The sequence below is a fragment of the Roseivirga sp. 4D4 genome (genome assembly GCF_001747095.1).
Lineage (GTDB): Bacteria > Bacteroidota > Bacteroidia > Cytophagales > Cyclobacteriaceae > Roseivirga.
This window is the reverse complement of record NZ_MDGP01000001.1, coordinates 1,602,133-1,659,803: the sequence shown is the minus strand read 5'-3', so window position 1 is coordinate 1,659,803 and position 57,671 is coordinate 1,602,133. Positions and strand designations below refer to the sequence as shown.

Below are 57,671 nucleotides of genomic sequence, written 5' to 3'. Positions count from 1 at the left end.
AACGCGCTTTAAATGTAGTCCAAAACAGGACGACAGATCGAGTTATTGCGCCCTCAAACAAAATCTCGGATTTCTATGCCGATGATGTTTTTAATATGGACAAGATGCGCTCTGCGCTTGCTCCAGATACTTTTAAGAAAGTACAATCTGCAATAGATAAGGGAAAGAAGATTGACGTGGATACAGCTAATGAGATAGCTTCTGCTGTCAAAACATGGGCTTTATCTAAAGGTGTTACGCATTACACACACTGGTTTCAACCACTGACTGGTTCTACAGCAGAAAAACACGATTCATTTTTCGATGCACACAAAGGAGTGGAGGTGTTAAAAGGTTCGGCTTTGATTCAGCAAGAGCCAGATGCATCTTCTTTTCCAAATGGAGGTATCCGTTCTACATTCGAAGCGAGAGGTTATACCGCATGGGATCCAAGTTCTCCAATCTTCATTTGGGGTCGTACACTCTGTATCCCAACGATTTTTGTATCCTATACTGGTGAGGCTTTAGATTATAAAGCACCATTATTGAAGGCTGTGGAAGCAGTAGATAAGGCTGCGACAAAGGTTTGTCAACTGTTTGATAGAAATGTTAATAGAGTAAGTGCTTCATTAGGTTGTGAGCAAGAATACTTTGTGGTTGATAGAGCGCTATATAACGCCAGACCTGACTTGGTTATGGCTGGCAGAACTGTCTTCGGGCATCACCCAGCAAGAGGCCAGCAGTTGGATGATCACTACTTTGGGTCGATTCCAAGTAGGGTTTATAATTACATGAAAGACTTTGAAATCGAATGTCTCAAGTTGGGTATTCCGGTTTCTACACGTCATAATGAAGTGGCACCTTCTCAATTTGAAGTAGCTCCTATTTTTGAGGATATTAATGTGGCTACTGATCACAATTCCCTTATGATGGATGTTATGGATCGCGTAGCAGAAAGACATTCATTGAAAGTACTCTTCCACGAAAAGCCTTTTGCAGGCTTAAATGGTAGTGGAAAGCACAATAACTGGTCCTTGATCACTTCAACAGGTGTGAACGTATTCCAGCCTAGTTCAAGTGCCAGAGAGAATCTTCAGTTTTTGACATTCTTAGTGAATACCGTAAAGGCCATTCATGATAATGCCGGCCTTTTGAGAGCAAGTATTGCCTCTGCTGGTAATGATCATAGATTGGGAGCTAACGAAGCACCTCCGGCAATCATGTCCGTTTTCTTAGGGTCTGAATTGACAGCAGTCTTGGATGGACTTGAAAGCAACGGTGACCTAAAAGTGGATAAAGGAGATAACATGTATATGAAGTTGGGAATTGACAAAATTCCTGAAATCATACTTGACAATACAGATCGTAACAGAACTTCTCCATTTGCATTTACTGGAAATAAATTTGAGTTCAGAGCCGTTGGTTCGGATCAAAACGTAGCAGAGCCAATGACGGTACTAAACCTAATCATGGCCAAGCAGCTAAAAGAATTCCATGCAGCGGTTGGTGCTTTGGTAGATAAAGGAGAGGACAAGAAAATTGCCATAGTTAATGTCTTGAGAGAGTACATTAAGGCATCGAAGGCTGTGAGGTTTGAGGGTGACGGTTACTCTGAAGAGTGGGCTAATGAAGCTGAAAAGAGAGGGTTACCTAACGTAAAAGACTCGGTGCGTGCATTGGACGAGTATGTGACTGACGCTTCAAAAGCGACTTTTGAAGAGTTCAATGTAATGACCGGAGTTGAGCTGGATGCTCGTCATGAGATTCAAATTGAGAACTACATCATGAAGATTCAGATTGAGGCAAGATTGATCAGTGAGTTAGGAATGACGCAAGTAGTTCCAGCCGCACTCAAGTATCAGAATAAGTTGATGGAAAATGCCAAAGGGCTGGCCCAGTTTGGTCTTGATGATACACACGTAAAGTCAGTACTTGAAAAAGTAAATACGCATGTCGCTGTAATTCAATCTCAAATTTTGGCAATGAACGCTGAAAGGGGAGATGTCAACTTGATCGAGGATACCAATGAAAGAGCTAAGGCTTATTGTGATCGTATCAAGGCCAAATACTTTGATGTTATCAGAAAGTCAGTAGATAAACTGGAGGTTATCCTTGATGACGAGGATTGGCCATTATTGAAGTATAGAGAAATGTTGTTCTTGAGATAATTTTCAAGAAAACACTAGAATTGAAACCACCCCGATAGATCGGGGTGGTTTTTTTGTTTAGTTTCGACAAAACCTTGAATCCATGGGTAAATGGCGTAAACGAATTCGAATTGGATGCTTGTCCACCTTTGTGCTTTTTATAGTGCTTACTCAGGTTGTAAGTGGCTGTGTAAGTTTTACTATGTCTGACAAAAAGGTAGCCAAGTACTTTGAAGAAGAAACTTACAAACCAGTGAGTAAATTCTATGAAGTCGATGGCTATACCATGCACTATATGTATCAGGATATGGGGAAGGAAGCCAGTTTAGTTTTTATGCATGGAACTCCTGGCTCCTGGGATGCTTTTATTTCTTATTTCAAGTCAGATACGCTATTCCAAAGAGCCAATATCGCTTCACCTGATAGGCCTGGTTTCGGCAAATCCAGTTATGGTATGCCGATCAAGTCTTTGGAGGAACAATCCCGACTGCTGAAACCCATGCTAGAGGCCATTCCTGCACCAAGAATATTGATCGGACATTCTTTGGGCGGTCCTATTGTAGCCAGAATGGCAATGGATTATCCAGATCTTGTGGATGGTATCGTCATGTTGGCGCCTGCTTTGGACCCATCTCTCGAGCCTAATGAAGACTGGTTTAGAATTCCCATGCGATGGCCAGTGATTGGAGCTATTGCTCCCAAAATATTCAGGATTTCTAATGAAGAGCTGGTTTTCTTAGACGAGGAACTGGAACTAATGCTTCCATTGTGGAAGGACATCACCATACCAAGTGTTGTTGTTCAAGGAGGAAAAGACATGCTCGTAGACCCAGGCAATGCAGCTTTTGCCGACAGTATGTTGGTGAATGCACCTAAGGATATTGTTTATCTCGAAGAGAGCAATCACTTCTTGCCTTGGAATAAAAGCGCTCTTATTAGAGCAAAAATTGTTGAGTTGTTGGAGCAGTTGAAAACAGACTCCCTAAGGTAGTTTTTCTATTTGTTGCAATAGTGCATCGGCCTCGGCAGTCTTAAGATCACTTGCCTTTCTATCTGTGTGAGAGAGTTTGTAGGCCTCACTAATAAGCTTCTGGTACTTTTCTTGCAGTTTTTCCTTCTCTGACTTCTTGCTAAACCATCCCATGTTTTCAATTTGAGGCTTTAACTTCATGCAAAGCGAAAATGTTTACCTTCTTTCTTCAATAAGCTCACCATTTTGGTACAGTTCTGTTTTGATCAGCCGACCAGTGCTGGAAAACACTTTCCACTCTCCATTGCGAACACCTTCGATAAGCTCTCCCTCGGTTAATTTTTTACCTCTTTCGTCATAGAAAACCCATTTCCCATTAGCATATCCATTGCTGTATCTCCCTTGGGAAAAGATAATGCCATTGGCATAATAGTTCGTGACCGATCCGTTCCCACCTGTCAAATCACCACTGTCCAACACTTTACCTCTCGAAGAGGTGAAGTCTGATATTTCAAGCAGTTTTCCTTTTTTCCAAGTCTCTTCCTTCATGGGTTTGCCAGACTGGTGAAAATAACCCCATAAACCATCTTTTTCTCCCGCTAAGTAGGCTCCAATCGACTCCAGTTTTCCGTTACCGTAATAAACGAACCACTGTCCAATTTCAAGCCCAAGTCGATAGCTCCCCTCGCTGATCAGCTTGCCACTCTCATTAAAGAATTTCCAATTTCCAACCCTTTTGTCGATGTCGAACGATCCAAACTGCGCGATCATTCCATTGCCATGGTAAAACTTCCAGGGGCCAGTCTTTAGACCGACTTTGTACTCACCCTCCATCATCTTAGCACCATTTTCATAGTACTGTGTGAATGTGCTGTCCATTAGTCCAAGCTTATAGAAAGACCTGGATTCAATTTGCCTATTGGCATACCAACTGGTACCCTGACCCACGGGCTTGTCATCCATATAATTGATCTCCGAAGCAACCCTGCCATTGTAATGATAAGTGGTCCACTTTCCGGTTTTATTGCCGTTCTCATAGTATTCAATGGCTGACTTTCTTCTGGGTTCAAAGAAGTATTCCCATTTACCATTTCTAAGTCCATTTACAAAAGCGCCTCTTTCAATGATCAAACCATCGTAATCGTATTTTTTCCAATCTCCATTGAGTAGGCCATTGGTATAGGTTGCATCAATAGTCTTGGTCCCGTATTCATCAAATACAGCATAAGGCCCTTCGAGCTTTCCGGATTTATACTCCGAGACAATTTCCATATCTCCACTTTCGAAGTATGAAACCCATTTCCCTGTTTTTTGACCTTTCTCGAAGACGCCTTTATCCAGAAGGGTTTTGTCAGGTCGGTACGATTTCCATTCTCCATCAAGGTGATTTTTCTCGAAATTTGCTCTGACCGCCATTGATCCATTATCATGAAAGAGGATATAAGGACCCTGGACGGTATCGGATTTGAAGCTAATACGTGCTCTTTCTAACTTATCGATATAGATTAACCAAACTCCATCCTTTTTACCCTTTGAATAGGGGCCAGTCTGAAAATAGCTGCTGTCCTCGTTGTAGGCAAACCATGTTCCTGACCTAAGACCACTCTCAAATTCACCTTTGACTTTGAGTGATTGATCATCAACGGGGAAGACTAATTCAAAGCTGCCTAGTTGTGCCCATGAGGTGTTAAAGGCAAACAAGCCAAGCAATATGCAGAGCTGCAATCTGATTTTATTCATATCCAATTTGGTGTCTGGTTGAGACATGGGCAAAATATCAAATATTAAGCCAACTAATCCTTACCAAAGAATTCTTTGAAACTTTCAACACCTAAACGCTCAAAGTCATCAATTTGATTCAAATTATATGCTATGAATATTTTTACAGATTCATTAGAGTGATAAATACTAGAAACCTGATCCAGTGTTTCTGATGCTATCTTAAGCGATTGGCCAACGTTTATCTCCGTTTCCCAGATATCATCATTCCAACTCAATGTATAACCCTTATCAACTAGATGATCTAAACGATCTTCATAATTAAGTTTGGGTTCTCCTTTGAGCAATAAGTTGAAAGAGAAGAAATTGGCATACCAAATAACGGATCTAAAACTATAGACATTTGTTTGCCCAAGTGAGGAAGGGTAATCGATCACCTGAAATGGGAAACCTTTATGGTTGTTTCCTTTACTTACTTTGAAAGGCGTCTTCCCGATTTTAGACGGTAGTTGATACTGATTTGTCTCTAACAAGGAAGCCAATGCTGCCTGAAATGAATAGAGTAGACGATTAATCTCGGTGTCAACCTCACCCTTGAGTATAAAGTTCTGTTTTTCGGTAATAAAGGCCTTTTGCTCATCTGTCAGCATGTGCTACCAACGGATGAGTGAAGATGCCCATGTAAAGCCACTACCGAATGCTGCCAGGCAAAGTAAATCTCCATCCTTGATTTTACCCTTTCCCCATGCCTCACTCATAGCAATAGGAATAGAGGCAGCGGTGGTGTTGCCATAGTGCATGATGTTGTTGAAGACTTTGTCATCTGGCAGTTTGAACTGCTTCTGCACAAAATTGCTAATCCTTAAATTCGCTTGATGGGGAATAAGGAGGTCAATGTCCTCAGTAACATGGCCATTTTCTTGCAGCGCTTCATTGATAACTTCTGAGAATCTAACTACGGCATGCTTGAAGACTGCATTCCCGTTCATTGTTAGATTGAAGGTTTTACCATCGAGCATGTCTTTTGAGAGCCTTGTTTTACGACTAGACCCGGGATCATGTACATAAAGCTCCTCGGCATAGTCACCATCAGCATGAAGGTGAGTCGAAAGCACACCACGATCTTCATCCGTGGCCTGTAGAATAGCAGCTCCAGCGCCATCTGCGAAGATTACTGAGCTTGATCTACCTTCGGTTGATTTGTCTAAAGCGGAGGATTGGATTTCGGCACCTACCACCAAGACTGTTTTGTACATTCCCGTTTTTATAAATTGATCGGCCACGGAGAGTGCATATATAAAGCCAGAACAGGCATTTCTTATGTCTAACGCCCCAATGCCTTGAAGACCGAGTTCTCTCTGTAATAAGACACCAGAACCAGGGAAGAAGTAGTCGGGAGTTATGGTGGCGAAGACGATGAATTCAATATCTTTAATCTCAATACCAGCACGTTCGGCCGCCATTTTTGTGGCCCTGGTAGCCATATTGGAGACAGTGTCCTTGTCCGGGTTAAACCACCTGCGCTGTTCAATACCAGTACGTTCGACAATCCAATCATTGGTGGTGTCCATTACCTTTTCTAAATCGGCATTGGTCACTACATTTTCCGGGACATAATGTCCCACACCAGTTATTCTTGATTTCTTCACTCCTTAGGATTTATAGTTCTCTTTACCAGCTTATCACATTTCCATAGGCCAGCTGGTGAAAGTGCTCATGGGGTTGAAGTTAAAGAATTCTCGTGAATTCAGTCCTTGTATTTTTATAAGTGATTCGGTGAATTGATGAATTGGAAAAATCTATGTAACCTGTTTCCTAACTCTGCGTAACAGTGTGGATAGGGTTTTTTCAACGAATGAAAAATTATAGTCTGTACTGCCTGATTTTTGTTGGGCTGGTGTGTTTGGAGAGTTGTGGAGATGATAAGCAGAAATTAACTGCCGATCAGATCATCCAGAAGGCGGTAGAACGCCACGGAGGAGAAAAGTACAATAATATGGAAGTCGAATTCGACTTCAGAAAGCGACATTTCAGAGCTAAGATCAGCAATGGGGAATACGTTTATGAACGTAGTTTCCGTAGTAAAGAAGGTTGGGTCACAGATGTTTGGTCCAATGACAAGTTCAAGCGAATGATTGATGAAAAAGAAATTAAGCTTGATCAGGAAAACCTTAGAACCTACCGCACCGCTACCAATTCCGTCATCTACTTTGCCTTATTACCTTTCAACCTAGATGATCCTGTTGTTAATCGACAGTTGATGAGATCAGTGGATATCAATGATAAGGCTTATTATAAAGTAGAGGTGACATATGGCCAAAATGGTGGAGGAGAAGATTTTGAAAACGTCTATGTCTATTGGATCGATAAAGAAGACTTTACCATAGACTTTCTGGCTTATGGTTATAATATTAATGGCGGAGGAGTCCGCTTCAGAGAAGCTTATAACCAAAGGGAAGTTAACGGTGTCAGATTTCAGGATTATCGTAACTATACGATTGACAAAGATTTCCCTGCGCAAGAGCTGGATTACGCTTTTCAAACTGATCAGCTTAGATTGCTATCAATTATCGAGCTAGAGAATGTGAAGGTAAGCCTAGTTGAATAAGGTTAGGTTGCCAAACTGATTAGCAGGAGGCACCTTTTCCCACAATGCTTTATCGTTAAAATTTGGATCCGCTAGTTTCGGGTTGATCGTATGTTGGAAAATATGCTCCTCGTCATATGGCTTAATGAAATCATGAATACTTTCCGAAGTGTTTGACTCATTCAGCCATTCCAATAATAGGTCATCATTTAAAATAGCAGGCATTCTTTCGCTTACTTTCTTTACTTCGCGTGATGCTGGAGTGGTGATCATCATGAAGGTGTGAACAGTATCTCCAGCCTCTGTTTCAAAAGAGTCCCAAAGACCAGCTATGGCAAACAAAGCGTTATTCTCGAGGTGGAAACGATACGGTACTCTTTCCTTTTTGGCTATTTCCTTCCAGTTGTAAAAACTATCCGCAACAACAACACAACGTTGCATTTGCAACGATTTCTTCAAGCTAGGCTTGGTCAAAATATTCTCAACAGGGGCATAAAGCAGTTTATCACTTACCCCACGACTTTTAGAAAAGGATGGGTTTATTCCCCAATAAAAGTGAGACAAATGCTCAGGATTCTCACTGGTGATAACAGGTAAAATATCGCTAGGTTGAGCATTAAAAGTAGGGATGTAGTCATCTGCTACTTCGGTCTGAAAGTGCTCGGAGATTGCTGATCCTTGAGATGCAATGGAGTAGTTGATTTGCATGAACTAGTTTTGAGAAAGTTACTCCAAGTTCGCTAAAAAAGCTAATCTGAGATGTCATGATCTTGAGGACAGGGTGGAGGGCAATCGTTTGCAGAAATGTTGGAAAAAGAGCACTATAGAATAGCGTATCTTTAATTTGAATATAGAGCTATTTAAAACTATTTTTGGTGCTCAAATTTTAGAGAGATTTATGGCTGAAATTGTAAGAATGCCGAAAATGAGCGATACCATGGAAGAAGGGGTAATCGCGGTTTGGCATAAAAAGGTAGGAGATAAGGTAGATTCAGGTGAGTTGATGGCCGAGATAGAGACTGATAAGGCTACAATGGATTATGAATCTTACAATGAGGGAACAGTGCTTTATCTAGGTGCTGCTGAAGGAGATGCTGTTGCGGTCGATGGGGTTTTAGCCATTGTCGGAGAAGCTGGAGAAGATTATCAAGCCTTGTTGAACGGTAGTGCTGGACCTGCCAGTGCACCTAAAGAAGAAGAAACTTCGGTTGCCGCACCAAGTGCTGCGCCAAGCGAAAAAATAGACACTAGCGCTATCAATGCTGAAATCGTAAGAATGCCAAAAATGAGTGATACCATGGAAGAAGGTACTATCTCAGCTTGGCACAAGAAAGTAGGAGACACGGTAGAATCTGGTGAGTTGATGGCTGAAGTTGATACGGATAAAGCCACAATGGAGTACGAGTCTTACAATGACGGTACGGTGTTGTACTTAGGTGCTGCCGAAGGAGAGGCAGTAAAAGTTGATGGCATTTTGGCCATTGTTGGAGAGCCGGGAGCTGACTATGAAACTTTGATTAAAGCTGAGGCTCAGAGCGGTGCGGAAGAAGCGCCAGCTCCAGCCCCTGAAGCACCGGCACCAGCTCCGGCAGCTACTCCCTCGACAAGCGCGGCTCCTGCGCCTAGTATGCCAAGTGCTGCGCCTGTAGTTGCTACCGCCAATGGGAGGGTGAAAGCTTCTCCATTAGCGAAACGATTGGCTTCAGAAAAAGGAATTGATATTAGCCAAGTGCCTGGAAGTGGCGAAGGCGGAAGGATCATCAAGAGAGATGTTGAAGGGTTCGTTCCGGTAGCAGCTCCTTCAGCTCAACCGGCTGTGGCAGCGGATGCTCCTGCGCCAGTTCAATTACCAACTATTGTTGGTGAAGAAAGCTTTGAAGAAGTGAAGTTAAGTCAAATGCGAAAAGTGATCGCACGAAGACTTGGCGAAAGCAAGTTTGCTGCACCGCACTTCTACCTTACCATGGAAATTAACATGGACAAGGCGATTGAAGCTAGAAAAAGCATGAATGAAGTGTCACCGGTTAAGATATCATTTAACGACATGGTGATTAAGGCAGCCGCGGTTGCATTAAGAAAACACCCTGGAGTGAATTCATCATGGCTTGAAGATAGAATCAGAACGAATCATCATGTGCATATTGGCGTTGCCGTTGCTGTGGATGAAGGGCTTTTAGTGCCTGTAGTCAGGTTCGCTGATAACAAACCACTGTCTCATATTTCGGCTGAAGTGAAAGACCTCGGTGGAAAGGCCAAGAGCAAGAAATTGCAACCACAAGAGATGGAAGGCAACACATTCACCATTTCAAACTTGGGAATGTTTGGTATTGAAGAGTTTACAGCCATTATCAATCCACCTGATGCTTGTATTATGGCAGTAGGTGGAATCAAGCAGACGGCTATCGTTAAGGATGGTCAGTTAGCGATTGGTAACATCATGAAGGTGACTATGTCATGCGACCACAGAGTGGTTGATGGTGCAGTAGGTTCGGCCTTTTTGCAGACCTTCAAATCACTACTTGAAGATCCTGTAAGGATTTTGGTTTAAAACAAAGCATATCAAAGTCCCGTATCATACGGGACTTTGTTTTTTAAAGACATAATAGAATGACTAAAATAAGATCAACCACTGTATTAGCAGTGAAACATAATGGCTCGGTATCTATAGGTGCTGACGGCCAGGCAACTATGGGTAATACAGTTGCCAAAAGTAATGTGAAGAAGATAAGAAAGCTGCAGGATGGTAAAGTGGTTACAGGTTTTGCAGGTTCTACCGCGGACGCCTTTACGCTCTTAGAGCGGTTCGATGAGAAGTTGAACGCATATGGCGGAAATATGAAAAGAGCTGCTATTGAATTGGCAAAAGACTGGAGAACAGATAGGTACCTGCGTAAACTTGAGTCTATGCTGATCGCTGCCGACAAGGAAGATGTTCTGATCATTTCAGGGACAGGCGATGTAATAGAGCCAGATAATGGGATCGCAGCCATTGGTTCAGGTAGTATGTATGCGCAAGCTGCTGCTCAGGCTTTACTCAAACATGCTCCTCAATTAGACAGTCAACAAATTGTAGACGAGAGTCTCAAAATCGCTGCTGACATCTGCATATACACCAATCACAATTTGATTATCGAGAGAATTTCGTAAATTTGATATAAGAAGTAACGCATTTGTGACTTCCTGACCACAACCTTCATAAGCTAAACCACCGCGTTAGACGGAGAGTGTATGCTCTCGATTGACTTAAAAGCATGAAGAATTTCAAATTATTATCTTTTCTACTAGTTCTGGCAATGGCCTTCTCGTGTGCTGAAGCCCCGATATCTACTGAGTATCGCGAGGCTAGTGAGGGAAGACTTCTGTTGGGTGCTACTGTGCACTTGGGAAATGATGAGGTGGTGGAAAATGCTGCATTGGCAGTAAAGGATGGTTTCGTCACACTCTTGGCAGGTGATGCCATGGATAAAATTGATTTGACGAAATTTCAGGTCGACAAGCTAGGTCCTGAGTATCATATCTATCCTTTCAAAAAGGCTGAAATAGCAAACTCAGGAATTGTTTTGGCAAGAGCTAATGCCGAACCTATCAACATTGCTATTAGAGATCAGGAAGTAGAAAAGTGTATTACGATTGGCTGTGAAGCTCAACTTTTAATTTGCTACGGTAGTATTCAGGACATGACTAAGTTTCGTGTAGACTATGTGGTAATGGGCGAGGAGAAGGTCAAAATCCTGAGACAGAGCGATTACACTGGTTCAGTGATATCAAGCAAGAATTAAGTTTTAACAACTACTAACTATATACGGCATCCATTTTATGGATGCTTTTTTTATGGGCATTCGTCAATGATTCTGCGAATGACCTCACCCGCGTAGATCAGATCTTCATCCGACATACTAATTGGAGGCGCAAGCCTGAAGCTTTCAGGGCATGATAAGAACCAGAAAGTAATTACCCCTTCTTCGAGGCACTTAAATACAATTTCCTGAACTGTATCTGCCGATTCAAATTCTATGGCAAACATTAGACCTATTCGTCTAATCTCTTTAATGGATGGGTGTTGAATGGTAGCTGCTAAGAGCTCTCCCTTATGCTCAACGTCATTAAGAAGTCTCTCTTCTTGAATTACATTAAGGTTTGCTAAAGCTGCTGCACAGTTGACGGGATGACCACCAAATGTGGTGATGTGACCTAGCATAGGGTTATGGGTCAACAGGTTCATGTGCTCTCGACTACTAATAAACGCCCCGATCGGCATACCACCTCCAAAGGCCTTGGCAATGGTCAATATATCCGGAGTCACATCGAAATGCTCAAAAGCAAAAAGTTTTCCTGTCCTTCCGAAACCGGTTTGTATTTCATCAAAGATCAGTTGGGCACCAACTTCGGTACATGTTTGCCTTAGTCTCTTAAGGTAATCTCTGGTAGGAATTCTTACCCCTGCATCACCTTGGACTGGCTCAATGATAACCGCTGCGGTGCGTTCCGTGATTTGATCTAGGTGTTCTTCATTATTGAAGTCGATGAACCGTACATCTGGTAAGAGTGGTCTGAAAGCATTCTTCTTTACTTCGTTTCCCGAGACACTTAATGTACCATGTGTACTGCCGTGATATGATTTGTTGCAAGCGATAAGCTCTGTCCTTCCGGTAATGCGTTTCGCAAGCTTTAATGCCCCTTCATTGGCTTCAGCTCCACTATTGACAAAGTAGCAGGAGTTTAAATGGTCAGGAAGTAGCTCTGTTAGTTGAGTTGCCAACTCATTTTGAGGTGTTTGGATAAACTCGCCATAAGCCATCACATGCATGTACTGGTCCACTTGAGCCTTTACTGCATTAACCACCTTGGGATGGCAGTGTCCAATATTAGAAACAGCAATTCCTGAAATCAGGTCGTAGTACTTTTTGCCTGTCTTATCAAAAATGTAGGATCCCTCAGCATGGCTCACCTCAAGTTGAAGTGGATGAGGGGATGTTTGAGCCAAATGGGTTTGGAATATTTCTGAAGCCGAAAGCATGCACGAAATTAATGAAGATATGCTTATTGAAATGCCTTGATCTGTTAGTTTTGATGGATGATTAGTACAGCGCCCTTGGTTAAGTCCGAAAAACAGCTCCTGGTGGGATGTCTCGTACTGCTAATCTTCTCCTTCTTTTACCAATTGGGCATTTATCCATTGTTTTTAGAGGAGCCCAGGAGAGGGCTTATTTCTCTGGAAATGATTTTCCAGGATAACATTTGGGTGCCCACACAGACAGGTGATTTATACTTCAGAAAGCCACCCGTTTATAACTGGGTACTGATTGCCTCATATAAACTCTTTGGAGGTTATACAGAATTTGCTACTCGTTTCTTTTCGGTACTGAGTCACCTGATGCTCAGTCTGATCACCTTCTTCTTCACAAGAAAATATTTAGGCCACATCACCGCTGTGTTTGCTGCCATGAGTCTGGTATTAGCAGCGGATATACTAATGTACTTCAGTACCTTAGGAGAGATCGACTTATTCTATGCTCTGGTAACAGCCATTCCGATATTTGCCATTTATAACTATGGCGAAAAGGGGGCTTATTGGAAGTTATTTATGGTTGTTTATGTTTTTACAGCCATTGGTTTTCTAACAAAGGGGCTGACATCATTACCATTCACGGCAATCACTTTGCTCGTCTATTTTATTCATAAACGCCAGTTTAAGATGTTATTAAGAGTGCCTCATTTTGCTGGTATTGGTCTGTTTGTTTTGCTGGTTGGGGGCTACTTTTTTATGTATAGTCAATATGAGGATGTGACAGGGTGGTGGACCACACTATTTTCAGAGTCTGCGGATAAGGCCACTGGAGGAGGTTTTGTGAAATGGTTAGAACATTTGGTTACTTTCCCGGTAGATACAATCAAGAATATTCTACCTGCTGGGTTGTTCATGCCGTTGCTTTTCAGGAAAGGTGCTATCAAGCGCTTAAAGGAGAACCCATTGGTTTGGTACTGTGTATTGGTCTTTGCCTTCAATTTTGTAGTCTATTGGTTTTCTACCGAGGCCAAGTCAAGGTATGTCTATCCATTATTCCCTTTTATGGTTATTCCACTGGTATACTTGGGTTTGAATTCCATGTCTAAGACACTTGAGAGGGTTTTGAAGGTCATGGCCATTGTGTTTATCATCCTTTTTGCTCTTGTGCCCTTGGTTGGGTATTTCGCTGGAGAGCTGCAAATAGTACCGAATATAAATGTGATTTTTACGATCAATCTTTTGATGATCATTACACTTGGGTATTTCTTTTTTAAGAGAGGAGTGAGGCCTTATTTGGTCATAGCAGCGATAATGGTAATCCTTAAGTTTGGGTTCTCTTCAATCGTACCAGTTACGAGGGCCTTGGATACCGGAGCGGCTGAAGACAGGACCTTGGGCTATGAAATTGCCGAGCTGACCAAAGGCCAACCGCTATACAGGTATGGAGACCTACGCATGTCTTTGACCATAGTGTTCTATGTGGAAGCTGCCAGGGAAGAAGTACTGTATCAAAAAGCCAAATTTGAGCCAGGTTTCTACTTCTGTCATGCCGAAGATTTCCCTGATGACATGGAATTTGTACAGCATGAAGAGTTTGCCTATTGGGGTAGACCAGTCTTCTTGATAGAGATTAAAAAATAATCGTCCATAAACTATAGACTCGTCACCCTGAATATATTTCAGGGTCTTAACTCAATGAAGTTTAAGATTCTGAAACAAGCCTGCCTGACGTCAGGCAGGTTCAGAATGACGATGAATATGGTTTCTAGACGATTACGGACTAGAATGTTATTCCTATTTCCTACCAATAACTTTCTGAGCGGCCTTAATGATGTTGGCAGCATCAATGCCATACTTGGTCATTAGTTCAGCGGGCTTACCGCTTTCTCCAAAAGAATCATCAACTGCCACCATTTCTAATGGTGCTGGGTGATTTAGCGCTAATGTCTGCGCAACACTATCGCCAAGACCACCATTCATTTGGTGCTCTTCTGCAGTAACTACACAACCTGTCTTAGCCACAGAAGCTAGAATGGCTTCAGTGTCCAAAGGCTTGATAGTATGGATGTTGATTACTTCGGCACTAATGCCTTGCTCAGCTAGAGCAGCTTCCGCTTCAATCGCCTCCCAGACCAAATGGCCAGTAGCAAAGATGGTTACGTCAGCGCCTTCAATCATTTTGATGGCCTTACCAATCTCAAACTTCTGATCAGCAGGGGTGAAGATCGGCACGGCAGGTCTTCCAAATCGAAGATATACCGGACCATGATGATCCGCTATCGCAATCGTAGCGGCTTTTGTTTGGTTAAAATCGCATGGGTTAATCACTACCATGTTCGGTAGCATCTTCATCATTCCGATGTCCTCCAGAATCTGGTGTGTTGCACCATCTTCACCAAGCGTCAAACCAGCGTGTGAAGCACAAATCTTCACATTCTTCTCAGAATAAGCGATCGATTGTCTGATTTGATCATAAACACGACCTGTTGAGAAGTTGGCAAAAGTGCCTGTGAAGGGAATCTTTCCACCGATGGTCATACCCGCAGCAATACCCATCATGTTGGCTTCTGCAATACCGATTTGGAAGAACCTTTCAGGATTCTCCTTGATGAATTCCTGCATTTTGAGCGATCCAACAAGGTCAGCACAGAGTGCTACCACATCAGGATTAGTTCTACCCAGTTCGGCCAAACCAGCTCCAAAACCAGAACGCGTGTCTTTCTTTTCTGTATAAGTAAATTTCGTCATCGTTTCTAGTTTAGTAGTCTCCCAAAGTTTCTTCCAATTGACCGAGTGCATCTGCGAGTTGCTCATCGTTTGGCGCTACACCGTGCCATTTGTGTGTGCCCACCATAAAGTCAACACCGTAGCCCATTGCCGTGGTCATTAGGTTCAAGATCGGCTTGCCTTGACCTGTCAATCCTTTGGCTTCTTCCAGGCTAGCGACAATCGAAGCCATATCATTACCATTGCTTTCAATAACCGTCCAACCAAAAGCTTCGAACTTGGCTTTCAAATCTCCCAAAGACATTACTTCGTCCGTAGGCCCATCGATTTGTTGACCGTTATAATCTACAGTGGCAATAAGGTTATCTACTTTGCAGTGAGCCGCATACATAGCCGCTTCCCAAACCTGACCTTCTTCTAGTTCACCATCACCCATAAGGGCGAAGATCAAATTGTCATCACCATTTAGTTTCTTAGCCTGAGCTGCCCCGCAAGCAACTGATAGACCTTGCCCTAGCGAACCTGAAGCCACACGAATGCCTTCCAGCCCTTCTTCTGTAGCAGGGTGACCTTGAAGACGTGAATTGATCTTCCTGAACGTGGCTAGTTCCGATACTTCGAAATAACCAGCCCTGGCCAGTACACTGTACCAGACAGGGGAGATGTGTCCATTTGAAAGAAAGAAAATGTCTTCACCTTTACCATCCATATCGAAATCGTCCTTACGGTTCATAATGTGGAAATAAAGGGCTACTAAAAAGTCAGTACAGCCAAGCGATCCACCGGGGTGGCCTGAGTTGACTGCATGAACCATGCGCACTATATCACGTCTGACTTGTGAAGCGATGCGCTCAAGTTCTGCTGTTGTTGGTTTGCTCACTATTAAAAGTTAAAGGTTGGTATTTAGTCTAAAATTTGAGCGGTGTGGTCTTTCGTTTTCACTTTGGCGATTATCTCATCGATAACACCACTCTCATTTATTACAAATGTAGTTCTTGCTGTGCCCATATACGTCCTTCCGTACATAGATTTTTCTACCCATGTGCCAAATTGCTCATGGATGCTTTTGTCTTCGTCAGCAATTAGAGGGAAAGGGAGTTCGTATTTAGCGATGAAGTTCTGGTGCTTCTTAGGAGAGTCAGAACTGATGCCTACCACTGCATAACCAGCTTTCAACAAAGCATCGTAGTTATCCCTAAGGTTACAAGACTGCGCGGTACAACCCGGAGTGTTGTCTTTTGGATAGAAATAGAGTACTAATTTTTTGCCGCTGAAATCTGAAAGTTTGATAGGGTTGCTGTCCTGATCGATACCCTCAAAGGCTGGAGCCTTGTCGCCTACTTGTAAAGCCATGTGTTATTCTAATTTTAGTTTTAAGAATGATTCGTTGCCGGCATTATCTGCCACCTTCAATTCAAACTCACCAACAAGAGGTTTGTTTTTATCTAATCGTTCTGACCAGATTAAACTCCTTTTCGGTTCGTATTTCATGAGAATCCACTCACCATTCAATTTGGCTTCGAAGCTATTAATTCCCGACAGATTATCTCTAATGGTCAGGCTAATTCTTCCATTTTTCACACTGCGTTTTTTGATGGTAGGCGCTACATCATCTTTGAGCAGCGTGTATTTGCCAAAACTGGAAAAATTGAAAGAGAATTTACCCTCATCATATTTTCCTCCCACAAACCCCGGGTTTCGTGGGTTTTTGATACTATACACATGATATTTTTCAAGGTCGTCATATTGTGCCAAAGGCATAAATTCTGCGTACACTGAACCCTTTAAAGGATAGCGGTCTTGATCTACTTCGAAAACCTCCATTTGAGCGTCATCAATAAAGTGCCGTGCGCGGATATATACGGTGTCAAAAAGGGCATTCTTTGAGAAACGCAGGGAGTAGGTATCGCTCAGGTAGGAGTGAGCATTGGCGGCAGGGATTCGATCGGCAAAGTGAAGTGACTCTTGACTACCATCATTAAAGGTTACGGACTGAGGTAACAGACGCCTTAAATCAATCAGAAAGACATTGGTCCTATCATTTTGATAGGTAGGCTCGGCAATGATAGAACCTTGTTCTTTGTAGATGGTGATGTTATTGTTGGTCGAGTCCTTCGGCTGGAAAAGCATTAACGTATTGTCCTGGACATAGCTTCCTTTACTGGGCTCAATCTCGGTATTGATGGCTTTCTTCTTTTCAACACCACGGAGGGTCATGGCGACTTTGCTAGTATTTCCAAAAGCATCTTGTAGCTGCATGGAGACTTGTTTGATTTCGCCTGGAGAGGCGTTTACGAAGCCATCATTCACTTTAGCATCATAGAAGTCAAGCGTATTGCCATCGTCTACGTAAAGTTTGTTATACCTTCTTCTGGATTCCTTTTGCGCCTGATAATTGGTATGAATAAGGATGTTCTTTTGCTGTGCAAAATCAATGGTGTCAATATTCTGGCTAAAATAGAGCTGATCATCAACAAGCATATCGATTAAGGGTACTCCATTCTTATTGGCAGCCCCATTGTGCTGATCGTAGGTATAAACCTCAAGGCCAATCTTTCCGTGAACATCCACAGTATCGGTTAGCTTGTAAGTGCCATTTTCCTTTTGCAATGAAAACTCAAAACGACCAAACTGACCGTTTACACGCGAGTCAATGTCCATCGTTTTCAAGGCTACGCGCTGAACACTTGGTGCTAACTCATCCTTGATTTGATCAAAGCCAGCTATTCTCAACGGATCAAGAACTTCCTGATTCAACCCACGAATCTCGAAGTGAAGGTGGGGTCCGGTGGACGATCCGGAGTTGCCTGAAAAGCCAATGATCTCGCCTTGCTTTACTTTGAACTCATTCCGTTTGGGGAATAGATTGATGGTAAAAGACTTTCGTTTGTATTGGTTTTTAAGGACATATTCGGCAATGATAGGATTAAACCGTTGCAAATGGGCATAAACAGTAGTAGTGCCATTAGGATGCTGTATGTAAATACAATTGCCGTAACCCCCTGTGGAAACCCTTACACGACTGACATAACCTTCGGCAGCAGCGAAAACATTCAGTCCTTCTCTACCAGCAGTTTTGATGTCTAAGCCTGCATGAAAATGACTGGAGCGCAATTCGCCCATATTTCCGCTCAGAAAGTTCGTCTTATCGGGCTGAATGGGGAATTCGAAGTAGTCTTTATCGATTCCTTCATATTGGGCATAAAGTCCAACGGGTAGGATGAGTAGTAGGAAAAGTAAAAGTTTATTTAATCTCAACTTCGAGTAATAATTTATCTTCAATATACGCTTCTAAGGTATCACCAACAACAATAGGACCAACTCCTGCAGGTGTACCACTAAATATAATATCTCCCTTTTTCAACGTAAAAAACTGTGATACATATGCAATGATCTGATCAAAAGTGTAAAGCATAAGACTTGTATTGCCACTTTGCTGCGTTTCTCCATTTTTTTCGAGCGAAAAATCGAGGTTCGCTAAATCGAAATCCGACTTTGGATAGAAGTTAGAAATAGGTGCTGATCCGTTAAAGCCTTTAGCCTTTTCCCATGGAAGCCCCTTCTCTTTGCACTGTGTTTGAATATCGCGAGCAGTGAAGTCGATTCCGATCCCCACCTCATCATAGTATTTATGGGCAAACTTTTCATCAATGAACTTACCTTCGCGATTGATCTTCAATAGGATTTCCACTTCATAGTGAATGTCCTTTGAGAATTCAGGGTAGTAGAAGGGAGCATTGTTACGAAGCACAGCTGTGTCCGGCTTCATAAAAATCACCGGTTCAGATGGGCTTTCATTATTTAGTTCTGCAATGTGGGCGGCATAGTTTCTGCCGATGGCAATAATTTTCATTTACTATGGTTTAAGGCCTAGGTCAGGATGACCGTTTTTCGTTTGGACAAAATTAAAACCTTGTCTTCATTTGACAAGCTCCAAAGATTATTCAATTTTGCTCTTGTAAGCACTGAAACGCCATGAAGAAAACTTCTAAATCTCTTATCGCATCTATTCTCTTACTCGTATTGATCACCTGGGCTTGTACAAAAGTACCGATTACCGGAAGACGTCAGCTGACGGGTGTAATTGGATCTGAACAGATCATTAGTATGAGTGCCGATGCCTATAAGCAAGTGTTGGACTCCATTCCGCTTTCTGATAATCAAGAGCAGGTGGCAATGATCAAACGTGTTGGTACCAAAATTCAGAAGGCTGTTGAAAAATACTTAACGGATAATGGAAATGCGAGCTTGTTGGAAGGTTTCAATTGGGAGTTCAATCTGATTGATAATGACAGCACCGTAAATGCCTGGGCAATGCCTGGCGGCAAAGTGGCTTTCTACACTGGGATTCTCCCTATCTGTCAGGATGACCTCGGTGTAGCGGTGGTCATGGGGCATGAAGTGGCGCATGCTGTGGCTAAACACGGCCAGGAACGTATGAATCAAAACTATGCTAAGCAAATTGGTCTTTCTATCGGAGCGATCGCTTTGGGTCAAGATCCTTCTGTCAGTCAGCAAATGGTATTTAGAGCAGTAGGCATCGGTACTGATCTGGCTTTGCTGAAATATTCTAGGACACATGAGTCTGAGGCCGATGAATTAGGTCTGACCTTTATGGCCATTGCAGGTTATGACCCTAGCGAGGCCCCTAAGTTTTGGGAGCGAATGTCGGCCGGCAGCAGCGGTCAGGCACCGCCAGAGTTTCTATCGACTCACCCTTCTCATGAGACTAGAATCAATCGCTTAAATGCTGCTTTGCCTAAGGCATTGGAGTATTATGAGGCGAGTGGGAAATGATTTGAGTTATTAAGTGAGAAGGTGAGGAAGTGATGAGGTAAAGAAGTGATCGAGTGTTCTTCAGCCATCTACGAATACACCGTATGTTTATCGAACGATTTACTTTTGATTTAGGCTTTGAATCGCTTGGCGAGTGATGGGATCCAACGTCAGCGTGACCATTGGCTGATAAAGTCGATTTAGAAGTACCTCTAGCTCCAATGGTTTTGATGCCTGCCTCTGTCGACAGACAGGTTGGGCTCTTTTTCTTTTGGAGAAGCAAAGGAAAAGTAAGGTCAGCCGAAAGGGAAATTAGAATCTCTCAGGGTTAATGCATTTTCTTTTTGATAAGCCAAAAAGAAACAAAAAACCTTTCCGAAAACTCCAAATCCAAGCGCGGTCTTGGCGCATGCACACGCTGCCGGCCGACCGACTTGTATTTCACGCGGTTTTCGGTCACCCGCCCGCCACTCGTGATTAGATGGACGGTTGTACTGTATCAAATACTATTCACAAAGTCTAGAAACACCTTTTTATGAAGATCTAAGTCCATATCAGGGGAAAGCGCCACACGTGCTATATAATCTTTGTCACCTTCCTTGGTAGTTCCTTGAGTAGAGGTGGCAGGTATAGTCCAGTAACATCCCTTTAACTGTCCATAACTCACACAGTATTTACTCTCATTAGGAATCTCATTAATCATTAAGTCGATAAGCTTGAGGTTTAAGTCCCGTTTGTAAGCCTCTCGTTCTTCATCAGTATCGCCCTTGGTCGGAAGGTCTAATGAAAATACGGAGGGGGTAAAACCTTGTGCGGCCAACTCTTCTGACACGAAGTTGATTTTTGCCTTAGGCAAATGTTCCTTGATATAGCTTACAAACTCACGAGTATTCTGATAAGCATCAGCAATTCTTTGATTCATGGATGGCAGCTGCTTAGCCAATATCTCCATTTGAAGAGCAGTCGCTTCATTGTCGCAAAGCTTGAGGTGTAGGTTTATCTTTTCCATCAAATGCCCAGCGGCTTTATTCGCCACAGCATAGCCTGCGGTACATTTTCCACCGCTAGGGAACTTTGATCCACTTACATAGGCGATCGTTTGGACTTTTGCTAGCATGTCATCTTCTCCCAAGAAATGGACATTAGGGCAGAAGGTTTGATCTAAAATAAAAACAGGATTAATGGCCGTTTCACCCGTAGGAGTCTTTCGAGGCTTACTCAATGCCTCTTCCAGTTTGATCATTTCCGGCACTTCCACTCTAGGGTTAGTGGGTATCTCAGCAATGATATAGGGGATCGCATCTTCTTGCGCTATGCTATCCAGCACCTGATGCGTGCTTTGCACCATATCATTACCACCATCTACAGGCAAATCCACAACTTCCACATTCTCTATACATGCCGCAACGCGTCTGGCCTGATCGTTAGTGCCACCATAACAGTTTGGGGGTACAACAATTCTGATCGCTTTATCTGGATGCTTTTCTCTCGCTTCGTGAATCAAGCCCATTACAATGGCATACTGCATGGACAGCCCGCTAGAAGCTACTACAGCATCAATGTTAGTATTGGCGATCTGGGAAATAGAGCTCAAAACTGAAGCCTTATTGGATTTAATATCGTGGCTTTCTGAATTAGGTTCTGTACCAATAAGTTGTTGAAGCCCAATCAAGGCATTAGCGGGTGTCATGGCGATGGTCTCGCGCCTTCTTACGTGCTGGATTTCTGAGGAGTAAGCTTTATTCTCTTCGCCATTGATCAATACGATACTTCCTAATTGATCATGAAGACTGATATAAAAATCAATATTCGAATTGAGATCAAAGTTACTAACCGATAAGTCATCACCCTGCCGTGAGATGAAAACCGTACTGCCATCAAAAGCTTTAATCTCCTCTGGACTTTCAACTTGCTTCAATTCGAATTGATAACCATAAATCTGCTTAATCAAGTCAGCATCGAAATGTGCAGGTAATTCGCCACCGTGAACAATTTGGGTGTTTCTGCGAGTGAGCAAGTTCTTTCTCAGGACCGCTAAAATTGGAGTTGTCTGAGAGGAAAAACTGATCACGTTTTCTGGATCGAGTTGATTGATCTTTGCAATTGTCCATTCCAATACACAAGACAATGGATGACCAAGTCGAATGTAATCATATGCCGTGCGTAGTTCACTCAGAGCCGAGGTTTGAGCATTGTTATCATTAAACAAAGCCTCAAACTGTTCTATAAACTCCGTCTTGGCCAGTTCCTCATTGTAGATATCCAGTCGATGAGTGGTTAGGTTGAGCCAGTCGGCAGGCATATTTTCTAAAACATCTTTTAGATAGTCGAGTGTTTTGCTGTATTCCATTCTATTCACCTTGAACAGGCTTCCAATTATAGTTCAAACTGTATTTAAGACGGTTCTCCAGACCGAATGTGAGGTTTTGTAACCTGCCAATTATTTGACTTCGGAAATTGTCAAAAAACAGAGTCAATACCAACACTTCTGCCTATAGAAGAAGTTCCTTTTTTGTCAATCGAATTGAATTGGTTAGTGTGCGGAGGGGATCCAACGTCAGCATTACCATTGGTTGATACTTTTTTGTGAAAGCTCGCGGAGCAATGACCTTGACACCAACCCGTCCTTCGCGTTGTTTTCGGCTCCGAGCCCGTCTATTAGAATTGAGCTTGGTTTTCTATTCTTTGATGATAATCGTTTCGAGATGTACAGGGGTGATCACCTTTGAATCAGGAGATGCGGCTTTTACCTCTTCAATGAAAGGCTTGATTTTATCATTGATAGCCTTTTCTTGCGAGAAGCCATATGGCAATCGAAAATTGTCCCAATGCGATGGAATCACTGTTTTTGGAAAGCCAGTGAGCCGCATCAAACGTTCTGTATACTTGTAGATTTCTAACCTGGAGAAATTAACACCTGGCAATAAAATGTCTGGTCTTAGTCCATCTACTTCTCTTTCGATGTAGTTCATAGAACCCATAGTGAGTACTTTATGGTTTTTGAATCTGGCTAAAAACATCAATGAGCCTCCTTCGACAAACTCGGAGATTTTCATGGGAGCTGTTACAGAAGGAGGGATAATCCGAGAATCAAAGTAATGCTTCTTGTTTAAGGCAGAATGAATGGATTCTAAAATACGTACCGAGAAGTTTTCGAATTGATAATCTTCTCCACCTTTTACGGTATATAGCTGCTCATTAGGAACACCATAGGCTTTAAGCACATTGGTTGTAGACTCAGTTCCAATGACTTTTGCACCAGTTAATTTGGCGATATAGGGCACATCCGAAAGGTGATCGAAGTGGGAGTGATGTACTAGAATAAAGTCAGCCTTCTGAATCAGCGAATTAATCAAAACCGTATCGGATTCAAAGTAGTCAGAGCGCTTGTAGACTTTACGTGTATCCTCTTTATTGGATGAAGGACCTTCACCTAACTTCAGCCGAGAAATATAAGGATCAACCAGGACTGTAACCGTTCCATCCGTGATTTCCCAACCAGCAGTACCGAAGTACCTGAGTTTGATTTCATCTTCTTGGGCTTGAACAATTTGTCCAAGAGCAATAATGCTAAGAACAATTATAGATTTGATTGTTTTGAATTTGCCCATGGGTCTGCGTTTTATCAGTTCTGCCAAACAGAATTACTTTTAAGTTAAAGGTTATTGTCAATATGACTCTACATGAAAGATGATTTTCGTCAGTTTCTCAGCGCGATCTCTTGCGCCAAACAGGCATAGTTTTGTCTAGCTCAGTGTTATAGTTTTTGTCAATAAGTTGATAGAAATTATTAATGAAAAGTATTGAAAGGATTGTGTTAGATTTGGTCTAAACAATTTAAACCGATCAATCATAATGGAAAACAATGGACATTCGGGCATCCCTGCAGGTAAGTGCCCATTCCACGGTGGTACTATGCAAAAAAGTGCCGGTGGAGGAACCTCAAATAGAGACTGGTGGCCTAACCAGCTCAACCTAAACATTCTTAGACAACATTCTTCTTTATCCGATCCTATGGATGAAGACTTCAACTATGCTGAGGAGTTCAAGAAACTCGATTTAGAGGCAGTTAAAAAGGACCTTTATGATCTAATGACGGATTCTCAAGATTGGTGGCCTGCCGATTATGGTCACTATGGTCCGTTCTTTATCCGTATGGCATGGCACAGTGCAGGTACTTACCGTATCGCTGACGGTCGTGGTGGAGGAGGATCAGGAACTCAGCGTTTTGCTCCGCTGAATAGCTGGCCTGATAATGGTAACCTTGACAAAGCACGTCTATTGCTTTGGCCTGTAAAGCAGAAGTATGGAAGAAAACTTTCTTGGGCTGACTTGATGATCTTAGCAGGAAACTGTGCGATCGAGTCTATGGGACTTGAGACTTACGGTTTTGCTGGTGGACGTGAAGACGTTTGGCAGCCGGAAGAAGATATTTATTGGGGATCTGAAGGCGAGTGGCTTGGTAACAAGCAGCGTTATGCCGATGGTGAGCTTGAGGCGACTTTAGGTGCCGTACATATGGGATTGATCTATGTAAACCCTGAAGGACCTAACGGAAACCCTGATCCTGTGGCATCAGGTATGGATATCCGTGAGACATTCGGTCGTATGGCCATGAATGACGAAGAGACTGTAGCCCTTGTTGCTGGAGGTCATACTTTCGGAAAAGCGCACGGTGCTGCTGACCCGGATCAGTACGTTGGTAGAGAGCCAGAAGGAGCTTCTATCGAAGAACAAGGTTTAGGTTGGAAGAACACTTTCGGAACAGGTCATGGTGATCATACCATCACCAGTGGTATTGAAGGTGCCTGGACACCAAACCCAAATAAATGGGATCATGATTATTTCAGGGTACTATTGGATTACGATTGGGAGTTGACTAAGAGCCCTGCTGGAGCTCACCAATGGACACCAACAGCAGCTTCTAATGCTGATATGGCACCAGCTGCTGGCGATCCATCGAAAAAGCAAGCTTTGATGATGACAACAGCCGATATGGCTTTGAAAAACGATCCAGCTTACTTGGAGATTTCTAAACGCTTCCGCAATGATCAAGCAGCTTTTGAAGAAGCATTTGCTAAAGCATGGTTCAAATTAACGCACAGAGATATGGGACCTAAGGCTTTGTACTTAGGTGCTGAAGTGCCTGCGGAAGATTTGATCTGGCAAGACACTATTCCTGCTGCGACTTTCGATTTGATTGATGATGCTGACGTAGCTTCATTGAAAGCTTCAATCCTAGCTTCTGGTTTATCTGTATCAGAATTGGTTTCTACGGCTTGGGCTTCAGCTTCAACTTTCCGTGGATCCGACAAAAGAGGTGGTGCAAATGGTGGACGAATTCGTTTGGCTCCTCAAAAAGATTGGGAAGTGAATAATCCAACACAGCTAGCTAAGGTATTGGAGACACTGGAAGGTATTCAGTCAGAATTCAACGGTGCGCGGTCTGGAAACAAAGGTGTTTCTATGGCTGACCTTATTGTTCTAGGTGGATGTGCAGGTGTTGAGAAGGCTGCCAAAGATGCCGGTCACAATATCACTGTACCATTTACTCCTGGACGTACGGATGCTTCGCAAGAGCAGACTGATGTGGATTCTTTCCACGCACTTAAGCCTATTGCTGATGGATTTAGAAACTTCTATGCTGCGAAGCATAAGACTTCAGGTGAAGAGATGTTAGTGGATAAGTCACAGTTGTTGACTTTGACACCACCGGAAATGACGGTGCTAGTAGGAGGTATGAGAGTACTCAATACTAACTATAATGGTTCTCAGCATGGTGTTTTCACTGGTAGACCGGGAGTGTTGACCAATGATTTCTTTGTAAACCTATTGGACATGACCACTACTTGGAGCGCAGTATCTGACGCGGACGAAGTATTTGCAGGTCGTGATAGAAGAACAGGAGAGGTCAAAGGCACTGGAACACGAGTTGATTTGATCTTTGGTTCTAATTCTGAACTTAGGGCTTTAGCCGAAGTTTATGCTTGTGCTGATTCTGGTGAAAAGTTTGTAAATGACTTTGTAGCCGCTTGGGATAAAGTAATGAACCTAGATCGTTTTGATCTGGCTTAAGAATTAACTTACTATAAACAGAAAAGGTGATCCGGAAACGGATCACCTTTTTTCGTTTCAGCTTTTAGATCCCGAACATTTTTCTTCCCAATTGAAATGTCGGAAGAAAAATTCCGGAATGACGTTGGGATTGAATGGATGCTTAACTCCTCTTCCTGTCTGCTTTTTTCTTCGTCATTCCCGTGGAAACAGGGATCTCCTGATCAACATGCTTCCTTTAAGAATACCTCTGACTACTGATGAATAGAATTGAGTCGAGTGTTTAGTCAATGCTCTTGGCAAGTCTAAAACCAGGTCTTTGAAAAGTTGGTTCTACATAGGCACGACTAGCCGTCCTTGAATGCCATGGGTCTGCATCATAACTCGCCCCACGACCTACTTTGCTGTCCCCAGTAGCAGCACCTTTAGGGTTGTCCGCTTCATTTGAGCTGTATTCATAGTACCAATCATTACACCATTCCCAGATATTGCCATTGATATCATACACACCTAGGGCATTTGGTGCATAAGAACCTACTGGGGCGGTAAAGGCAAAACCATCGTTGTGGTTTTTCCAGACATTTGTTCTGCCTGTCGATTCTTTTAGTGACTCGTCTGCAAGGTTCTCGTTTTTGGGAAGTCCATCACCCCAAGGGTAAACACCGGGCTTACCACCATCTCTCATTACATATTCAAACTCAGCCTCTGTTGGTAGTCTATAAGTTTCGTTCATCGTTTTATTAAGCCATACTATATAATCACGGGCATCGTACCAGGTGGTGTTGATAATTGGGTGGTCATCGATCCAGCCCCATTCTGGTACTTTCGGCATATCTCTGCCAGTGGCATTACAGAAGGAGCGATAAGCCGCTACCGTTACCTCATATTTACCAATATAGAAATCATTCAATAGCACTTTGTGGATAGGTCTTTCATCACCTTCGCCATCTGTCTGCCCCATCATAAATGAGCCGCCTTTTACTCTGACCATTTCGGGCTTTTCAACCTGTGTGCTGATTTCCGTTTCAGCCCGCTTGAGTCCAAATGATAGTATGCTGACCAACAAGAATGTGATTAATCTAGTATTTCCGAGAGTTGTCAATTTCATGCCTTAGTTAACTTCTTTCTACCGAACGATAAATCTACCGAACTGTTTGGCACCATACTGTTCATTCTTGCGAATCAATTTTCATAGGAATATCAGCTTTTACTTCTCGTTTGCAATACTAAATAGATTGAATGTAGCAGGTTGGACTTCTGAGAAGGTTCCGGAGGTGTTTGTGAGAATGACTGTGACTATCTTAAGATGTGGTACGATCACGATTTGCGTACATGAACCTGTCTGCTCTCCACTATGACCGATAATGGCTCCCTCATTGGGCTTAGGGTTGTACAAAAACCATCCAAATCCATAGGCATTTCTTTCTTTTTCCAAACTGTGATGTTCACGCATTAAGTCCATGGTGCTTTCTTTTACGAAAACATTATTGATCACGGCATTGCCAAATTTGAGCATGTCTTCAAGAGTAGAGTAAAATCCACCACCGGGAATACGATTACTCAAATTGTTTTCTTTACCATCTCTGGATTTTCCTTTTCTGATTTGGTGATACAAGCTTGACTGATTGGGTTTCTTTTGACCGAATTTCTCCACCCCAGTGTTGGACATGCCTGCTTTATCCCAGATATTCTTCTGCATATAGTCCTCGAAAGTCATACCTGAAGCCCTCTCTACAATTACACCCAAGACAGTATAACCATAAGTGGTATAGCTGTATCTGGTACCCGGTTCGAAAAGAAGTTCTCTGTCTTTGAATATGTCCAATGCATCATAAAGAGTAGGGTACTCTATTTTGGTCTGTGCATCTTTGGCACTTGTATAGCCTTTCATACCGGAGGTATGAGATAAGAGGTGCCTTGTTGTGATTTGAGTTTTAGGTTGCCTGGGATAGTCAGGGATATAGGTCTGTATTGGAGCATCCAAATCAATGAGGTCTTGTTCAACCAACTGCATTACTGCTATAGCGGTCATAGACTTGGCTATAGATGCTAACCGAGTAACCGTAGTCGGTGTGAATTCCAATCCTGCGTCACGATCGGCATAACCAGCGCCTGATTGCCAAACGGTTTCTCCATCGATGGTGAAGCCCCCAGCTGCTCCAACGATTTTATCCTTGTTAATTAAGCTTTCTAATAAGGCCTTTGCCTTAGCAGCTTTGTCTTGCGCTTGGCTGTTGAAACCAATAAAAAGTGCAATAAGAATGATGAGTTTTTTCATTTTGTTGTCATTAATTGTTTCAACAAACATGAAGGATAAATTAGGCCAAACCTCACTTTTTACTACGTCTGGGATAAACTATCGGCTTTTAGGGGCGAATGATCAAGTGAAATTAGGTTTTGCTTATAGCTTTTTGATACTGGCAATTCCATTTCGGTGAGAAGGATGGTATTGGAGTCCTTCCATTCTTTGAAATGTTGGGGATTGATTACATGCGATCTATGGACTTTGACCAATTCAGGTTTTTGAGCATGGACATTCTTCAGGGTGGTCCGAAGCAGCTTGCGGTTGACACCTTCCTTGGTAAGGTAGGTCACTTCCACATAGTTATCGGCACTCGAAATGCAGATGAGATCGGACTGTTTGATCTGAAGTACATCTAATTTGTTTTCTCCTGAAAGGATAATCTTGTCAGACTCAGTATCGGGTGCTCTTTTGTTTAGATACCAACGAACAAATATCAAAATGGGCAAAATGATAAAGAAGATAGGGTAGTAGACTTCGAGTGTGAACTTGCTAAAAGAATACACCCCATTGATGATATCAGTCTTGTAGTAGAGATAGCTTCCGATCCATACAATGACATTAAAAGCCAATAGAAAGATGGACTCAAACAAGGTATTCCATTTACCAGCTTTTTTGAACAACCAATTCTGAGCAGGTACCAATATGCAGTATCCGACAATAGATATTAAACCATAAGGAGGGAGTATTTGAACCCTGATAGGCATAGGTAAATCTGCAGTATCAAAGGGAGCTATTAACACTAGAAACAAGACAAGCCAGACACCTATGATAATGGCGACAAGGAAGTGGTGCTTATATGAAGTGCTAAGTTTTAGCAAGGTTTTTCTATATCAAAGTGGTCTGACCTACTTAATGAACTTAAACGATTCCATCATTTTTCTAAATAAGTTGCCATATTTGACATCAAACCTGTTTTTACTAGAGTATCCGATTAAAACAAAAAGCTCCTCTTTGTGAACTGCCAGATAAGTCAAATTTTTTATCTCCAGTCCATTTTGAACAAAGCCGTATTCAATCCATTTGAATTTAACACCGTCCAGAAGCGATTGACCCTGATCAATAATTTTGAAACTTTCAAATAAATTTGGAAACGATTCAATTATATATTCTTGATAACATTCTTCAAGAGTTCTTTTACCGATGAAACTTGAGGTGATCCCCCAGTTTTCCGCCTGATAATCTCTTCGGTTCTCTTTCGGAGCAAATACTGCTATTCTTTCATTTTGATTAGAAATAGTCCAACCCTCAAAGTACCTAAAGGTGAACCCTCTATTTGATTCTGAATAAACTTCGGTCTGTGCGTAAATGACATTATTAAACAGAAAGATAGCTGCTAAAGCAAATAAGACTTTGACCATAACTCATTACCCTTTTTGAAAACCGCTGAGCTTAATTTTAGTCAGTTTGCGCTTAGTGTCTAAAGAGAAGTCTCCCTTCATCATCCAATCGTAGTAACCAGGTTCTCTTTTAAAAACTTCTGACACAGGTTTCCCTTTGTGTTTGCCAAAATTAAAGACCTCTTCATTTTTATCGTTGAGCACAATTCTGCCCGCTAGGTCTACCATTCTTGAAGCTACCAAGTTGTGGATAGCACCCATATCATTCTCGATCTTTCCAACTTCGCGACCTGAGGCATCTGTTACATCCATGCCATTATATCGCTCTATTTGTGCTTTAAACACCTCAAAGGTGGCATCGTTATCAGCTTCTGCACCGTGCGCACCTATAAGCTCTTTGCCACAATAGAATTTATAAGCTGCGGAAAGCGTACGCTGTTCCATAAGGAAGAATATCTTTTGCGCATCGATCAGCTTACGGTTGCTCACATCAAAGTCGACATCCACTCTCAAGAACTCTTCAACCAAAAGAGGAACATCAAAGCGAACAATGTTATATCCACCTAGATCGCAACCCTCCAGAAATTTTGCCAGATTCTTGGCCAACTCCTTGAAAGTCGGTTTATCTGCCACGTCCTCATCTCTAATGCCATGAATGACAGCTGATTCTTCAGGAATGGGTATAGTAGGGTTGACCAATTGTACTTTCTTTTCAGTTTCGCCATTAGGCATCACCTTCAGCATGGCCAGCTCCACAATTCTGTCTTGAGAAATGTTGATTCCTGTAGTCTCCAGGTCAAAGAATACAAGTGGGTTTTTTAGATTGAGTTGCATTGAGTGCTTAATTCAGAATTGATTTTTTGATTTTTTCCAGGTCCAAACCACCATAGTCGCCCGAGCTCATTAAAAGTAAGTTTTTGGCCGCCCATTTCTGAGATAAAAGATGATTTTCGAGTGCTGCGGCTTCCGTAAAGAGTTTTATGTCTTCTCTATCAAAAGCAGACCTGACTTCTTCCTCGCTGATCATTTCCAGTTTCTTTGCCGCTACGGTCTTAGGATTGATAAATACCAAAGCTTCGTCAGGGGTATCAAAAGTATGCGAGTACTGATCAATAAAAGCCTTGTTTAAACTGCTGAAGGTGTGGAGCTCTATACAGGCTACTAAGGTTCTGTTATCAAATTGATTCTTGACTGCAGTCGAAGTTGCTTTGAGCTTGGACGGGGCGTGGGCAAAGTCTTTGAAAATGATGGTTTGATCGTTCTCACCCATTTTCTCCATTCGCTTGGCAGCTCCGGCAAAAGTTTGAATATGATGATAGAACTCCTCATCAGTGACATCTATCTCATTTAAGATGTTCTTGGCCACTTGAAGGTTCTGCATATTATGCTGACCGAATACCTCTATGGCTGTTTTGCCAGAATCATGTAACAGAGCTGTTTGTTGATCTACTATTTCTGAAGCATGCGGCCCATAAGGAACCAAATTGTCGGGACTTCCTACACTTTCAACCAATGCACACAAGGCCTTATCCTCTAGGGCGTAAAAGACTTTTCCATGGTCTGGAGTGAGCGCGATAAACTGTCTAAACTGATCGATGTAATTATCTAAAGTGGGGTAGACGTTGTAGTGATCCCAGGCGATACCCGAGATTAATGCCAGGTCATGTTTATAGTGAAGAAATTTCGGAGTCAAATCTAGGGGGGAGGTAGTGTATTCATCGCCTTCAATAATGATGACCGGAGCATCCGATAGCTGCACCATTTGGTCAAATCCATCCAGTTGGGCGCCAACCATATAGTCGAAATCTTTACCCATCGATTTGAGCACGTGCATGATCATGGAAGTGATAGTAGTTTTACCATGACTGCCAGCTACAACTACTCGTTTTTTGTCTTTTGAAGCTTCAAAGATGAACTCAGGGAAGGAGAGGATTTTCAAACCAAGTTCTTGTGCCTTCAATAACTCGGGATTATCCGCCTTGGCGTGCATTCCTAAAATGATGAGATCAATGTTAGGGGTGATACGATTGGCATCCCAACCTTCACTTTCTGGTAGCAGTCCATGATCTCTTAAATTGGTTTTCGAAGGGTCAAAGAACATGTCATCTGACCCAGTAACCTGATTATCAAGGTTTTTGAGGCAAATAGCCAGATTGTGCATAACCGCTCCACCTATGGCGATGAAGTGAATGCGTTGGTTTGAGATCATGAATAAGTAATGAAAGTGAAATCAAAAATAAGATAAAAGAAATGGTGTCCCAACTTCGTTTTCATGATAGTAATACCCTCAAAAATGACAGAAAGGCCATTGTGTAAAACTTGGTTGATAAGTTGGGAATAATAAAAAAATATAATGGTTGTTCGGTCACAGAAATGAGTCTAAGTTTGAAGAATGGAAAAGGGAAAATCAGCAGTTCAACGTCTCGGTTATAAGTCCAAAAGTGGGCTTAGCGATGCGGCTCAACTGGGCAAGTTGCCCCCTCAGGCCGTTGACCTTGAAGAGGCCGTTTTGGGTGCGCTGATGCTGGAGAAGGATGCACTGACAAATGTCATTGATATTCTTCGTCCTGAGTCCTTTTACAAGGAAGCACATAAGGAAATATATCAAGCGATTTATGACCTTTTCCAGGCTTCCGAACCTATTGATATTCTTACCGTGACCAGTCAATTAAGAAAGACTGGTAAAATCGAAATTGTTGGCGGTCCTTATTATATCACACAGTTGACTAACCGTGTGAGTTCGGCAGCCAACATTGAGTACCATGCCAGAATCGTAGTCGAACAATCTATCAAAAGAGAGTTGATCCGAATTTCATCAGAAATTCAGAAGGATGCTTTTGAAGATACTACTGACGTTTTCCAGCTGCTCGACAAGATGGAGCAGTCACTTTTCGAAGTATCAGAAAACAATGTTCGAAAGGAGTATGATAGCATGCGTAACATCATGGCCACTGCTTTGGAGGAAATCCAGACCAGGAAAGACCATCAGGATGGTTTGACAGGTGTGCCTTCTGGTTTTACAAATCTCGATCGTGTGACCTCCGGTTGGCAACGTTCTGACTTAGTGATTATCGCGGCACGTCCTGCCATGGGTAAAACCGCCTTTGTGGTTTCGGCCCTCAGAAATGCAGCGGTAGATCATGGACAGGCCTGTGCCATATTCTCCTTGGAGATGTCTTCGGTACAGTTGGTAAATCGTCTGATTTCAGGCGAAGCAGAGTTAGAAAGTGAGAAGATCAAGAAAGGTACGCTCGCTGAGCATGAATGGGCACAACTCGTCCATAAAACAGCAAATTTGACCAAAGCCCCCATATTTATAGATGATACCCCTGCACTTTCAATCCTCGAATTGAGGGCGAAGTGTAGAAGGTTGAAACAACAGCATGACATTCAGTTAATAGTAATTGATTACTTGCAGCTGATGTCAGGCGACTCCTCAAAGAGTGGAGGTGGAGGAGGTAACCGTGAACAGGAAATCGCCTCTATCTCCCGATCTTTGAAGAACTTAGCTAAGGAGCTCAATGTGCCGGTAATTGCGCTGTCACAATTGAGTAGAGCCGTTGAGACCCGAGGCGGAGATAAGCGTCCCCAGCTTTCCGACCTCAGGGAATCCGGATCAATTGAGCAAGATGCCGATATGGTAATGTTCCTCTATCGTCCTGAATACTATGGTATTACACAGGATGAGAACGGCATGCCGACCCAAGGTGTCGGAGAAGTCATCATAGCTAAGCACAGAAATGGATCATTGGAAAATGTCCAGCTCAAGTTTATTGGTAAGTACACCAAGTTCACCGATTTAGACTCTAATTTGGGTGGAGGAACTTATGGATCAAATTTCATAGGAGATGGTACATCAAGTTTTGAGTCGGGCGGAGCAGTGACAATTCCGAGTAAGGCCAATGGTGGAGCGCCAAACCTGCCAACTAATGATGAAGAAGCTCCATTCTAACTTTTCAATATTTTGACATCTAACAAAATCCTTGAATTTATAAGTGTTAAAGATTGGAATGGGCTTAAGAGATGTATCGAAGATAATTACATAGTTGAGGAACTCTTTCGAGACCCGATTCATTATGATTTGTTTAAAGCGAACTTTATTAATGAATTAGTCAATGACGAAAAGTTGACATCTGATGAAAAGCTATTGCATTATCAGTTTTTTTTAAATACGCATAAGGCATCAAGTTACAGTTTCAAACTTACAGATAAGCAGTATGATATTTTGTTACAGCATCTTGACGGATTAACAGGTGATCCAATTTACGCTGAGTTGAGCTCAAACAATGATTTTCTAAAAATTAAATCTGAAGAAAATAAGCGTAGAGCCAAAAAAGAATTTGATTCTATAAAAAGTAATAGAGCTTTAGAAAAAAAAGAGTTTGAAAGTCAGAAAGACGAATTGGCTTGTTCGGTCTTTAATTCCCCGCAAGAAAGAGAGTTTTACGCGGCTGCGAGATGTGTTTTTCAAGAAGAAATCATAGTACCTAACATATCATTGTCTGATCTATTTAATGATTTAAACACCGAAGATTTATCGAAAGATGAAAGAAGTTTATACTACTCTTCTTCTATAGATTGTGTTATTGCTGATCATCTAACTGGAGTACCAAAACACATAATTGAATTAGACAGCGGACACCACGATTCAAAAGGTCAGGTAGCAAAAGATTTAATTAAGAACCGAATAATTGAACGTTGCGGATATAAGCTGTATCGTTTGAGAAAAAAAGATCATACTTCTAGTGAAAATCAGTTTTTAGATTTTTTAATTAGTTTAAAGAATTTATGAAAGCTCTTATCATTACTGACCAATCCGAACCGGTTGAAATAGTAGAAAAGCCAATTCCAGAACCAATTAATGGACAAGTTCGAGTTAAGTTGAAAGCAGCGGCTCTAAACCGAAGAGATCAGTGGATCAGGCAAGGCATGTATCCCAATATTCAGTTTGGAAAGGTGTTGGGTTCCGATGGTGCTGGCGTTATAGAAGCCATTGGAGAAGGTGTTTCGGAAAGTTTAGTAGGAAAAGAAGTGATCATCAACCCTAATGTGAATTGGGGAAGTGATCCAAAAGCGCAGGCTTCGGATTACTCCGTTCTCGGGATGCCTACTCATGGTACCTTTGCCGAATATATTGTAGTTGAAGTCGATCGCTTACAAGACAAACCTGAGCATCTCAACTGGTCTGAGGCGGCTGCTTTGCCTTTAGCGGGTTTGACTGCCTATAGGGCTTTGTTTCATCACGGAGCTGCTTCGGCAGGAAAAATCGTTCTTATTTCGGGTGTAGGTGGTGGAGTGGCACAGTTTGCTTTTCAATTTGCTCTAGCTGCGGGTTGCAATGTTTATGTCACTTCAGGTTCCAAAGAAAAGATGCAAAAATGTATCTCAATGGGAGCGAAGGGTGCCTACTCCTATAGGGAAGAAGCCTGGTTCAAAAAGGTACAAAAAGAAACGGATGGCTTTGACGTAGTGATTGATAGCGCTGGTGGCAATCAAATCAATGACTTTATCAAGATCATGAAGCCTGCAGGCCGTATTGTGTTCTATGGTGCTACCAATGGTACCCCTGAAAAACTTGATATGTTCCGAATGTTCTGGAATCAAATTACCCTTCAAGGTTCTACGATGGGTAATGATCAGGAGTTTGAAGCCATGGTGGCCTTTGTCAATGAACATCAAATCAAACCAGTTGTAGATTCTGAAAGACCTTTTGATCAGATCATTTCAGCTTTTGACGAAATGAAAGCAGGAAAGCAGTTTGGGAAGCTGGTTCTTGAGTTTTAACCCCACCCAAAGGCCCTCATTGCCATTCACATTTCCGATACTTTCACTTATTGTCGCTTGAGGTTTACTTACATTTAAATAGTAAACTCAAAATCATTAATCAAAACTATATGAGAATCAATCGGAACAAGTTTGGACTGGTTGCTGCATTGTTGTTCTTAACTCAGGTCATCTGGGCGCAGGACTATAACAATGCCAGTCAATTGGCCCAACGACTTCGTGGATTGGCCAGCTCCTCAAATGCCGCCACCTTGAAGTCTATCACAAAAACATTAGGAGGCAAAGATGTCTGGATGCTCACCTTGGGTACAGGCGATATGGAGAATAAGCCTGCTATGGCCGTAGTTGGTGGCGTTGAAGGCCAACACTTACTAGGGGTAGAAATGGCAGTTCGCTTTGCCGAAGATATTGTGAATAACAATATGAGCGCTTTGGAGAATACCACATACTATGTATTTCCAAATATGAGCCCTGATGCCACTGAGCAGTACTTTGCCAACCTGAAATATGGTAGAAGTGGTAACGCAAAAGATACAGATGATGATCGTGATGGTAGAATGAATGAAGACCCATTCGAAGACCTAAACGGTGATGGTATGATTACCATGATGCGTGTGGAAGATGCCACAGGAGATTGGATTACCCATCCAGCAGACGATCGTATAATGATCAAAGCCAATAAATCGAAAGGTGAAAAAGGTAAGTATCACCTGTTTACCGAAGGTGCCGATAACGATAAGGATGGTGCTTTCAACGAAGATGGAGAAGGCGGTATCTACTTCAACAAGAGTATGACTTTCGCATTCGATTACTTCACTCCAGGCGCTGGTGAACACCCAGTTTCTGAATTGGAGAACCGAGCACTATTGGATATCCTCTATACCAAATGGAATATTTATGCCATCATGACTTTCGGCCCTGGAAATAATCTTTCTAGTGCATGGAGATACAATAGAGGTGGAGCCACCAAGAGAGTAGTCACCAGTGTGCTTAAAGATGATGAGACATTGAATAAGCTAATCTCTGGAAAGTACAACAAGACTGTTGGTACCAAAGACGCGCCACCATCGGTGGAGCCAGGAGGTAGCTTTAACCAGTGGGCATATTTCCACTTTGGTAGAATAAGCTTAAGCACGCCAGGATGGTGGGCACCTATGGTAAAAGGTGATTCTACCATGAAAAAGAACAGCGATAAGAATAGAGAGGTGAATTACCTGAGGTGGGCCGAGCAAGAAGGACTATCGAACTACTTCGCAGATTGGACAGAAATGGATCATCCTGACTTCCCTGGAATGAAGGTTGAAGTAGGCGGGATTGCACCATTCAATATGCTCAATCCTCCAATCTCAATGATTGACGATTTGGCCAGCAAGCACAATGAGTTTATCATGGAAGTGGCTAAAATGCAGGCAAGTGTCGAGTTAATCAACATGAGAACAGAGTCTGTCGGTAAGGGAATGACCCGTATCACGGTCGACTTATATAATGGCGGTACGCTACCAACGCATTCTCAAATGGGTACACGATCGCGTTGGCTCAGAAGAGTAAAGGTGGAATTAAAGCTAGGTAATGGTCAGGAAATCGTTTCTGGACGCAAGATTACTTTGATTCCTTCAATTGACGGTGATGCCGCTCGATCTATGACCTGGTTAATCAAGGGTAAAGGTGCTGTGACCATCGAGGCCGGAGCACCGCACATCGGATTCACTTCATCTAATGTTAACCTCAAATAAGCCGACATGAAAAAGTATATAAACAAACTCGCTCTATCGATTTGCTTACTTGGGTTTATAACCCCAGCTTTTGCGCAAAGCGCAGATGAGATATTCAGAGCTGTAGGCTCACCGCACAACCCCAAAGTTCAAATTAGCTTTAATCGCTATTACACTGCTGAGGGGCATGCTGCATTGACCAAGAGGATTGCTGATGCTCACCCTAATCTTGTGAAAAGGGTATCTATTGGTAAATCTTATGAAGGTCGTGATATGTGGATGTTACAGATTACCAATTACGAGAAGGGAAATCCAGACCGTAAGCCTGGTTTCTATATTGATGGAAATATTCACTCGAATGAGATTCAGGGTGCTGAGATATCAATCTATACTGCCTGGTACCTGACGGAAAACTATGGTGATGTAGACTATATCACTCAGATGTTGGACGATCGTATTTTCTATATCATTCCAACCATCAATCCGGATGCACGAAATGACTATATGAAGCAGCCTAATACAGGCAGTTCTCCACGTTCAGGAATGATTCCTCTTGATGATGACCGTGACGGCCTCTTCGATGAAGATGCTCCAGATGATCTCGATGGTAATGGCTCTATCACTCAAATGAGAAGAAAGAGTGCTACAGGAAACTTCATTCTTGACCCTAAAGATCCACGTAAGATGATTGTGGTTGGAGTGGATGATAATGTTCCTGCAAATGTGCAGCGATATGAAATGCTGGGTCAAGAAGGTATCGATAATGATGGTGATGGCCTTGTAAATGAGGATCGCGTAGGTTATTACGATCCGAACAGGGACTGGGCATGGAAATGGCAGCCGGATTATATCCAGAGGGGTGCATATAAATATCCTTTCAGCGTACCTGAGAACAGAAATGTCGCGGACTTCGTGTTAGCACATCCGAATATCGCTGGTGGACAGAGTTATCATAACTCAGGAGGAATGATCCTTCGTGGACCTGGCGCTCAGGAAGATCTTTCGACTTACAACAGAGCGGATATCAGAATATATGATGCTATTGGCCGAAAAGGAGAGAAGATCATGCCGGGTTACAATTACCTAGTAGTGTACAAGGATTTGTACTCTGTATTCGGTGGTGAGCTGGATTGGATGTATGGTAGTAGAGGTATCTACACTTTCTCCAATGAGATATTCACACGTTTTGCCTACTATAAGAATAATGAAGGTGGACAAAACCTGAATTATGATATCGATACTGAGTTGTTGATGGGCGATGCTTTCGAACCATGGAAACCTTACAATCACCCGACCTATGGTGAAATTGAAATCGGTGGTTTCAAAAAGAATTTCGGTCGTGCGACCCCTGGCTTTATGCTAGAAGAAGAGTTGCATAGAAATATGGCCTTTACACTCTATCACGCTTTCCATATGCCGAACTTGAGCATCCCTGAAGTGAAAGAGAAAGACTTGGGTGGTGGATTAAGAGAAATCACAGCTTATATCCAGAATGATAGATTGATGCCTACTCACGCATCTCAAGATTTGAAATATAAGATTGAGCGTCCTGACTACATCAGCATTTCAGGTGTAGATGTGCAAGCAGGTATGATCGTGGATAATGAGGACAGAGATTTCACTAGAGAACAGAAGGCAGAGCCTGAAAAGATAAGGATCAATAATATCCCTGGTAATTCAGTTGTCAAGGTTCGCTGGATTGTTAGCGGAAGAGGCAAGTACACCATTACGGTAGACAGTGCTAAAGGTGGTGTCGTAACCAGATAATCAAGGTATTACACTAAAATAAAAAGCCACCCCGTCATGTCGGAGTGGCTTTTTTGTTACCGTCAAGAATGACTCAAGGATTTTAGTCTAGCCACTTGATGGCGGCCTTAGACATATTTCTGTAATCATGACCAACATTTTTAACCGTGTCAATTTCCCAGTTAAAAGCCCAAGTGCTTGAGCGACTCAACTGAGCATTGGCTTCATAAAAGTTCGAACCACGTTCTAGTCTATGAGCGCCTTGTTGCATTGCCATATCCGTTGTTCTGAAAGTCCCTAAGCTTGGATCATTGTCCAGTTCCCCTAAAAGTATGATCAGCTTCTTTTGATAGGCCAATTCTAAATCAGTTTCACTGACTGCATTCTCTATTCCATAAGGGTATCTGATGTCATCGTTTGGGAAAGAATAGAATCCTGCATTAGCCGCTATGGCAGTTTCAATGCGAGCATCAGGCATAAACATTGTCATTCGATGAACAAATTGTCCACCCGCAGAATGTCCGAAGATGTCATAAGTACTATTGGCTATATCATTAACCGATTTGACGTGGTCGAATATGTTTTCTATGACGGTATATGCCCATTCTTCTTTGGGGTTTTTGGTGCCAAAAAAGGTGAAGAGATTACCTTCTTGGTAATCGTTAGTCGTGTACCTAGCGAACTTGTTTTCGAATTCCGGAACCAAGATGAGTAGGTTATTCTCCTCGGCCATCGTTACCCATGCATCAAGATAATCATCTGCATTTCTTCCACCTCCATGCATCACGAAGACAATTTTATCTCCGCTTTGCCAACCCTCAGGTTTATAGGTCCAAACTCGTATGGACTTCCTTCTACTTTCCTCATAGGCATACATCACAAAGGTGTCTTTCCCATCTAAAATGAGAGTGGGACTGGTGACTTCTGGCCCTTTTGGCAATTTGTATAAATAGATATAGCCAGTAATACCCAGGAGTACAAGGAATACAAAGCTATAGACTAGGGTCTTCCGGATAATGCGCAGGAATTTGTTCATTGACTGAGCTTTTTGGTTGAGATAAAGCAATTGTGCTACCTATCTTTGCTAAGCTAAGGTCATGCCAAAGTGTAGTCTTTTTTGAGCCGAGACTAAATTGGCGAAGAAACATCCACCAAGGTACCATTGGGGTCCTTGAGGAGCATTCTTCTTTGCCCATAGAAAGTGTCGTGTGGCTCGCTTATGATTTCATAGCCCTCTGGAGAGGCTGTTTTAAAGACATCATCAACATTTTCTACAACGAAGGTTATGTAGAAGCCCTGTGGTCTTTTCTGAAATTCATCGGGAATTAACTCGCTGGATTGCAGAATGATACCGAGCTCTAGAGACTTGTCTTTAGAAATTAGGTGTATAAACCAATCGCTGTCATAGTCTATGTTGAAGTCAAAAAGGCTCACATAGAAATCTCTGCTCTTTGCTAAGTCTTCAGAGCAGATGTTGGTCATTAAACGATTAATTACTTCCATATGGTTGATCTATTTTTGTGTATTAGATTGTTATTAAGTGATTATAAAGTGCCTTGAGCAAATGATTGGGGTAGTACTGTTTTATAATATCATTGCAATTAAAGCCATTGTTTAACTCGTAATAAGCAACTTCTGATTTGTCCATTTTCCCATTTTTTCCTCAGCATCGGTATAGAGTGTCGTTTCTATTTGTGACCGTGATGTCGTAGTGATCAATGTGAACAATAAGACAAGTATTGGGCTGATTAATCTGTCGTATACAGTGTTGAGCATTGATTGTTCAGCAGTTAGTTTCTTAGATCAAGAAAGTTGTAAGAAGATAAATACACATATATGGAATTTACAGTTTTTCCAGCCTTTATAGCACCACGCCATTCACCGCTTTCCTTTACCAGTTTTGTTATATGATCTGAAATTTGTGGATGAGGAGACTTAACAATATAGGAGTCAATAATCTGTCCACTTTCAGAGATTAGATAATGAATTTCAATTTTACCAGAAAAGCCCCCTCGTGCCATTTCGCTTGGATATCTCAGAGACTTTCTCAAATAAGAATTCCATGCTGAACTACCCTGAGCGTATTCAGGTGGCAAATTAGTGAGCGCATAGAAAATGCTGTCATTCGATTCAAAATCAACTTTATTTTCAATTTCGCCTTCCTTATTATATTCAAACGAACTAATAATATTTCCTTGGAAATCCGTTTTGTACCAAGTTCCAGTTCTTTTCCCTTTTTTAAAATTACCTATCGTTTTTGCACCGTTCTTAGGATCAAATGAGACAAAGGTTCCATCACGTTTGCCTTTATACAAGAATTCATAATGGACCAGTTTGTCTTCTAACGTGTAAAGTGTCGACTTGCCAATAAAGCTGTTTCGAGTACCTTGTCCCTCTCTTATCTCATAAAAAGAAGCCTTCTTTTTACTTCGGACAGTTTTCAGTTCGCTGTCCAGATAGTATTTCTTTGAATCTTGCGCGAAGGTTAGAGCGGTAATTAAAAGTATAGAAAGTGAGAGGGTGATTTTCATGTCCTGAATTAAAGCATAATGAGTCTTTAAAAAAATAGATTACTGGATTTCAAAAGACTGATACCTTTTTGGTAAGAAATTAAAAAGCCACCCCGGTGTATCGGGATGGCTTATGTGTGAAAAAGGGCTACTCCGTATGAGCAGCCGGAAAGGTTTGCTTACTCACCTTAGGTCTTTTTTATCACCTTCCGAACACCTTTTATAATACCCGCTTTGTCTTGAACCCTTATTAAAATGATACCATTAGGGAGTTCGGAAATGTCAAGGGTTAAGTCACCATCTTTTTGAACCTTCCTATCCTGTATCAACTTGAGTCCGTTTACATTCATCAAGGAGATTTTATCACCTGTAGATAAACCAGTGATTATCAATTCTCCCTGGGTAGGGTTAGGGTAGGTTTTGACACTGACCGAGTGTCCTGTTTTATCGAAAGAGGTTACTATCAGCGTTTGGGAAATGCTAGCCATACACTGATTTGCATCGCGAACTGTCACATTGTAATTGCCATTGGTCAGTCCGCTGAAAGTGCCGCTTCCTTGAAAGTTGGTGCCATCTATAGAATACTCATATGGGCCTGTACCTCCTGTAGCTGTAGCTGAGATGGTATTGTCATCCACTATAACTGCGCTAACCATTAAAACATCAGGTTCTGTAATGGTCAGATTACTGGCCAAAGTACAGTCACTGTCATCTTTGACCACTAAGGTGTAGTTACCTGCAGCTAATCCACTGAAACTAGTTTCCGATTGGAAGTTTGTCCCATCAATAGAGTAGGTCAGTGCACCTGTTCCACCAGAGGCAGTCAGGTCAACAGCACCAGTATTGTCACCATTGCAGGTGAGGTTAGTCACTGTAGTACTCACCTGAATCGCTGCCGGTTGAGTGATGTCAGTGTTCACAATAAATTCACAGCCATTTTCATCCTTAATGGTAACCGTATAATTGCCTGCGGACAGTCCAGTAAAGTTACTTGATGGCTGGAAAGTACTACCATTTAAACTGTATGACAGGTCTCCAGTTCCTCCTGTAGCTGTTACCGTAATTGAACCATCACTATCTCCGTTACAAACCAGCTGGGTTGAAGTAACTGTAGCAGTTAAAGGAGGACGTTGCAGTATTGTGAAGCTGGCATTGGCTTCGCAATTATTAGCATCTCTAACTACTACTGCATATCCTCCTGGTGATAGGTTGTTCAAGTCAATAGAAGAACTAAAGCTTCCACCATTAACACTGTAGGTAAATGGGGCTGTACCTCCAGTTACATCGATTTGAGCAGAACCATCATTTGCACCATTACAAGAAATGTGACTTATGTTGTTGAAACCGGCTCCTAGGACAGAAGGCTCTGTAATTGTGATGCTGGTAGTCACCGTACAACTGTTCACATCTCTTACAACAACAGTGTAAGTTCCTGCTTGAAGGCCACTGAAAGTTTCTGTATTTTGAAAAATGGTGCCATCAATACTGTACTCATATGCACCAGTACCACCTGTTGCTGTAATATCAATTTCACCAGAACCATTTCCATTACAGGTTAGGTCAGTAACACTTGCATTTACTTGTATAGGTGTTGGCTCAGCAACATTAGCTGAGAGAGTCGAAATACAGGAATTGTCATCCTTAATACTGACGGTATAATTACCAGAGCTCAATCCGCTAAAGATATTAGAGGGCTGAAAATCTGTTCCATTGATGCTATAGATCAAAGTGCCAGTGCCCCCTGAGGCGGTAACGGTTATCGTGCCATCACTGCCACCATTACATAAAACAGCAGTTGTCATTGCTGTTCCTGATATGGCGGTTGGTTCAGTAATAGTGAAGTTTGCTATGGTTTCGCAGTCATTGGCATCTTTGATGATTATTGAATAGTTCGCAGGTGACAACCCAGTCAGGTCTACACTAGTATTGAAAGCTCCACTATTAATGCTATAGCTATACGGAGTTGATCCACCAGTTACAGAAATACCTGCTGAACCATTGTCGGCACCATTGCAGGTTGCATCTACGATATTCGTAATGCTCGCCATCAAGATATCAGGTTCAGTGATGGTGACTGTCTGGGTGGTTGTACAATTATTGGCATCAATAACTGTAAGCGTATAGTTGCCCGGTGCTAAATCTGCAAAGGGTCCTGCTTGGAAATTCGTGCCATCTAATGAATATTGATATGGCGCTGTTCCTCCTGAAGTAAATCCTGCGATTTGCCCATCAGCTTCACCATTGCATGTGACATCCACTGCTTCGAAATTGAGCATGATTGCTGTCGGCTCTGCCACAGTGGCGCTGATCGTAGTTGTACAACCCAAAGCGTCTTGCACAGAGATAGTATAACTGCCTGCAGCCAGATTGCTAAAGTTGTCACTACTATTGAAGGTAGTACCATCTATGCTATATGTAAGGCCTCCTGTACCCCCAGAGGCTGATACGTCAATTATACCGTCACTTCCGCCAAAACAGGTTACATTATTGACGGTCGTTTGGACAGAAATGGCCAGAGGTTCTGTGAGCTGGATCGTTGTGCTCTGCTCGCAGTTGTTTCCATCCCTAACCGTTATCGTGTAGCTGTCTGCAGATAGATTGTCAAAAGTAGAGCCGTTCTGATAGTTCATCCCATCAATGCTAAAAGTATATGGTCCCGTTCCTCCGGAAGCGGTAGCAGAGACTTCTCCATTGGTATCACCATTACAAGCAAGTGATTTGGTGATACTTGCACTTAAGACAATTTGGGTAGGTTCTCCAACGGTCGTTTGAACTGATGTTGTACATCCGTTCACATCCGTTACCATAAATATGTAATTACCAGCGCTTAACTCTGTGAATATATTGTTTGTAGTTACAGCCTGTCCGATAATTTCATATTGGTAAACGCCTGTTCCTCCACCGGCTGTTAGCGTGACAACACCATTATCTCCACCGTTGCATATTACGTCAGAAGTTACTGTAGCTACTAGCGTAAGTGGGCTAGGTTCAATGAGTGTATTCGTGATAGAGAAAGTACAATTGGTCGCGTCTTTCACAGTAATAATATAAGTGCCTCCCGAAAGTCCATTAAAAGTGCTACCTGTTTGAAAGGTGCCTCCATTAATCGAATATTCATAAGGGGCAACGCCACCACCTACAGTTGCTACGGTGATGCTGCCGTCTGCACTACCATTACAGAGTGGATCAATAAACGTAGTAGTAGCAGTAATCGCAGAAGGTTCTGTGATTGTAGTCTGAACATCATTGGTACAGCCATTATTGTCCTTGATGGTAATCGTATAAATTCCTGCGGACAGTCCACTAAATAGGGTAGTAGCCTGAAAAGTTGTACCACCATCTATGCTGAACTCATAAGGCGCTTGACCATTAACCGGAGAGGAGATGGTAATTGTACCGTCTACAACCCCACAGCTTGTCGTTGCCGTGGTAGTTATTGTTGCATCCAATGGTAATGCATCAGGTATGGTCACTGTCTCACTAATCTCACAACCATTCGCATCTTGTACATAGATTATTTGATCCCCTGAGCTTAATACACCACTGAAAGTGTCGTTGGGTTGATAAGTAACACCATCGAGACTATATGAATACGGTGCAGTACCGCCCTGTACAGAAATGACTATGCTACCATCATTACCATTTGTACAAGTTGGAGCTGAAATGGTAGCAGGATTAAAGCTTAGAGCAGATGGTTCTTGTATAGTAACTGGAGCTGTGTTTGTTATACATCCATTAGCATCTCGAATGATGAGAGGCTGGTTATTGATTGGGGGGACGTTAGTCAACAAGTTGTTGTCGGGGAACGGGAAAAACTGAACACCATCTCCACTTACTTCATATGGGGCAATACCCCCTGTTATATTCAATGTAATAGTTCCATCTGATGCACCATTACAGGTAATGTCTGTAAAGGATGTAATCACAGGAGTCACGGGACTGGATGGAAAAAATAGGCTGGTAACGACCAGACTATCGCATCCGTTTTGATCTTCGAGTACATCAAGATAAGTACCCTCTTGTGTATATGCGTTATTGCCAATAGTATAAGAATCACCAAAACATACAGCTGGTGTGTTACTGGTGATACTTCCAGTACAACTTGACATTTTAGCTATATACATCCCGCTTTGTCCTGGCGTGTTAACACCAGACCCTGAATTAACATCATTGTTATTACCCGTACTGCCCACATACATTATGTCTCCATTACTGCCAATGACAGCTGCTCTGTTATAACTACCTGGAATTCTATCAAAACCAATTACATCAAAGTTTCTATCCATAGTCATTAAAACGGAGAAGTTCTTATTAATGAGAAAAGTAGGTTTATCTCTAGGGCTTAGGTCCACTTGGTTGGGTCCACTTGCATTGTATTCAGCGACATTTAGATAGATTTTGTCATTTTTTACATCTAATTCTCTAAAGAAGACAGGCATATCTTCTTTACCGCCTAGGACTGTTCCACCACCAAAAACAAGATCCTTTGAATATTTTCCGATGAAAACGCCACGGTTTTGAGCAGTAACGGCATCAAATGTCCCACTTGAATTATCCAGATCAAGTCTATCTCTGGTATTGTCCATTATACCTTCCCAAGCCGTGTTGCTGGCAAAATAGATGCTATCATGTTCGTCAATCGTTACAAACCTGCTGGCAGATACATTGCCTTCGCCAAAGTCGATATGAGCTTGGTAATCGAGGTTGGCATCATATTTCGCTAAGAAGTTTCTGTTTCTATTGGCATTGGTAAGAGATATTTGACCTGCAGCAGGGTCAATATCAATGGTGGCGTTGTTAGCAACATAACCTACAACCACCACATCATTGGTTGAAGTAACATCAATTGCGTTTAAAACACCTTGCCCTCCAAATGTAAAACCCTTGTCATAGCTAAGGTCAGCATTGTATAACCCAACAAATGTTTCAATACTACCATTTGTACCGAATACACCGGTATTATTACCGAATGACATATCAATTTGATCGGTGAGATTTCCGGTTACGGCAATCTGTCCATTTGGTAGCACCTTTATATTTTGACCTTCAACTATTTGAGTAGAACTGGCATAGGCACTGTGCATATGGTTTATTAAGGCACCTGTCTGACCGCTATATCGTGCGATGAAAAAACCTGCTTTGCCTGACTCATCTATGGTTCTTGTTGTGGGATTAGATTGATCAAGGAGTGCCTGATCTTTAAAGGCTGAAAAAATATAGATGTCTCCATTATCAGCCACATCCATTTTAATTCTGTCGCTTCCAGCTTCAACATCTATTATGAATCCCCTATAGTAGGAGCCGTCATCATTATAAATACCAATGGCATAGAAGACAGAACCAGGGTAGTTGGTAGGCCTGCTTGTTCTCAGAAAGCCGTTCTTTGGGTCAAGAGTAACTGATCCAGACGGTTGTAGGAGTACATATGTTCTATTTTGAGGTCCGTCAATAAGGATAGGCGTATTACCTCCTTGTTCAAATGAGTAAACAAAGTCAAAGTTATGCTGCGCATTTAATGTAGATAGACAGCAGCACATGATTAGAAAAATCAATAATCGTTTCATTGCTTAATTGGTTTTAGTAAGGTTAAAAGTGAAAGAGCCGGTAATGCCCGAGGTGCCAGAACGCACACTCCGCACATTGCTCATCTGAAAGGAGAGGGAAAGGGCTGTTGCCGTGATTTCAACAATGGAGACTTCTACATTATCATCTCTTATGAAAGTGTCCAGGTCATCTGGGTTCAGGTCAAAAGTTCCTGATGCAGGCCATGGGTTACCACCATTGACAGTAGCGTAGGTCTTGTCACCTGACACGGTTAAACTAAAACCCGTAAACTGATCGCTTACATTGGTGCCATCATTGATAACACTAGATACATTCCAGGTAGCGGTCAGGTCTATCAACCGTTGCTCACTGGGTGATGGGTCATCGTCTTTGCAACCTAAAACCAAGCAAAAAAGCGCTATTGAGGCATAAAGGATTCTTTTTTTTGAGTAGAGTTGTTTCATATACATTCATTTACCAATGAATGTATTTGACTAGACTAGGAGTTGATTTGACGTATTGAAGAGAGTAGCTTGTGAATCAATGAACGTTCTCTCTGACTTGATGAGTGTTTTACTAAGCTTGAAGGGAATTTAACATTTCTGCCAGCCTTTCTTTTTTTCTGACAGAAATCGGAAGTGCTACTTCATTTTCAAGGTATACCACTCCGCCATCAGCTCTATCAAAGCGTGTTATTTTACTGACATTGACCAAATGAGATCTGTGAGCCCTGAAAAACCCGTTGGGGCTCAGATATTCCTCAAATTCCTTCAGATGTTTCGATACCATAATCTTGCGGTCGTCTGTCAAGTAGAAAACGGTATAACTACCATCAGCCTGGCACCATAGAATATCATCGAGTTTAACGATATGTAAGTTTTCAGATTCTCGAAGTATAATTTTCTTCTTGCCTCTGGAAATCTCATTGATGTTTTCCATTAAGACCGAAAACTGAAAGTTCAGTTTCTCTTTATCAATACTCTTCTGCGCTCGGTCAAGTGCTTTTTTAAGTTCGCTTGAGATTAATGGTTTGAGTAAATAGTCCATCGCGCTAAACTTGAATGCATCAATTGCAAACTGATCGTGAGCGGTTATGAAAATTACATGGAAATCTTGCCGATCGAGTTTTTTCAATAGGTCAAACCCAGTGCCATCGCTCATTTGAATATCGAGAAAAACTAGTTCTGGCTCTAATTCTTCAATGAGTTGGATGCCTGAATCCACACCTCTTGCTTCCCCCAATACTTCTATACCTCCATGATGCTCTAACATGGCCCTTAGGGCATTGATAAAAGGTTTTTCATCGTCAATAATTACGCATTCCATGGCCTATTCTTTTATCAAAGGTAAATTTACAGATACTCTCGTGCCAAGGGCCTGGTTTTGAGAATCGAAAAGATCAGTAATTAAGAAATCGGTTTTCCGCCTGAGCTTTCTCTGAATCAGTTTTAGTCGATCAATGGTGATTTGAGTAGCCATTGATTGGTGTTTAGTCTTTTTATTTAAAAGAGCTGCTTGCTTTCTACCCACTCCATCGTCCTCCACGGTAATCATTACTTGATCGTTTTTCTCATTTATAGTGAGTGTAATATGTCCTTTTGTATCCTTATGTAGAAAACCATGTTCAATGGCGTTTTCTATAAAGGGTTGTGTGAGCATTGGTGGAATGAGTAGCTCATCAGGGTCAATCGTACTATCAGTTTCTACCTTGAAATCAAAAGGGACTTCAAATCTGATCTGCTGTAATTGAATGTAATGGTCTAGAAATTCAAGCTCTTCTTTAAGTGTAATGAGTTCTTCCTTGCTATAATTAAGGATCATACGAGTAAGCCTAGAGAATTTGCCCAAGTAGTCCGAGATTATGGTCGGATCTTCTTTATTATAGATGTATTGCTGTATGGCGCCCATGGCGTTAAAGAGGAAATGTGGATTTAACTGTGTGCGTAACAACCGATTTTCCAATTCCATTACCTGTTTGTTCGATCTGGCCTTCAACGATCTGAGCAGCAGATAAGTAATAATTAGCACTAGTACCGTAATAATGACAGCGATAAAAACCATAATATTTCTTTGTTCAATCTTTAACTCATTTATATCTGCCTCATTTTTCAACCTCAAGATTTCTCGATTTTTTAGCTCGGAATTAAATTCAATCTCTTTCTCGGCAATGATGTCTTTATTTCTTTTGTCTGCGATCTGTTCGAAGGTGGTGTGATACTTTTTGTATGTCGTCAACGCTTCTTCCTTTTGCCCGAGGTTTTCATAAGATTGGGATTGCAATTGATACACGTTTTTCGCAAGCGTATTACCTCCAGGCAGGGTCAAGACCTCATCAGTCAGTTCAATTGCCTTTCTGTGCTCATTCTTGGCAAACAGAATTTGTGCGTATTGCCATTTAACTGCCATGAGGTCTCTTTGCATTTGCGTTTCAAAAAAGATTTGAATGCTTTCTAATATTTCTTTTTCCGCTTGGTCCAAGTTCTGCTGAGCCAAGTGTATCGAGGCCAAAACACTTGCACTTTTTCCAACACCAAAAGGGATGTTGGAGCGCCTAGAAATTGAATTTACCTGGTTGGCATATATGAGTGCAGAGTCATAAACTTCTTCTTTTAAAAAGAGTGCTGATATGTTAAGGAGAGTAGGGAGTTTGTCCATAGGGTTTGGACTGTCCTTAGTGATGACCAGTGCTTTTTGATAGTAAGAGAGTGCCTGATCGCTTAAGTCGGAGGCTGTGAGCACCATACCTAGATTGCTATAGGCTTTTGCCAAAGCTGTTTTGTCAGTGTAACTGTATAGAAGGTCTGCCGACTTTTGATAATAGACTAGAGCTGAATCGAATAGATTTTGAAAATAATAGGAGGTACCAAGCCCTTTATAAGCATCAGCCAAGCTGACTGAGTCCTTTGACCTTACAAAATGAGTAGCCGACTTTTGATAGAGGTAGATCGCTGAGTCAAATTGACTGGCCATTTCGAATGCACTTGCTCTTATCCTGAATGCCGTACCAAGTTGATTGTCATTATTTAATTTATGAGCAATACTGACCAAGCTATTTGTCAATATTCGAATACTATCTGCTCTGCGTCCATTCTTTTCAATACGAGTTACTAGTTTTTTGAATTCAGCATCAAGATCTTCTTGCCCTATGGTTTCTGGCTTCACCTCATCTTTCTGACAAGAAAAAAGAGTGATCGTCAGTAAAATGAAGATTGAACTTAACCGATTAAACATCTAGCAATTAAGTAAAAACTGTTAAGATATATAAGCCTAGATAATCTATATAGGGCTTGGTCGGATTAGCGTTGCTCGGTAGTTGATAAGCGTTTGTTTTTTAGCAATAAGTGTGGGGTTTCGATTCTGTTGATAAAGAAAAACCACCCCGATATATCGAGGTGGCCTATGTGTGAAAAAGGGCTACTCCGTATGAGTAGCCTAAATATGTGTGTCCTCAACCATTGGACTAGTTCATTTTAATGACTCTTCTTTTGGCAATAGTTTTACCAACTTGATTTTTGATTACTACCAAGAACACACCCTGTCTGACATTCGAAATGTCATACTTCAGGTCCTTTTGACTCTTCTCAACCAATACCTGATCCATCAGGTGTCCATTTAAGTTTATGAGACTAATTTGGTCTCCTCTATTTACTTCCGAAATAATGAAGTAATTCTGTGCAGGGTTTGGATAGGTAGATATTGATTTACCTGCAAAAGGATCATCTATTGATGTTATAATCAGTGCTTGACTTATACTGGCGGTACATCCATTGTCATCGATAACCGTGATCGTGTAAGTACCATTGGTCAGCCCTTCAAATGTAGGAGATGATTGGAAGTTGTTACCATCAATTGAATAACGGTAGGGGGCGGTTCCTCCAGTGGCACTAGCCGAGATTGTATTGTCATCCACTAGTGATGCGGAAACGCTTAAGGCACTAGGTTCGGCAATATTGGCTGAAACACTGGTCGTACATCCATTGGCGTCACGTATGGTCACCGTGTACGCATCTGCCGATAGGCCTGTGAATGTTGAACTGCTTTGGAAAGTACTTCCATCAAGGCTGTATTCTAACGTTCCTGTTCCTCCTGAAGCATTGATCGTGATTTCCCCGGTCATGGCTCCATTACAAGTCACATCGACTCTCGATGAGGTCGCTGCAAGTGCTACGGGTTCTGATATACTTATAGATAACATTGCGGAGCAGCTATTATCGTCCTCGACCGTGATGGAATAGCTACCAGCAGCTAAACCTGAAAATGTGGAGCTAGATTGGAATGTGGTACCATCAATACTGTAAGAAAAGTTTCCAGTACCTCCAGTAGCAGCGATTGTCACAGAACCATCAGTACCACCGTTGCAAGAAACGTTTGTAATGGTTTCTGTTAAGCTTATAACAGCTGGTTCATTTACTGCAGCTGTAACAGTTCCGGTACACATGTTATTATCTCTAATAGTAATAGTGTAACTGCCTGCGGCTAGCTGATCAAAACTAGATACGGAGCTGAAGTTAGTACCATCAATAGAGTATTGATATGGACCTGTTCCACCCGTTGCGACAACAGAGATTTCGCCATCACTTTCACCGTTGCAGGAGATATGACTAATTGTTTCACTTCCTGAAATTACATCCGGTTGATTCACGGATACCGATACTACTTGAGTACAAAGGTTACTATCCCTTATGGTGACAAGGTATGTGCCTGCTACCAACTGGTCAAAAGTGGAGGTTGTACTAAAAGTCATGCCATCAGCAGAGTATTCGTAAGGGCCAGTTCCTCCAGAACCTACAAGAGAAAACGATCCATCTGATAGTCCGTTGCAACTGACATCTGTTACAGTACTTGTAGCTGATAGTTCAGCTGGTGAAGTGATTTGTACCATAATAGATTCAGTACATTGGTTTGCATCCCTCACTGTTAAAGTGTGGTTACCAGCTGATAATTGATCGAAGGTGTTACTGCTAACGAAATTAGTACCATCGATACTGTATTCTAGAGGTGCGGTGCCACCGGATCCGGTGACAGTCACACTTCCATTGGTATCTCCGAAACAAGTCAGGTCAGTTTGACTGCTGATGGAAATGCCTAAGGCATCAGGTTCAGTAATATCGAAGTTCTGAACGACTTCACAAGCATTGGCATCTCTAATCACCACTGTATAAGAGTCTGCAGCTAAGTTGGTTAAATCGATGGATGTGTTGAAATTCTGTCCATCAAGGCTAAAAGTATATGGAGTAGAACCACCAGATACAGTTAGTGCTGCGCTACCATCACCTGATCCATTACAAGAGACGTTGGTCACTGTTATAGCACTGGTCAGCACTGCTGGCTCGATAATATCGACTGATGCCGTGGTCGTGCAGTTGTTCGCATCTAATACGGTCAAAGTATAGTTTCCAGATGATAATCCACTGAACGCAGTCGATTGAAAGGTGTTTCCATCTAGACTGTATTGGTAAGGGCCGGTGCCTCCACTCGCTATTCCCGCAATTTGTCCATCATTCGCTCCATTGCAAGTAATATCTACAGCTTCAAAATTTAGACTTAAAGCATCAGGTTCGGTGATTTCCACCTGTGCTGAGCCAGTGCAGTTGTTACCATCTTGTACGGTGATGGTATAACTTCCCGGACTCAGGTTTGAGAATGCATTGGCGCTGCTGAAGTTCACACCATCAATTGAGTACATATAGTTCCCAGAACCGCCACTCGCCATGGCAGTAATAGAGCCATCATCGCTACCATTACAGCTTATGTCGCTCGTTGTTAATGTGGGCACGATGGCTGTAGGCTCAGTAATGCTGAAGTTCGCCATGACATCACATGCATTTGCATCCCTGACGTGAACGGCATATGAACCAGCGGCCAAATTGGTGAGATCGGGTAGGTTACTTGAGAAATTTTGCCCATCAAGACTGTATGTATAGGGGGCAGTTCCTCCAGTGGTAGATAATACAGCCAGACCATCCGATGCTCCATTGCATGAGGCATTATTGGTTACACTTACTGACGCTATCAATGCATTGGGTCCTGTTATCGTGATGATTTTGCTGTCGGTACAGTTATTCGCGTCTTGAACCATCACAGTATAACTTCCAGCTGAGAGGCCTGTGAAAGGCGTTGTTTGAAAGGTAGTTCCCCCATCAATTGAATAAGCGTAAGGTGCTGTTCCACCCATTGCACCACCAACTATTTGACCATCCGTAGCTCCGTTGCAACTGATACTAATCTCTGTAGGGAATACCTCTAGAATATCTGGTTCTGATACAGTTGCATTGAATGTATAAACACAATTAGCTCCCGATTCCCTAATGGATACGGTATAGTTGCCCGAAGCCAATTGGCTAAAAGAATTATTAGCACTGAAATTGGTACCATCCAAACTATACTCAAAAGACGTACTTGTCGTAGAAGTAGGGGTGACGGTAATTGTACCATCTGTGTCTCCGTTACAAGAAACACCTGTTGACACGAGATCAGCTGTTATAGGGGCTGGATCGGTAATGGTAAAGCCATTGATGGACAAAGTGCAGCCATTTGCATCTCTAATTCTAATAGTCGGCACAGTCAAAGCCCCAAGGTTCTCGAACATATTGTTTGGAGGTAAAGGGAAAAACTGTGTGCCATCATTGCTCAACTCATAAGGTGCTGTACCACCGCTAATGCTGAAAAGCACACTGCCATCATTTGCACCAGCACATGTAGGGTTTGTAACAGTTACTATGGCACCGCTGAGTGGAGCTGGTTCTGTGATAGTCACCTGACTAGTAACTGTACAGTTATTGTCGTCTTTTACAGTGATTGTATAGGTATTTGGTCCTAAGCCAGCGAAAGTATTGCCAGAAGTAAAAGTAGTTCCATCTATAGAGTACTCCAGATTTCCAGTGCCACCACTAGCATTCACCGTAATGGCCCCGTCTGTATTGCCGTTACAAGTTATCTGTTGATCAATGTTGGCCATCACAGTAATTGCAGGAGCCTCTTGAACGGTAGTGTTGATCACTGTGGTACAATTCGATGCGTCTCTAATGGTTACATTATATGCGCCACCCGAAAGGGATGTGAAGCTGGTATTGGTTGTAAAGTTTACCCCATCAATTGAATATTGATATGGAGCCACTCCACCGGTAACATTTGTGACATCTATTGATCCATTACTATCTCCGTTACATAAGATATCAGTAGTGCTAAGTGTGCCTGTAATACTTGAAGGTTCTGTTATCGTGACGCTAACAGTTCCTTGGCAATTACCAGTATTGATGTGTGCTGGCGTAATGTCTCTTATATCTACAGTATAAACACCAGCTGCTAAACCAGTAAAACTTGGGCTAGTCTGATAATTTACACCATCGATACTGTATTCAACAAAAGTAATGTTCACGCCACCCTTTCGAGGGTTCGAAAGTGTGAATGCACCATCCGAGTTTCCACAACCAGAGGCATTAGAATCAACGGTTACATCAGCACTAAGTGGAGCTGATTCCGGAACGGTAACAGTATTGGTGACGATGCATCCATTTCCGTCTACGGCCTCTACCTCATAAGCTCCGGGAGCCAGGTTTTCAATACGGAAATCTGGTGTGGTTGTTCCCCGCAGTCGGATTCTTATAGGTCCTGTACCACCACTTGCAAGGTTGATTTGAATTTGCCCGTCTGAATTTCCAATACATGATGGAGGGAGCGCCTGAAATGTGATGTTGATTGGTGATGGTTCTACAATGGTAATGGAACTAGTGGTGCTACAGCTATTTGCATCCAAAACGGTCACTGTATAGGTGCCAGCTGATAACTGATTGAAAGTATCAGAGGAGCCAAAATTAACGCCATCTATGGAATAGGTGTAAGGAGCTGTTCCCCCTGCAGGTAGGATGCTAAGGGACCCATCGCTTAAACCATTACAGCTAATATCGGTCACTGTTGCAGTAACTGATAATGCTGTCGGAGCGGCCAATGTAATATTTGTAGAGAACACACAACCATTGGCATCTCTAACATCTATGGTGTTGCTTCCATCAATAAGACCTGTTAGGGTGGAATTTGATGAATATGTATTGTCAGTAGATAGCTTATACTCATATGGTCCTACGCCACCCGAGGCCGTGACGGTCACTATGCCATCCGCACTATTATTACATAAAGGTTCTTGATCTATGGCAACAGTTGTCGCAATTGGTGTTGGATCAGTCAAGGTAATATTGAATGATGTTGTACAGCCGCCTGCATCAAGAACATCTATCTGATAATTGCCTGCAGTTAGTCCAGTGTAAGGGATACTAGTCAAATTACCCTGATTGTTACCGTTAATAGTGACCGTAGGAATTGAGGATGAATTGGTTGGGATAAAGCCTGTGAATTGAAATGATCCATCGCTAGCCCCAGCACATGTGGGATCTGTAGTCTCAATGGTGCCACTACCGGTCGGTTCATTGATAGTTTCTGATAGTGTGATGGAACACCCATTACCATCTTCTATGATTATGTCATAGTTTCCAGTAGCTAATCCGGTGAAAGTACCACTGGTTTGAAAAGAGTTACCACCGTCAATACTAAATTGATAATTACCGTCACCTCCAGAAATATTAGCAACACTAATTACTCCGTCTGTTGCACCATTACAATTAGAGACATCTGAATCTACGCTAGTGGTACCCGTAATCGCGGCAGGTTCTGTGATAGTGACGGTTTTGGTTTCAAGACAGCCTGGAAAGCCAGTTGGAAGTGTGCTGACATCATAGGTGCCAGCGGCTAGGTTACTAAATGTTGGTGAAGACTGGAAATTGACTCCATCGATTGAATATGTGTATGTTCCTACACTTCCACTTGCCGATACTGTGATACTTCCATCACTTGTCTCATTACAAGATGCATTCACAGTGGTAATTGAGGTAACTAGTGCTGATGGGGGACCCGCGACAGCTACTGCCGGACTTGGTATACTGCAGCCGTTTGCATCTACAATGTCATATGTACCGGCAGCAATAGAAGTGTTTCCTGGTACATTGGTTTGTGTGAAGTTATTCCCATTGAAATTGGCAATAATATTTCCTCCTTGTTGCAGGGTGTAAGGAGCCGTTCCACCCGAGACATCCCATCCATAAGTCCCATCGTCAATACCAAAGCAGCTTATTGCTGTGCTTATTATTGCTGCTGTGAGAGGAGCTGGTTCGGTAATATCAAAAGTCTGTGTAGAAATACAATTGTTGCCATCTCTTACATACATAGTGTAATTTCCAGCTGAAAGGTTTGGGAAGCTATTGCTACTACTAAAGTTTACACCATCTAAACTGAAGGCAATAGGAAGTACAGTGCCACTGCCAATTACAGTTCCGAACACATGCGCATTACTACCACCATTGCAGGTTATATCGGCTACTTGATTGATTGCTATAGTCCGGGGAACGTATGCACCAATTGTAATCGTAGCGTTAGAGGTACAACCGTTGGCATCTTCCACCGATGCGGTATATGTACCTGCAGCCAGGCCACTAAAGGTATCCGTAGTACCAAATCTTGATCCTTCGAATGAATAACTATAAGGAGCTGTGCCTCCGAAGCCTGAAAGAGTGACCGTACCATCATTACCGTTGCAAGTTTCATCCACTGTCGTGGATGAGAGGCCCAATGCAGAAGGTTGCGTAAGAAGGAAGCTATTAATTGTGAAGGTATCTCCATTTGCATCTCTTACAACAATATTGTATAGGTTGAAAGACAATCCTGTATATACAAGGGTATTTTGAAAACCTGTATTTGAACCTACTATGGCAGTTTCATAAGGCGCTACACCACCTGTGACTTCTATTTCAAATGAGCCGTCTGAGGCCCCGTTACAACTTGGATTTACCACATTAATCAGTTGTGCACTGAGGTTGGTAGTCGCTGGTACATTGTCATTTAAAGCATACCCAATTTGGATGCCAAGAGTGAGAAGAATTCCCAAAAAGACAGTTTTTCTAATCGTGTCCATGCTTAGTTAGTTTTGGTTAGAGAGAAAGTGAATGATCCGGTGATGCCGCTTCTGAGATTAGCTATGCTGCGGATGCCATTGACTTGAAAACGCAATGACATGCTCGAATCAGAAATAGATACAATGGTAATGTTTGTATTACCGTCCCTTACAATTGTATCCAGGGCATCCTCTTGAATGTCAAATGTGCCGCTGGCTGGCCATGGGTTACCACCATTTGTTGTGGTATAGGTCTTTTCAATTGTAAAGGCCAGCTGAAAACCGTTGAATTGATTGGTGACATCAGTGCCGTCATTTGTGACACTTTGAACCGTCCATGTTCCAGCTAGATTGTTGATCCGCTGGGCTAAAGGATTGGGGTCATCATCTTTACATCCCCAAAGCATTATGCTAAACACTAGCAGTAATGCAAAAGCTTTAAAAAAATAGATAGGTGATTTTTTCATCTTTAAAATCAAGTTTTGGTATAACTGGATTAAAAGATGAGTTGAAAAGACCTCTCAAATGAGGGTAATGTATGAAGTCAAGGATTGGTTTTGTGAAAACCCAAATTCGATTGATGGGGTATTGAACTTATCCTAACATGGACTTGAGCTGGTCGTTGCTGATTGAAATCGTGAGGCTATTTCCGCCTTTGAATATCAATGCGTTTTCGTTTTTGTCATAACGAGTCACAAGATCACTATTCACTAGAAACGACCTGTGTATTCTGAAGAAACTGAAACCGCTAAGCATTTGCTCATATTCCTTAAGATTCTTAGAAATCATTAGTGTTTCTCCATTCGTTAAGTGAAAGCCAGTATAA

The 57,671-nt window shown here is 42.2% G+C and carries 43 protein-coding genes (2 of these 43 only partly in view); 14 read left to right on the top strand and 29 right to left on the bottom strand.

Features of this window, described 5'->3' with window-relative positions:
• Positions 1-2,147, top strand: partial view of a glutamine synthetase III gene (locus BFP97_RS07195; protein WP_069841766.1) — the 3' portion only. Its footprint begins 16 nt before the window's first position; the window shows 2,147 of its 2,163 coding nt (coding positions 17-2,163); its start codon lies beyond the left edge, outside the window; its stop codon occupies positions 2,145-2,147.
• Between the two features lie 82 nt (positions 2,148-2,229).
• Positions 2,230-3,117, top strand: coding sequence for an alpha/beta fold hydrolase (locus BFP97_RS07190; RefSeq protein ID WP_069841765.1), 888 nt, complete (start codon positions 2,230-2,232; stop codon positions 3,115-3,117).
• Here the strand turns inward: BFP97_RS07190 and BFP97_RS07185 are convergent.
• The 4 genes from BFP97_RS07185 to BFP97_RS07170 are packed head-to-tail and all read right to left on the bottom strand — an operon-like array spanning position 3,109 to position 6,464.
• Positions 3,109-3,297: a Lacal_2735 family protein gene (locus BFP97_RS07185; protein WP_069841764.1), complete on the bottom strand. Its 189-nt coding sequence runs from the start codon at positions 3,295-3,297 to the stop codon at positions 3,109-3,111. The two genes, BFP97_RS07190 and BFP97_RS07185, sit on opposite strands and share 9 nt — an antisense overlap.
• 15 nt (positions 3,298-3,312) lie before the next feature.
• Complete coding sequence (locus tag BFP97_RS07180; RefSeq protein ID WP_170827423.1) at positions 3,313-4,836, bottom strand: toxin-antitoxin system YwqK family antitoxin; 1,524 nt, start codon at positions 4,834-4,836, stop codon at positions 3,313-3,315.
• Positions 4,837-4,889: 53 nt separating this feature from the next.
• Positions 4,890-5,465, bottom strand: coding sequence for a hypothetical protein (locus BFP97_RS07175; RefSeq protein WP_069841762.1), 576 nt, complete (start codon positions 5,463-5,465; stop codon positions 4,890-4,892).
• 3 nt (positions 5,466-5,468) lie between these two features.
• Complete coding sequence (locus BFP97_RS07170; protein WP_069841761.1) at positions 5,469-6,464, bottom strand: 3-oxoacyl-ACP synthase III family protein; 996 nt, start codon at positions 6,462-6,464, stop codon at positions 5,469-5,471.
• 206 nt (positions 6,465-6,670) lie between these two features.
• Here BFP97_RS07170 and BFP97_RS07165 point away from each other — a divergent pair, with 206 nt between their 5' ends.
• Positions 6,671-7,423 (top strand): DUF6503 family protein, encoded by a 753-nt coding sequence (locus BFP97_RS07165; RefSeq protein ID WP_069841760.1) that lies wholly within the window; start codon positions 6,671-6,673, stop codon positions 7,421-7,423.
• On the opposite strand, the gene BFP97_RS07160 is transcribed toward BFP97_RS07165, so the two are convergent.
• Positions 7,412-8,110, bottom strand: a complete 699-nt coding sequence (locus BFP97_RS07160) for an SOS response-associated peptidase (protein WP_069841759.1) — start codon at positions 8,108-8,110, stop codon at positions 7,412-7,414. The two genes, BFP97_RS07165 and BFP97_RS07160, sit on opposite strands and share 12 nt — an antisense overlap.
• Positions 8,111-8,300: 190 nt before the next feature.
• Here BFP97_RS07160 and BFP97_RS07155 point away from each other — a divergent pair, with 190 nt between their 5' ends.
• The 3 genes from BFP97_RS07155 (at position 8,301) to BFP97_RS07145 (ending at position 11,181) form a co-directional block, all read left to right on the top strand.
• A complete protein-coding gene (locus BFP97_RS07155) occupies positions 8,301-9,950 on the top strand; it encodes a pyruvate dehydrogenase complex dihydrolipoamide acetyltransferase (RefSeq protein WP_069844232.1) in 1,650 nt (549 codons plus the stop codon).
• Between the two features lie 59 nt (positions 9,951-10,009).
• Positions 10,010-10,549 (top strand): ATP-dependent protease subunit HslV, encoded by a 540-nt coding sequence (gene hslV, locus BFP97_RS07150; RefSeq protein WP_069841758.1) that lies wholly within the window; start codon positions 10,010-10,012, stop codon positions 10,547-10,549.
• 104 nt (positions 10,550-10,653) lie between these two features.
• Positions 10,654-11,181 (top strand): hypothetical protein, encoded by a 528-nt coding sequence (locus tag BFP97_RS07145; RefSeq protein WP_069841757.1) that lies wholly within the window; start codon positions 10,654-10,656, stop codon positions 11,179-11,181.
• Positions 11,182-11,231: 50 nt separating this feature from the next.
• Here the strand turns inward: BFP97_RS07145 and BFP97_RS07140 are convergent, their stop codons facing one another.
• The gene (locus BFP97_RS07140; RefSeq protein ID WP_317039315.1) at positions 11,232-12,386 is read right to left on the bottom strand and encodes an aspartate aminotransferase family protein; all 1,155 of its coding nucleotides are present in this window, start codon (positions 12,384-12,386) and stop codon (positions 11,232-11,234) included.
• A gap of 90 nt (positions 12,387-12,476) precedes the next feature.
• Here BFP97_RS07140 and BFP97_RS07135 point away from each other — a divergent pair, with 90 nt between their 5' ends.
• Positions 12,477-14,051 carry an ArnT family glycosyltransferase gene (locus BFP97_RS07135; protein WP_069841755.1) on the top strand — a complete coding sequence of 525 codons (1,575 nt, stop codon included), beginning with the start codon at positions 12,477-12,479 and terminating at the stop codon, positions 14,049-14,051.
• A gap of 153 nt (positions 14,052-14,204) precedes the next feature.
• Here BFP97_RS07135 and BFP97_RS07130 read toward each other — a convergent pair whose 3' ends face one another.
• From BFP97_RS07130 to BFP97_RS07110, 5 genes are read right to left on the bottom strand one after another with little or no spacing between them, the layout of a single operon-like run.
• Complete coding sequence (locus tag BFP97_RS07130; RefSeq protein ID WP_069841754.1) at positions 14,205-15,158, bottom strand: transketolase family protein; 954 nt, start codon at positions 15,156-15,158, stop codon at positions 14,205-14,207.
• A gap of 10 nt (positions 15,159-15,168) precedes the next feature.
• Entirely contained in the window at positions 15,169-16,017 is an 849-nt protein-coding gene (locus tag BFP97_RS07125) for a transketolase (RefSeq protein WP_069841753.1), read from the bottom strand.
• A gap of 23 nt (positions 16,018-16,040) precedes the next feature.
• The gene (bcp, locus tag BFP97_RS07120; RefSeq protein WP_069841752.1) at positions 16,041-16,490 is read right to left on the bottom strand and encodes a thioredoxin-dependent thiol peroxidase; all 450 of its coding nucleotides are present in this window, start codon (positions 16,488-16,490) and stop codon (positions 16,041-16,043) included.
• A 3-nt stretch (positions 16,491-16,493) separates the two neighbouring features.
• Positions 16,494-18,395 carry a M23 family metallopeptidase gene (locus tag BFP97_RS20880; protein ID WP_069841751.1) on the bottom strand — a complete coding sequence of 634 codons (1,902 nt, stop codon included), beginning with the start codon at positions 18,393-18,395 and terminating at the stop codon, positions 16,494-16,496.
• Positions 18,382-18,990, bottom strand: coding sequence for a fumarylacetoacetate hydrolase family protein (locus BFP97_RS07110; RefSeq protein ID WP_069841750.1), 609 nt, complete (start codon positions 18,988-18,990; stop codon positions 18,382-18,384). The genes BFP97_RS20880 and BFP97_RS07110 overlap by 14 nt, the downstream gene beginning before the upstream one ends.
• 122 nt (positions 18,991-19,112) lie before the next feature.
• On the opposite strand from BFP97_RS07110, the gene BFP97_RS07105 reads away from it, so the two are divergent.
• On the top strand, positions 19,113-19,934 hold the full coding sequence (locus BFP97_RS07105; protein WP_069841749.1) for a M48 family metallopeptidase: 822 nt from the start codon (positions 19,113-19,115) through the stop codon (positions 19,932-19,934).
• Between the two features lie 478 nt (positions 19,935-20,412).
• Here BFP97_RS07105 and BFP97_RS07100 read toward each other — a convergent pair whose 3' ends face one another.
• Both BFP97_RS07100 and BFP97_RS07095 read right to left on the bottom strand, forming a co-directional pair.
• Entirely contained in the window at positions 20,413-22,263 is a 1,851-nt protein-coding gene (locus tag BFP97_RS07100) for a PLP-dependent transferase (RefSeq protein WP_069841748.1), read from the bottom strand.
• A gap of 328 nt (positions 22,264-22,591) precedes the next feature.
• Positions 22,592-23,524 (bottom strand): MBL fold metallo-hydrolase, encoded by a 933-nt coding sequence (locus BFP97_RS07095; protein ID WP_069841747.1) that lies wholly within the window; start codon positions 23,522-23,524, stop codon positions 22,592-22,594.
• A gap of 244 nt (positions 23,525-23,768) precedes the next feature.
• On the opposite strand from BFP97_RS07095, the gene katG reads away from it, so the two are divergent.
• A complete protein-coding gene (gene katG / locus BFP97_RS07090; protein ID WP_069841746.1) occupies positions 23,769-25,988 on the top strand; it encodes a catalase/peroxidase HPI in 2,220 nt (739 codons plus the stop codon).
• A 262-nt stretch (positions 25,989-26,250) separates the two neighbouring features.
• Here the strand turns inward: katG and BFP97_RS07085 are convergent, their stop codons facing one another.
• From BFP97_RS07085 to BFP97_RS07060, 6 genes are all read right to left on the bottom strand, one after another.
• Entirely contained in the window at positions 26,251-27,075 is an 825-nt protein-coding gene (locus tag BFP97_RS07085) for a formylglycine-generating enzyme family protein (RefSeq protein WP_069841745.1), read from the bottom strand.
• A 99-nt stretch (positions 27,076-27,174) separates the two neighbouring features.
• Positions 27,175-28,245: a serine hydrolase domain-containing protein gene (locus tag BFP97_RS07080; RefSeq protein ID WP_170827422.1), complete on the bottom strand. Its 1,071-nt coding sequence runs from the start codon at positions 28,243-28,245 to the stop codon at positions 27,175-27,177.
• A 62-nt stretch (positions 28,246-28,307) separates the two neighbouring features.
• Positions 28,308-29,090, bottom strand: a complete 783-nt coding sequence (locus BFP97_RS07075) for a LytTR family DNA-binding domain-containing protein (protein WP_069841743.1) — start codon at positions 29,088-29,090, stop codon at positions 28,308-28,310.
• A gap of 27 nt (positions 29,091-29,117) precedes the next feature.
• On the bottom strand, positions 29,118-29,630 hold the full coding sequence (locus BFP97_RS07070; protein ID WP_069841742.1) for a hypothetical protein: 513 nt from the start codon (positions 29,628-29,630) through the stop codon (positions 29,118-29,120).
• Positions 29,631-29,636: 6 nt separating this feature from the next.
• Positions 29,637-30,443: a 3'-5' exonuclease gene (locus BFP97_RS07065; RefSeq protein ID WP_069841741.1), complete on the bottom strand. Its 807-nt coding sequence runs from the start codon at positions 30,441-30,443 to the stop codon at positions 29,637-29,639.
• 7 nt (positions 30,444-30,450) lie between these two features.
• Positions 30,451-31,818 carry a UDP-N-acetylmuramate--L-alanine ligase gene (locus BFP97_RS07060; protein WP_069841740.1) on the bottom strand — a complete coding sequence of 456 codons (1,368 nt, stop codon included), beginning with the start codon at positions 31,816-31,818 and terminating at the stop codon, positions 30,451-30,453.
• Positions 31,819-32,001: 183 nt separating this feature from the next.
• Here BFP97_RS07060 and dnaB point away from each other — a divergent pair, with 183 nt between their 5' ends.
• The 5 genes from dnaB (at position 32,002) to BFP97_RS07035 (ending at position 38,872) form a co-directional block, all read left to right on the top strand.
• Positions 32,002-33,561 (top strand): replicative DNA helicase, encoded by a 1,560-nt coding sequence (gene dnaB, locus BFP97_RS07055; protein ID WP_069841739.1) that lies wholly within the window; start codon positions 32,002-32,004, stop codon positions 33,559-33,561.
• Between the two features lie 12 nt (positions 33,562-33,573).
• Entirely contained in the window at positions 33,574-34,401 is an 828-nt protein-coding gene (locus BFP97_RS07050) for a DUF2726 domain-containing protein (protein ID WP_069841738.1), read from the top strand.
• Positions 34,398-35,393, top strand: coding sequence for a zinc-binding alcohol dehydrogenase family protein (locus tag BFP97_RS07045; RefSeq protein ID WP_069841737.1), 996 nt, complete (start codon positions 34,398-34,400; stop codon positions 35,391-35,393). The genes BFP97_RS07050 and BFP97_RS07045 overlap by 4 nt, the downstream gene beginning before the upstream one ends.
• 110 nt (positions 35,394-35,503) lie before the next feature.
• Complete coding sequence (locus BFP97_RS07040; RefSeq protein ID WP_069841736.1) at positions 35,504-37,126, top strand: M14 family metallopeptidase; 1,623 nt, start codon at positions 35,504-35,506, stop codon at positions 37,124-37,126.
• A gap of 6 nt (positions 37,127-37,132) precedes the next feature.
• Complete coding sequence (locus tag BFP97_RS07035; RefSeq protein WP_069841735.1) at positions 37,133-38,872, top strand: M14 family metallopeptidase; 1,740 nt, start codon at positions 37,133-37,135, stop codon at positions 38,870-38,872.
• Between the two features lie 82 nt (positions 38,873-38,954).
• On the opposite strand, the gene BFP97_RS07030 is transcribed toward BFP97_RS07035, so the two are convergent.
• The 10 genes from BFP97_RS07030 to BFP97_RS06985 all read right to left on the bottom strand — a co-directional run.
• Positions 38,955-39,887, bottom strand: a complete 933-nt coding sequence (locus tag BFP97_RS07030) for a hypothetical protein (protein ID WP_069841734.1) — start codon at positions 39,885-39,887, stop codon at positions 38,955-38,957.
• Between the two features lie 92 nt (positions 39,888-39,979).
• Positions 39,980-40,354, bottom strand: a complete 375-nt coding sequence (locus BFP97_RS07025) for a VOC family protein (RefSeq protein WP_069841733.1) — start codon at positions 40,352-40,354, stop codon at positions 39,980-39,982.
• A 287-nt stretch (positions 40,355-40,641) separates the two neighbouring features.
• Positions 40,642-41,382, bottom strand: coding sequence for an energy transducer TonB (locus BFP97_RS07020; protein ID WP_069841732.1), 741 nt, complete (start codon positions 41,380-41,382; stop codon positions 40,642-40,644).
• Positions 41,383-41,549: 167 nt separating this feature from the next.
• Entirely contained in the window at positions 41,550-46,925 is a 5,376-nt protein-coding gene (locus BFP97_RS07015; RefSeq protein ID WP_083262464.1) for a T9SS type A sorting domain-containing protein, read from the bottom strand.
• Positions 46,926-46,928: 3 nt separating this feature from the next.
• Positions 46,929-47,369 (bottom strand): hypothetical protein, encoded by a 441-nt coding sequence (locus tag BFP97_RS07010; protein ID WP_069841730.1) that lies wholly within the window; start codon positions 47,367-47,369, stop codon positions 46,929-46,931.
• A gap of 112 nt (positions 47,370-47,481) precedes the next feature.
• Positions 47,482-48,231 carry a LytR/AlgR family response regulator transcription factor gene (locus BFP97_RS07005; RefSeq protein WP_069841729.1) on the bottom strand — a complete coding sequence of 250 codons (750 nt, stop codon included), beginning with the start codon at positions 48,229-48,231 and terminating at the stop codon, positions 47,482-47,484.
• Between the two features lie 3 nt (positions 48,232-48,234).
• Entirely contained in the window at positions 48,235-50,136 is a 1,902-nt protein-coding gene (locus tag BFP97_RS07000; RefSeq protein WP_069841728.1) for a histidine kinase, read from the bottom strand.
• 229 nt (positions 50,137-50,365) lie between these two features.
• Entirely contained in the window at positions 50,366-56,866 is a 6,501-nt protein-coding gene (locus tag BFP97_RS20620; RefSeq protein WP_069841727.1) for a T9SS type A sorting domain-containing protein, read from the bottom strand.
• 2 nt (positions 56,867-56,868) lie between these two features.
• Positions 56,869-57,312 (bottom strand): lipocalin family protein, encoded by a 444-nt coding sequence (locus tag BFP97_RS06990; RefSeq protein ID WP_069841726.1) that lies wholly within the window; start codon positions 57,310-57,312, stop codon positions 56,869-56,871.
• Positions 57,313-57,439: 127 nt separating this feature from the next.
• Positions 57,440-57,671, bottom strand: partial view of a LytR/AlgR family response regulator transcription factor gene (locus tag BFP97_RS06985; RefSeq protein ID WP_069841725.1) — the 3' portion only. Its footprint extends 500 nt past the window's final position; the window shows 232 of its 732 coding nt (coding positions 501-732); its start codon lies beyond the right edge, outside the window; the stop codon is at positions 57,440-57,442.

What these genes read in the sequence shown, in the direction of transcription:
- BFP97_RS07190 (WP_069841765.1), top strand. Translation starts at nt 2,230, where the DNA reads ATGGGTAAATGGCGTAAACGAATTCGAATTGGATGCTTGTCCACCTTT.
- BFP97_RS07185 (WP_069841764.1), bottom strand. Translation starts at nt 3,297, where the DNA reads ATGAAGTTAAAGCCTCAAATTGAAAACATGGGATGGTTTAGCAAGAAG.
- BFP97_RS07180 (WP_170827423.1), bottom strand. Translation starts at nt 4,836, where the DNA reads ATGAATAAAATCAGATTGCAGCTCTGCATATTGCTTGGCTTGTTTGCC.
- BFP97_RS07175 (WP_069841762.1), bottom strand. Translation starts at nt 5,465, where the DNA reads ATGCTGACAGATGAGCAAAAGGCCTTTATTACCGAAAAACAGAACTTT.
- BFP97_RS07165 (WP_069841760.1), top strand. Translation starts at nt 6,671, where the DNA reads ATGAAAAATTATAGTCTGTACTGCCTGATTTTTGTTGGGCTGGTGTGT.
- BFP97_RS07160 (WP_069841759.1), bottom strand. Translation starts at nt 8,110, where the DNA reads ATGCAAATCAACTACTCCATTGCATCTCAAGGATCAGCAATCTCCGAG.
- BFP97_RS07155 (WP_069844232.1), top strand. Translation starts at nt 8,301, where the DNA reads ATGGCTGAAATTGTAAGAATGCCGAAAATGAGCGATACCATGGAAGAA.
- hslV (WP_069841758.1), top strand. Translation starts at nt 10,010, where the DNA reads ATGACTAAAATAAGATCAACCACTGTATTAGCAGTGAAACATAATGGC.
- BFP97_RS07145 (WP_069841757.1), top strand. Translation starts at nt 10,654, where the DNA reads ATGAAGAATTTCAAATTATTATCTTTTCTACTAGTTCTGGCAATGGCC.
- BFP97_RS07135 (WP_069841755.1), top strand. Translation starts at nt 12,477, where the DNA reads ATGATTAGTACAGCGCCCTTGGTTAAGTCCGAAAAACAGCTCCTGGTG.
- BFP97_RS07130 (WP_069841754.1), bottom strand. Translation starts at nt 15,158, where the DNA reads ATGACGAAATTTACTTATACAGAAAAGAAAGACACGCGTTCTGGTTTT.
- bcp (WP_069841752.1), bottom strand. Translation starts at nt 16,490, where the DNA reads ATGGCTTTACAAGTAGGCGACAAGGCTCCAGCCTTTGAGGGTATCGAT.
- BFP97_RS07110 (WP_069841750.1), bottom strand. Translation starts at nt 18,990, where the DNA reads ATGAAAATTATTGCCATCGGCAGAAACTATGCCGCCCACATTGCAGAA.
- BFP97_RS07105 (WP_069841749.1), top strand. Translation starts at nt 19,113, where the DNA reads ATGAAGAAAACTTCTAAATCTCTTATCGCATCTATTCTCTTACTCGTA.
- BFP97_RS07100 (WP_069841748.1), bottom strand. Translation starts at nt 22,263, where the DNA reads ATGGAATACAGCAAAACACTCGACTATCTAAAAGATGTTTTAGAAAAT.
- BFP97_RS07095 (WP_069841747.1), bottom strand. Translation starts at nt 23,524, where the DNA reads ATGGGCAAATTCAAAACAATCAAATCTATAATTGTTCTTAGCATTATT.
- katG (WP_069841746.1), top strand. Translation starts at nt 23,769, where the DNA reads ATGGAAAACAATGGACATTCGGGCATCCCTGCAGGTAAGTGCCCATTC.
- BFP97_RS07085 (WP_069841745.1), bottom strand. Translation starts at nt 27,075, where the DNA reads ATGAAATTGACAACTCTCGGAAATACTAGATTAATCACATTCTTGTTG.
- BFP97_RS07080 (WP_170827422.1), bottom strand. Translation starts at nt 28,245, where the DNA reads ATGAAAAAACTCATCATTCTTATTGCACTTTTTATTGGTTTCAACAGC.
- BFP97_RS07070 (WP_069841742.1), bottom strand. Translation starts at nt 29,630, where the DNA reads ATGGTCAAAGTCTTATTTGCTTTAGCAGCTATCTTTCTGTTTAATAAT.
- BFP97_RS07065 (WP_069841741.1), bottom strand. Translation starts at nt 30,443, where the DNA reads ATGCAACTCAATCTAAAAAACCCACTTGTATTCTTTGACCTGGAGACT.
- BFP97_RS07060 (WP_069841740.1), bottom strand. Translation starts at nt 31,818, where the DNA reads ATGATCTCAAACCAACGCATTCACTTCATCGCCATAGGTGGAGCGGTT.
- dnaB (WP_069841739.1), top strand. Translation starts at nt 32,002, where the DNA reads ATGGAAAAGGGAAAATCAGCAGTTCAACGTCTCGGTTATAAGTCCAAA.
- BFP97_RS07045 (WP_069841737.1), top strand. Translation starts at nt 34,398, where the DNA reads ATGAAAGCTCTTATCATTACTGACCAATCCGAACCGGTTGAAATAGTA.
- BFP97_RS07040 (WP_069841736.1), top strand. Translation starts at nt 35,504, where the DNA reads ATGAGAATCAATCGGAACAAGTTTGGACTGGTTGCTGCATTGTTGTTC.
- BFP97_RS07035 (WP_069841735.1), top strand. Translation starts at nt 37,133, where the DNA reads ATGAAAAAGTATATAAACAAACTCGCTCTATCGATTTGCTTACTTGGG.
- BFP97_RS07030 (WP_069841734.1), bottom strand. Translation starts at nt 39,887, where the DNA reads ATGAACAAATTCCTGCGCATTATCCGGAAGACCCTAGTCTATAGCTTT.
- BFP97_RS07025 (WP_069841733.1), bottom strand. Translation starts at nt 40,354, where the DNA reads ATGGAAGTAATTAATCGTTTAATGACCAACATCTGCTCTGAAGACTTA.
- BFP97_RS07020 (WP_069841732.1), bottom strand. Translation starts at nt 41,382, where the DNA reads ATGAAAATCACCCTCTCACTTTCTATACTTTTAATTACCGCTCTAACC.
- BFP97_RS07015 (WP_083262464.1), bottom strand. Translation starts at nt 46,925, where the DNA reads ATGAAACGATTATTGATTTTTCTAATCATGTGCTGCTGTCTATCTACA.
- BFP97_RS07010 (WP_069841730.1), bottom strand. Translation starts at nt 47,369, where the DNA reads ATGAAACAACTCTACTCAAAAAAAAGAATCCTTTATGCCTCAATAGCG.
- BFP97_RS07005 (WP_069841729.1), bottom strand. Translation starts at nt 48,231, where the DNA reads ATGGAATGCGTAATTATTGACGATGAAAAACCTTTTATCAATGCCCTA.
- BFP97_RS07000 (WP_069841728.1), bottom strand. Translation starts at nt 50,136, where the DNA reads ATGTTTAATCGGTTAAGTTCAATCTTCATTTTACTGACGATCACTCTT.
- BFP97_RS20620 (WP_069841727.1), bottom strand. Translation starts at nt 56,866, where the DNA reads ATGGACACGATTAGAAAAACTGTCTTTTTGGGAATTCTTCTCACTCTT.
- BFP97_RS06990 (WP_069841726.1), bottom strand. Translation starts at nt 57,312, where the DNA reads ATGAAAAAATCACCTATCTATTTTTTTAAAGCTTTTGCATTACTGCTA.